General features: G+C 31.3%; 46 protein-coding genes, 3 tRNA genes, 1 other RNA gene and 1 pseudogene (1 of these 51 running past the window's edge). 25 read left to right on the top strand and 26 right to left on the bottom strand.

Features of this window, described 5'->3' with window-relative positions:
- Nucleotides 1-542: the end of a GTP cyclohydrolase gene (locus ACFSSB_RS03165; RefSeq protein WP_379900872.1), read on the top strand. 580 nt of this gene lie to the left of the window's left edge; the window shows 542 of its 1,122 coding nt (coding positions 581-1,122); the start codon falls outside the window, past its left edge; its stop codon occupies nucleotides 540-542.
- Nucleotides 543-1,093: 551 nt separating this feature from the next.
- Here ACFSSB_RS03165 and ACFSSB_RS03160 read toward each other — a convergent pair.
- From ACFSSB_RS03160 to ACFSSB_RS03140, 5 genes are all read right to left on the bottom strand, one after another.
- The gene (locus ACFSSB_RS03160; protein ID WP_379900869.1) at nucleotides 1,094-1,348 is read right to left on the bottom strand and encodes a GIY-YIG nuclease family protein; all 255 of its coding nucleotides are present in this window, start codon (nucleotides 1,346-1,348) and stop codon (nucleotides 1,094-1,096) included.
- Between the two features lie 56 nt (nucleotides 1,349-1,404).
- Nucleotides 1,405-1,478, bottom strand: a tRNA-Arg gene (locus ACFSSB_RS03155).
- 29 nt (nucleotides 1,479-1,507) lie between these two features.
- Nucleotides 1,508-1,582, bottom strand: a tRNA-Pro gene (locus ACFSSB_RS03150).
- 32 nt (nucleotides 1,583-1,614) lie between these two features.
- Nucleotides 1,615-1,703, bottom strand: a tRNA-Ser gene (locus ACFSSB_RS03145).
- A 102-nt stretch (nucleotides 1,704-1,805) separates the two neighbouring features.
- Nucleotides 1,806-3,854, bottom strand: coding sequence for an HD family phosphohydrolase (locus ACFSSB_RS03140; protein WP_379900867.1), 2,049 nt, complete (start codon nucleotides 3,852-3,854; stop codon nucleotides 1,806-1,808).
- 123 nt (nucleotides 3,855-3,977) lie between these two features.
- Here ACFSSB_RS03140 and ACFSSB_RS03135 point away from each other — a divergent pair, with 123 nt between their 5' ends.
- A complete protein-coding gene (locus ACFSSB_RS03135; RefSeq protein WP_379900864.1) occupies nucleotides 3,978-5,156 on the top strand; it encodes an acetyl-CoA C-acyltransferase in 1,179 nt (392 codons plus the stop codon).
- A gap of 61 nt (nucleotides 5,157-5,217) precedes the next feature.
- Complete coding sequence (locus ACFSSB_RS03130; protein ID WP_379900861.1) at nucleotides 5,218-5,967, top strand: C40 family peptidase; 750 nt, start codon at nucleotides 5,218-5,220, stop codon at nucleotides 5,965-5,967.
- 55 nt (nucleotides 5,968-6,022) lie between these two features.
- Here the strand turns inward: ACFSSB_RS03130 and ACFSSB_RS03125 are convergent, their stop codons facing one another.
- Together ACFSSB_RS03125 and gyrA are read right to left on the bottom strand one after the other, a co-directional pair.
- On the bottom strand, nucleotides 6,023-7,267 hold the full coding sequence (locus tag ACFSSB_RS03125) for a tetratricopeptide repeat protein (protein ID WP_379900859.1): 1,245 nt from the start codon (nucleotides 7,265-7,267) through the stop codon (nucleotides 6,023-6,025).
- Between the two features lie 34 nt (nucleotides 7,268-7,301).
- Complete coding sequence (gene gyrA / locus ACFSSB_RS03120; protein WP_379900857.1) at nucleotides 7,302-9,851, bottom strand: DNA gyrase subunit A; 2,550 nt, start codon at nucleotides 9,849-9,851, stop codon at nucleotides 7,302-7,304.
- Between the two features lie 262 nt (nucleotides 9,852-10,113).
- Here gyrA and ACFSSB_RS03115 point away from each other — a divergent pair, with 262 nt between their 5' ends.
- Nucleotides 10,114-12,657, top strand: coding sequence for an ATP-dependent Clp protease ATP-binding subunit (locus ACFSSB_RS03115; RefSeq protein ID WP_379900855.1), 2,544 nt, complete (start codon nucleotides 10,114-10,116; stop codon nucleotides 12,655-12,657).
- Nucleotides 12,658-12,752: 95 nt separating this feature from the next.
- Nucleotides 12,753-13,139 (top strand): hypothetical protein, encoded by a 387-nt coding sequence (locus ACFSSB_RS03110; RefSeq protein ID WP_379900853.1) that lies wholly within the window; start codon nucleotides 12,753-12,755, stop codon nucleotides 13,137-13,139.
- Here ACFSSB_RS03110 and hutH read toward each other — a convergent pair.
- Nucleotides 13,136-14,662, bottom strand: a complete 1,527-nt coding sequence (gene hutH / locus ACFSSB_RS03105) for a histidine ammonia-lyase (RefSeq protein ID WP_379900851.1) — start codon at nucleotides 14,660-14,662, stop codon at nucleotides 13,136-13,138. The two genes, ACFSSB_RS03110 and hutH, sit on opposite strands and share 4 nt — an antisense overlap.
- A 207-nt stretch (nucleotides 14,663-14,869) precedes the next feature.
- Here hutH and ACFSSB_RS03100 point away from each other — a divergent pair, with 207 nt between their 5' ends.
- Nucleotides 14,870-15,919, top strand: a complete 1,050-nt coding sequence (locus ACFSSB_RS03100) for a TlpA family protein disulfide reductase (RefSeq protein ID WP_379900849.1) — start codon at nucleotides 14,870-14,872, stop codon at nucleotides 15,917-15,919.
- A gap of 74 nt (nucleotides 15,920-15,993) precedes the next feature.
- Here the strand turns inward: ACFSSB_RS03100 and ACFSSB_RS03095 are convergent, their stop codons facing one another.
- A complete protein-coding gene (locus tag ACFSSB_RS03095) occupies nucleotides 15,994-17,550 on the bottom strand; it encodes an NAD(P)H-hydrate dehydratase (RefSeq protein WP_379900847.1) in 1,557 nt (518 codons plus the stop codon).
- A gap of 123 nt (nucleotides 17,551-17,673) precedes the next feature.
- Here ACFSSB_RS03095 and thrA point away from each other — a divergent pair, with 123 nt between their 5' ends.
- The 12 genes from thrA to ACFSSB_RS03035 all read left to right on the top strand — a co-directional run bounded on the left by thrA (nucleotide 17,674) and on the right by ACFSSB_RS03035 (nucleotide 31,842).
- The gene (gene thrA / locus ACFSSB_RS03090) at nucleotides 17,674-20,118 is read left to right on the top strand and encodes a bifunctional aspartate kinase/homoserine dehydrogenase I (RefSeq protein WP_379900845.1); all 2,445 of its coding nucleotides are present in this window, start codon (nucleotides 17,674-17,676) and stop codon (nucleotides 20,116-20,118) included.
- 83 nt (nucleotides 20,119-20,201) lie between these two features.
- On the top strand, nucleotides 20,202-21,131 hold the full coding sequence (locus tag ACFSSB_RS03085) for a homoserine kinase (protein WP_379900843.1): 930 nt from the start codon (nucleotides 20,202-20,204) through the stop codon (nucleotides 21,129-21,131).
- Nucleotides 21,132-21,183: 52 nt separating this feature from the next.
- Nucleotides 21,184-22,476 carry a threonine synthase gene (thrC, locus tag ACFSSB_RS03080; RefSeq protein WP_379900841.1) on the top strand — a complete coding sequence of 431 codons (1,293 nt, stop codon included), beginning with the start codon at nucleotides 21,184-21,186 and terminating at the stop codon, nucleotides 22,474-22,476.
- A gap of 74 nt (nucleotides 22,477-22,550) precedes the next feature.
- The gene (locus ACFSSB_RS03075) at nucleotides 22,551-23,351 is read left to right on the top strand and encodes a DUF1853 family protein (protein WP_379900839.1); all 801 of its coding nucleotides are present in this window, start codon (nucleotides 22,551-22,553) and stop codon (nucleotides 23,349-23,351) included.
- A gap of 120 nt (nucleotides 23,352-23,471) precedes the next feature.
- Nucleotides 23,472-24,242: an SDR family NAD(P)-dependent oxidoreductase gene (locus tag ACFSSB_RS03070; protein WP_379900837.1), complete on the top strand. Its 771-nt coding sequence runs from the start codon at nucleotides 23,472-23,474 to the stop codon at nucleotides 24,240-24,242.
- A 229-nt stretch (nucleotides 24,243-24,471) separates the two neighbouring features.
- A complete protein-coding gene (locus tag ACFSSB_RS03065) occupies nucleotides 24,472-25,941 on the top strand; it encodes a potassium/proton antiporter (protein ID WP_379900835.1) in 1,470 nt (489 codons plus the stop codon).
- A 152-nt stretch (nucleotides 25,942-26,093) separates the two neighbouring features.
- A complete protein-coding gene (gcvT, locus tag ACFSSB_RS03060; protein ID WP_379900833.1) occupies nucleotides 26,094-27,164 on the top strand; it encodes a glycine cleavage system aminomethyltransferase GcvT in 1,071 nt (356 codons plus the stop codon).
- A 1-nt stretch (nucleotide 27,165) separates the two neighbouring features.
- A complete protein-coding gene (locus ACFSSB_RS03055; protein WP_379900831.1) occupies nucleotides 27,166-28,080 on the top strand; it encodes a glutaminase in 915 nt (304 codons plus the stop codon).
- A gap of 17 nt (nucleotides 28,081-28,097) precedes the next feature.
- Nucleotides 28,098-28,925, top strand: a complete 828-nt coding sequence (locus ACFSSB_RS03050) for a sugar nucleotide-binding protein (protein WP_379900829.1) — start codon at nucleotides 28,098-28,100, stop codon at nucleotides 28,923-28,925.
- 19 nt (nucleotides 28,926-28,944) lie between these two features.
- On the top strand, nucleotides 28,945-29,241 hold the full coding sequence (locus tag ACFSSB_RS03045; protein ID WP_379900827.1) for a 4a-hydroxytetrahydrobiopterin dehydratase: 297 nt from the start codon (nucleotides 28,945-28,947) through the stop codon (nucleotides 29,239-29,241).
- 212 nt (nucleotides 29,242-29,453) lie between these two features.
- Nucleotides 29,454-30,176: a YebC/PmpR family DNA-binding transcriptional regulator gene (locus ACFSSB_RS03040; protein ID WP_379900825.1), complete on the top strand. Its 723-nt coding sequence runs from the start codon at nucleotides 29,454-29,456 to the stop codon at nucleotides 30,174-30,176.
- Between the two features lie 172 nt (nucleotides 30,177-30,348).
- On the top strand, nucleotides 30,349-31,842 hold the full coding sequence (locus tag ACFSSB_RS03035; protein ID WP_379900823.1) for a carboxypeptidase-like regulatory domain-containing protein: 1,494 nt from the start codon (nucleotides 30,349-30,351) through the stop codon (nucleotides 31,840-31,842).
- Between the two features lie 209 nt (nucleotides 31,843-32,051).
- On the opposite strand, the gene ACFSSB_RS03030 is transcribed toward ACFSSB_RS03035, so the two are convergent.
- From ACFSSB_RS03030 to ACFSSB_RS02980, 11 genes are all read right to left on the bottom strand, one after another.
- Complete coding sequence (locus tag ACFSSB_RS03030; protein WP_379900821.1) at nucleotides 32,052-32,498, bottom strand: hypothetical protein; 447 nt, start codon at nucleotides 32,496-32,498, stop codon at nucleotides 32,052-32,054.
- Complete coding sequence (locus ACFSSB_RS03025) at nucleotides 32,492-33,637, bottom strand: beta-ketoacyl-[acyl-carrier-protein] synthase family protein (protein WP_379900819.1); 1,146 nt, start codon at nucleotides 33,635-33,637, stop codon at nucleotides 32,492-32,494. The genes ACFSSB_RS03030 and ACFSSB_RS03025 overlap by 7 nt, the downstream gene beginning before the upstream one ends.
- Nucleotides 33,624-33,860 carry an acyl carrier protein gene (locus ACFSSB_RS03020; RefSeq protein ID WP_379900817.1) on the bottom strand — a complete coding sequence of 79 codons (237 nt, stop codon included), beginning with the start codon at nucleotides 33,858-33,860 and terminating at the stop codon, nucleotides 33,624-33,626. The genes ACFSSB_RS03025 and ACFSSB_RS03020 overlap by 14 nt, the downstream gene beginning before the upstream one ends.
- Entirely contained in the window at nucleotides 33,857-34,804 is a 948-nt protein-coding gene (locus tag ACFSSB_RS03015; RefSeq protein ID WP_379900815.1) for a C25 family cysteine peptidase, read from the bottom strand. The genes ACFSSB_RS03020 and ACFSSB_RS03015 overlap by 4 nt, the downstream gene beginning before the upstream one ends.
- A complete protein-coding gene (locus ACFSSB_RS03010; protein WP_379900813.1) occupies nucleotides 34,782-37,841 on the bottom strand; it encodes a phage tail protein in 3,060 nt (1,019 codons plus the stop codon). Before ACFSSB_RS03010 ends, ACFSSB_RS03015 begins: the two co-directional genes overlap by 23 nt.
- Before the next feature lie 294 nt (nucleotides 37,842-38,135).
- Entirely contained in the window at nucleotides 38,136-38,645 is a 510-nt protein-coding gene (locus ACFSSB_RS03005; RefSeq protein WP_379900811.1) for a 1-acyl-sn-glycerol-3-phosphate acyltransferase, read from the bottom strand.
- Nucleotides 38,646-38,694: 49 nt separating this feature from the next.
- A complete protein-coding gene (locus ACFSSB_RS03000) occupies nucleotides 38,695-39,777 on the bottom strand; it encodes an iron-containing alcohol dehydrogenase family protein (RefSeq protein WP_379900809.1) in 1,083 nt (360 codons plus the stop codon).
- Nucleotides 39,778-39,847: 70 nt separating this feature from the next.
- Nucleotides 39,848-40,549 carry an HAD family hydrolase gene (locus tag ACFSSB_RS02995; protein WP_379900807.1) on the bottom strand — a complete coding sequence of 234 codons (702 nt, stop codon included), beginning with the start codon at nucleotides 40,547-40,549 and terminating at the stop codon, nucleotides 39,848-39,850.
- A 57-nt stretch (nucleotides 40,550-40,606) separates the two neighbouring features.
- Complete coding sequence (gene kdsB / locus ACFSSB_RS02990; protein ID WP_379900805.1) at nucleotides 40,607-41,335, bottom strand: 3-deoxy-manno-octulosonate cytidylyltransferase; 729 nt, start codon at nucleotides 41,333-41,335, stop codon at nucleotides 40,607-40,609.
- 46 nt (nucleotides 41,336-41,381) lie between these two features.
- A complete protein-coding gene (locus tag ACFSSB_RS02985; protein ID WP_379900803.1) occupies nucleotides 41,382-41,948 on the bottom strand; it encodes a DUF4126 domain-containing protein in 567 nt (188 codons plus the stop codon).
- Between the two features lie 34 nt (nucleotides 41,949-41,982).
- Entirely contained in the window at nucleotides 41,983-43,413 is a 1,431-nt protein-coding gene (locus ACFSSB_RS02980) for an ATP-dependent DNA helicase (RefSeq protein WP_379900801.1), read from the bottom strand.
- 125 nt (nucleotides 43,414-43,538) lie between these two features.
- Here ACFSSB_RS02980 and ACFSSB_RS02975 point away from each other — a divergent pair, with 125 nt between their 5' ends.
- From ACFSSB_RS02975 to rsmD, 3 genes are read left to right on the top strand one after another with little or no spacing between them, the layout of a single operon-like run.
- Complete coding sequence (locus ACFSSB_RS02975; RefSeq protein WP_379900799.1) at nucleotides 43,539-44,276, top strand: hypothetical protein; 738 nt, start codon at nucleotides 43,539-43,541, stop codon at nucleotides 44,274-44,276.
- Entirely contained in the window at nucleotides 44,260-45,078 is an 819-nt protein-coding gene (locus ACFSSB_RS02970) for a DUF3822 family protein (protein WP_379900797.1), read from the top strand. The genes ACFSSB_RS02975 and ACFSSB_RS02970 overlap by 17 nt, the downstream gene beginning before the upstream one ends.
- Nucleotides 45,078-45,635 (top strand): 16S rRNA (guanine(966)-N(2))-methyltransferase RsmD, encoded by a 558-nt coding sequence (gene rsmD / locus ACFSSB_RS02965; RefSeq protein WP_379900795.1) that lies wholly within the window; start codon nucleotides 45,078-45,080, stop codon nucleotides 45,633-45,635. Before ACFSSB_RS02970 ends, rsmD begins: the two co-directional genes overlap by 1 nt.
- A gap of 42 nt (nucleotides 45,636-45,677) precedes the next feature.
- Here the strand turns inward: rsmD and rnpB are convergent.
- Nucleotides 45,678-45,992, bottom strand: an RNA gene (gene rnpB, locus ACFSSB_RS02960) — RNase P RNA component class A.
- Nucleotides 45,993-46,271: 279 nt separating this feature from the next.
- On the opposite strand from rnpB, the gene dnaX reads away from it, so the two are divergent.
- Together dnaX and miaE are read left to right on the top strand one after the other, a co-directional pair.
- On the top strand, nucleotides 46,272-47,987 hold the full coding sequence (dnaX, locus tag ACFSSB_RS02955; RefSeq protein ID WP_379900793.1) for a DNA polymerase III subunit gamma/tau: 1,716 nt from the start codon (nucleotides 46,272-46,274) through the stop codon (nucleotides 47,985-47,987).
- Between the two features lie 5 nt (nucleotides 47,988-47,992).
- Nucleotides 47,993-48,574, top strand: a complete 582-nt coding sequence (miaE, locus tag ACFSSB_RS02950; RefSeq protein WP_379900791.1) for a tRNA-(ms[2]io[6]A)-hydroxylase — start codon at nucleotides 47,993-47,995, stop codon at nucleotides 48,572-48,574.
- Between the two features lie 55 nt (nucleotides 48,575-48,629).
- On the opposite strand, the gene ACFSSB_RS02945 is transcribed toward miaE, so the two are convergent.
- The 5 genes from ACFSSB_RS02945 to ACFSSB_RS02925 all read right to left on the bottom strand — a co-directional run bounded on the left by ACFSSB_RS02945 (nucleotide 48,630) and on the right by ACFSSB_RS02925 (nucleotide 53,450).
- Nucleotides 48,630-49,157: a porin family protein gene (locus ACFSSB_RS02945; RefSeq protein ID WP_379900789.1), complete on the bottom strand. Its 528-nt coding sequence runs from the start codon at nucleotides 49,155-49,157 to the stop codon at nucleotides 48,630-48,632.
- 70 nt (nucleotides 49,158-49,227) lie between these two features.
- Nucleotides 49,228-49,761 (bottom strand): porin family protein, encoded by a 534-nt coding sequence (locus ACFSSB_RS02940; RefSeq protein WP_379900787.1) that lies wholly within the window; start codon nucleotides 49,759-49,761, stop codon nucleotides 49,228-49,230.
- Between the two features lie 166 nt (nucleotides 49,762-49,927).
- Nucleotides 49,928-50,833 (bottom strand): Ppx/GppA phosphatase family protein, encoded by a 906-nt coding sequence (locus ACFSSB_RS02935; RefSeq protein WP_379900785.1) that lies wholly within the window; start codon nucleotides 50,831-50,833, stop codon nucleotides 49,928-49,930.
- Nucleotides 50,834-52,891 carry a polyphosphate kinase 1 gene (gene ppk1 / locus ACFSSB_RS02930; RefSeq protein ID WP_379900783.1) on the bottom strand — a complete coding sequence of 686 codons (2,058 nt, stop codon included), beginning with the start codon at nucleotides 52,889-52,891 and terminating at the stop codon, nucleotides 50,834-50,836.
- 73 nt (nucleotides 52,892-52,964) lie between these two features.
- Nucleotides 52,965-53,450 carry a SixA phosphatase family protein gene (locus ACFSSB_RS02925; protein WP_379900781.1) on the bottom strand — a complete coding sequence of 162 codons (486 nt, stop codon included), beginning with the start codon at nucleotides 53,448-53,450 and terminating at the stop codon, nucleotides 52,965-52,967.
- A 346-nt stretch (nucleotides 53,451-53,796) separates the two neighbouring features.
- Here ACFSSB_RS02925 and ACFSSB_RS02920 point away from each other — a divergent pair, with 346 nt between their 5' ends.
- Both ACFSSB_RS02920 and ACFSSB_RS02915 read left to right on the top strand, forming a co-directional pair.
- Entirely contained in the window at nucleotides 53,797-54,279 is a 483-nt protein-coding gene (locus ACFSSB_RS02920) for a hypothetical protein (protein WP_379900779.1), read from the top strand.
- Between the two features lie 10 nt (nucleotides 54,280-54,289).
- Nucleotides 54,290-57,671 (top strand): annotated as a pseudogene (locus ACFSSB_RS02915) (hypothetical protein); the annotation flags it as partial.

Genomic DNA, 57,671 nt, shown 5'->3' with positions numbered 1-57,671 from the left:
GCTATCAGGTAAAAGCAAAAAAGTTTACCAAAACAGCAGAAGTCATGCCTTATGCAGATGAAATGTTTGACTTGTTTAACAATGCCTACGCTTCCCTATCCTCTTTTGTAGAAATTACAGACATACAAAAAGCGTATTTTAAGAAGAAATTCATCAGTTTTATTAACCCAGAATACATCAAGTTTGTTTTTGATAAAGACGATAAAATGATTGCTTTTGCCATTGTGATGCCATCTTTTTCTAAGGTACTACAAGAAATTAACGGAAAACTGTTTCCGTTTGGTTTTTTAAAACTGCTAAAAGCTAAAAAAGAAAGCAAAGATGTTATTTTCTATTTAATAGGAATTGATCCTGAATACCAAAACAAAGGAATTACAGCCATAATATTTAACGAGTATTATAACACTTTTAAAGAAAAAGGAATACAAAACTGTATTAGAACACCAGAACTAGCAGATAATACAGCAATACATCAAATTTGGAAACATTTCGATCCAAAAATTATTAAACGACGAAAAACGTTTAGAAAAGAAATTATTTAAAAACCTAAAAACCTCGCAGAAATGCGAGGTTTTTTTATTTCCACTCTTGATTGTATATAAGTCGTCAAAAAAGTGCTAAAAACAGCTTTAAAATAGGTCTTAGCAACTTATTTTAACAAATCGCTTTATTCTAATAAGAAGTCTATATCAAAGCCTACAAATATCCCTATACTTAAGAAACTATTACCTTATTTTAATACAAGACTTATAGCGTAGGTTTAGTGTATATTATACCTAGATACTCTATAGTTACCCTATAGATACCCTATGGATACTCTATGGATAGTCCATGTGCACCTTTGCCATGTTATAAATATCCTTTTTTTAGATTTTATAAAATTATAAATGCGTACCTAGAAGAAAAATGGTGCACCTAAAAGTGCTCCTAAAAAGACATCTGTTTTATACCTATTGAAATATTCTGAAGATTTGGTTTTAAGAGAAAACCTTTGTGAACCCTATAAAAACAAAAAAGCCTCACATTTCTGTGAAGCTTTAAGTGAGCCCTTCAGGATTGTGACCTTAGCCGTTCCGCAGAAATGCGGAATGCTCTATTTCTTTTGCTGAATAAGATACTCTATATACTTTCTAGATTTTTTACTTTTAATTTCTCTTTCTCTAGAATAAGCTTCCGTTTTACTCGCATAATTCTCTGAACAAACTATTTCCCAATCGTTTGATTTTCCTGTATACCCTTTATGGTTGGTATTATGCTTTCTTAGTCGTTCTTGTAATACATCACAAGTGTACCCAACATAATAACGATCTAGTAATCTTGAATAGAGAATATAGGTAAAGCAAGTCATTTTTGTGATTTGTATTAAAAACAAAAAAGCCTCACTATTTCTAGTGAAGCTTTAAGTGAGCCCTTCAGGATTCGAACCTGAGACCGCCTCCTTAGAAGGGAGGTGCTCTATCCAGCTGAGCTAAGAGCCCGTAGATTTTATGTTTCTACGAAAACAATGTCGGGGTGGCAGGATTCGAACCTGCGGCCTCCACGTCCCAAACGTGGCGCGATAACCGGGCTACGCTACACCCCGAAAATGGTTATCAAAAATCAATTTGAAAATTGCGGAGAGACAGGGATTCGAACCCTGGGTAAGTGTTTCCACCTACGACGATTTAGCAAACCGCTCCTTTCGGCCACTCAGGCACCTCTCCAGTAATTTTGTTATGAACTACAGCATTTATTCCTAAACGCGGATGCAAATGTAAGTTATCATCTTGAACTTGACAAACATTTTTTTGACTTTTTTTAAAAAATTATTCCGGATATTCAATTCTAAGATGGTAAATATTTGCAAGCTTGTGCTTTAGCACTTTTTTAATAGATTGAATTTCTTTAAAAGTAATATTAGCATTTAGAAATTGCTCTCCTTCCATTTGCTTATTTATAATGTTTTCTACAAATTTATCTATTTTAGTAGAGGTTGGTTCCTTCAAACTTTTAGATGCTGCCTCTACACTATCACACATCATTAAAATGGCTGTTTCTTTACTAAAAGGCTTTGGTCCTGGATACATAAAGTCTTCTTTACGTACATTTTCATTTAACGCTTTTTCTTTTTTATAAAAGTAGTATACTAAACTAGTACCATGATGGGTTCTTATAAAATCAATTACACGATCTGGCAAATTGTTTTTTCTTGCTATTTCAATTCCATCTATTACGTGATTTATAATAATTGTTGCGCTTTCAAAAGACGATAATTCGTCATGCGGATTGATTCCTGTAGATTGATTTTCGGTAAAAAACGTAGGATTCTTCATTTTACCAATATCATGATACAATGCTCCTACACGAATTAACATAGCGTTTGCTCCTATTTCATTTGCTGCTGCTTCAGCTAAATTGGCTACGTTTAAAGAGTGATGAAAGGTTCCTGGTGCTTTATTAGATAATTCTTTTAAAAGCTTACTATTGGTATCAGATAACTCTAAAAGAGACACATCAGAAACCAGTCCAAATAACTTTTCATATACATAAATTAATGGTTGCACAAATAAAGTAGCTAAACCACATAACACAAATAAACCAAAGGTTTCCCAATGTATGGCTTCTACACTTCCTTCATGAATTACAAAAAACGCAAAATAAGCAATAATATAAATTAAGGTTATTTGTCCTACCGAAATAAATAAATTAGCGCGCTTATAAAGCTCTGAAACCGTTAAAATAGTTACAATTCCTGCTATAATTTGCAAAAACATATACTCGTAACTATTAGGTACTATTAAACCTAGTAACACCACTGTAATTACATGTGTATACAACCCTAATCTAGAATCAAAAAAAGCTTTTAATACCAGTGGTAAAATACAAATAGGTATTACATATACATATTTAGAATTGTAGCTTATTACCAAAGTGGTAATTAATATCATTAAAATAACATTAAAAAAGATAAAGGTTACTTTGGTATTATTATTAAAAACATCTAATCGATATTTTCTTAAAAAAAGAAGCAACATTAACAAAGCTAGTGCTACTAATAAAGTATAGGCAAAAACCACCCAATTGTAGTTAGAATCGGTCCATACTTGCGACTTATATTCGTTTTTTAACGACTCTAAAATTTGATATTTCTCTCCTTCTACTACTTCTCCTTTAGATATAATTAAAGTCTCTTTTTCTATACTACCTCTAGTATATGCTATATTGTTTAAATCTTCTTGTAAGGCGCTTTCTGTTAAGGATTTATTATACGTTAAATTGGGTTCTACAATATCAAAAAACAATGCCAAAAACTGCGTGTGGTATCTTGCTTTATTATTGTCTTTTAAAACCAAATCCACTAAAGAAGATAAGTTTTTTTGCTGTATTAAATTAGAAAATAGGGTTTGTTTAACGGTAATTCGTTTGTTTAGAATAACACTTTTTTTGTCATTAGCAAAGGTGTAGTTTTCATCTAAAACTCCGTTATCATATAATCTATCAATAATAAGTTCACCTGTTTTAAAAAGACCATTTAATGTAGTGTTAGAAAGAGAATCTGGAAACGTTTTATAAAAACCTTCTTTGTAGTTAGTTCTAACATTTTTTTCAATATTCGCGTCTAAATTAAAGTACAAACTTGCCTTTTCTATGGTAACCCTCTTTTCTTTATCTATTTCTTCCGGAGTTTTTTTAATGGCGAAATTAAAAGGAGCGTATAAATTTTCTGATTGCCAAGGCTTCCCTTGTTCAAAATTATATTTAAACTTTCCTTGTTTCGGAAACAGATAAACAATAAGTATAGTTGCACAGATAAAAAGCAGCACTTTGTATATTAAAGCGTGATTTTTATATAAATTATTGATAAGGTCTTTCATAAAGATAATACTATTTTCAAATGTAATAAAATATCCTTTTTAATTACTTATAAAATGCGAATCGTATTCATTTATGCCAAAAAATGATTAATTTCGCAATAATAAAATTAAAAGCACATAATTATGAGTAAAGAAGTAGTAATAGTATCTGCTGCTAGAACACCAATTGGTAGTTTTTTAGGAGCATTATCTACAGTACCTGCACCAAAATTAGGAGCAATAGCAATAAAAGGAGCTTTAGATAAAATAAATTTAAAACCAGAAATGGTTGATGAAGTTTTAATGGGTAATGTTGTTCAAGCAGGAACAGGTCAAGCTCCAGCAAGACAAGCTGCTATTTATGCTGGTATTCCAGATACTGTACCTTGTACTACAATTAATAAAGTTTGTGCTTCTGGTATGAAAACCGTTATGCAAGCTGCACAAGCTATTGCCTTAGGTGATGCAGAAGTTGTAGTTGCTGGTGGTATGGAAAACATGAGTTTAATACCACACTATTTTCATGCAAGAACAGCTACCAAATTTGGTCCTGCTAAAATGGAAGATGGTATGCAACGTGACGGATTAGTAGATGCTTATGACCAAAACGCAATGGGTGTTTGTGCAGATGCATGTGCTACAGAATATAATTTTTCTAGAGAAGAGCAAGATGCTTTTGCTGTACAGTCTTACAACCGTTCTGCTGCTGCTTGGGAAGCTGGAAAATTTGATGAAGAAGTAGTTCCTGTTGAAGTACCGCAAAGACGTGGTGAACCTGTTGTCGTTAATAAAGACGAAGAGTTTACCAACGTAAAAATGGATAGAATTCCTACATTACGTCCTGCTTTTACTAAAGAAGGAACAGTAACAGCTGCTAATGCTTCTACTATTAATGATGGTGCTGGTGCCATGGTTTTAATGAGTAAAGAAAAAGCAGAAGCTTTAGGTTTAACACCTTTAGCAACTATAAAAAGTTATGCAGATGCTGCACAAGAACCAAAATGGTTTACAACCTCTCCTTCTAAAGCATTACCTAAAGCTTTAGATAAAGCAGGAATAGCATTAAATGATGTTGATTATTTTGAGTTTAACGAAGCTTTTTCTGTAGTTGGTTTAGCAAATATGAAAATATTAGGCCTTGAAGATAGTAAGGTAAACGTAAATGGAGGTGCTGTTTCTTTAGGACACCCTTTAGGATGTTCTGGTGTTAGAATTATTATAACCTTATTAAATGTTTTAAAACAAAACAATGCCAAGATTGGTGCTGCATCTATTTGTAATGGTGGTGGTGGCGCTTCTGCTATTGTTATAGAACGTTTGTAATAGCAGATAATTACCCAATAAATAAAAACGCTAACCCAGACACTTAACATACTTTTTATTAATGCAATACGGAATTTGTAACTTAAGCATTGTTCCTTTGAGATTTGAACCTTCAGATAAAACCGAACTCGTTTCGCAAGTTTTGTATGGTGATTATTTTAAGGTGTTAGAGCAACGTAAATCTTGGAGCAGAATTCGATTAGCATTTGATAATTACGAAGGCTGGATTGACAACAAACAATATGTAGAGATTACCGAAGCGCAATACTTTAGCTTACATGAAGAATTTCCTATTCTTTCTAATGATTTAATTGAATTTGTTCAAGATAAAAACAACCAATTATATCCTGTAACTTTAGGTGCTTGTTTAAACGGTTTACATCTTTTAGAACATACTTTTGATGGCGTTACAACAAATAGTATTCGAGATAAAAAGCACTTAATAAATACCGCATTTTCTTTTTTAAATGCACCCTATCTTTGGGGAGGAAAAACGCCTTTAGGTATTGATTGTTCTGGATTTACACAAATGGTTTATAAACTGAATGGTTATAAATTATTACGTGATGCTTCGCAACAAGCAACACAAGGAGAAGCCTTAAGTTTTATTGAAGAAAGTGAACCAGGAGACCTTGCGTTTTTTGACAATAACGAAGGCGCTATTGTGCATGTTGGTATTATTATGAAAGATAATTATATTATTCATGCTCATGGAAAAGTTAGAATTGATAGAATAGATCATTCTGGTATTTACAATGCAGAAAAACGAATGCATACCCATAAGCTTAGAGTCATTAAAAAAATAATCTAATAAAAAAGCCACTTCAATGAAGTGGCTTTTTTTTATTTAGTAATGTATACTACGTTTAGTTTCCCGTAGAATTAAGTAATTCTTTTATTGCATTTTCTTTTTCTGTTTCACCAATAGCACCATAAATATTTAATAGTGTTTTAGCTACTTGTACGTTTTCTGGTTCTACTTCAAGTACAGACTCTAAATAAGGAACTGCACTGTGGTATAATTTAGTACGTTGTTCTTTTAATTCATCATAACGAATGTTATCTGCATTAGAAGTACCAAGACCATTCATTTCTTCAATTAAAGCATTTTCTTCACCTAATATTAATGCAGCCATGTTTGTTTGTGCATTTACATTTTCTGGCTCTAAAGAAATTACTTTAGTATAATATTCTTTAGCTTTTTCAATCTCTCCATTTTCTGCAGACACAACACCTAAGTTAAATATAAGGTCTGTGTTGTTTGGATCTAATTGAATTGCTTCTTCAATTAATTTTTTATAAGTTTCTTTATCTCCATTTTTATAATGTAGATTAGCTTCCGATAAGATTAAATTAGAATCTGTTGGATCCATTTCTCTAGCAGCTTGAACCGCTTTTAATGCTTTATCAGATTCTCCATTATTTAAGTAAATAAAGGCAAGGTTTTTTACAATTTCTCCTCTTTTAGATTTTGAAACTCTTACTGAAGGTTTGATGTGTGAACCTGCTTTTACAAATAAATTTCTTTGTGATTTAGAAAAAGCTTCAACTTCTCCTGTTTCTACATTTGTAGCTACATATTGTTTTTCAATTCCTGTATATCCTAATTCTAATAATTTTTCATAGTTTTTTACAGCAGAATCATAATCTTTTCCTGTAACTGCACTAGAAGCTGCATAGTATAAATAAGTAGTATCTGAAGGAATTAATTTGTATAATTTTTCAAATCCATTCACTGCTTCTAAATATTGCGCAGATTGGTATTGGTTGTTAGATTCTGTTAAAAGTGTATTAATTAAATTTTGTTTAATTTTTTCAACTTCTACTTTATAAGAACCTTTTGCATTATCTAAGTTATCAATGGCTATATCGATATCTTCATCACTTCCTGTTCCGTTAGCATAAAATGCTTGTCCCTTTAATAAGTAATACTTGTCTTTGTATTTATCTTCCATATCAGGAAGCATTGGTTCTAATTGACCTAAAAGAGATTTAGCTACTGAAAAATCATTATTTTTAATAGCTTTTTCTACAGTCTTAAGCTCTTTCTTTTGTGCAAAAGTAAACACACTAAATGCTAGTGCTAAAGCTACAATTACTTGTTTTTTCATTTTTTTAAAGTTTGTTTTTTATTGTTCGTTTTATTTATTCTTCTTCACTAGTATCAATAGTTGTGCCATCTTCATTGTCATTAGTAGGTGCAATGTTTTCAGGAACAATTACATTTCCTTCGTCATCTAATTCTACTTCTTCTTCATCTTGCATTACTTTTGCTACTGCAGCAATAGAATCTTTTCCTTTAAGGTTAATAAGTTTTACACCTTGTGTAGCTCTACCCATTACTCTTAAATCTTTAACAGCCATTCTAATAGCAATACCTGATTTATTGATAATCATTAAGTCATCTAAATCAGTTACATTCTTGATTGCCACTAAGTTACCTGTTTTTTCTGTAATAGAGATAGTTTTTACACCTTTTCCTCCTCTATTGGTAATTCTGTAGTCTTCTAAGCTTGAACGTTTACCATAACCGTTTTCTGAAACCACAAGTATATTGCTTTCCATATCGTTTACAGCAATCATACCAATTACTTCATCTGTTTTTTCGTCTTGTAATCTAATACCACGTACACCAGATGCGTTTCTTCCCATTGGTCTTGTCTTAGCTTCTTCAAAACGAATTGCTTTTCCAGATTTAAGGGCTAACATTACTTGGCTTTCTCCTGTAGTAAGTTTAGCTTCTAGTAATTCATCATCTTCTTTAATGGTAATAGCGTTAATACCATTAGTTCTAGGACGTGAATATTGCTCTAAAGAGGTCTTTTTAACTTGCCCTTTTTTGGTAGCCATAATTACATAATTACTATTTATGTAATCTTCATCTTTTAAATCTTGAGTACAAATAAATGCCATTACCTTATCATCTTGCTCGATATTTATAAGGTTTTGTATTGCTCTACCTTTAGAAGTTTTACTTCCTTCAGGAATTTCATATACACGCATCCAGAAACATTTTCCTTTTTGTGTAAAGAATAACATGTATTGGTGGTTGGTACCAACAAATAGGTGCTCTAAGAAATCTTCATTTCTTGTAGTAGATGCTTTTTGTCCTACTCCTCCTCTATTTTGTGTTTTGTATTCTGTAAGCGATGTACGTTTAATATAACCAGCATGAGAAATGGTAATAACCACTTTTTCATTTGGTATCATATCTTCAATACTTAAGTCTCCTCCTGCGTATTCTATTTTAGAACGACGTGCATCACCATATTTATCTTTTACTACTTGAAGTTCGTCTTTAATAATTTCCATTCTACGCTCTTTTTTAGCAAGAATATCTTTAAGATCTTCAATAGTTTTCATGATTTCTTCATACTCACTACGCAATTTGTCTTGCTCTAAACCGGTTAATTGGCGCAGACGCATTTCTACAATTGCTTTTGCTTGTATTTCTGAAAGTTTAAAGCGCTCAATTAAATTGGTTCTCGCTTCATCGGCATTAGAAGATGCTCTAATAATAGCAATTACTTCATCAATATTATCAGAAGCAATAATTAAACCTTCTAATATATGTGCTCTTTCTTCTGCTTTACGTAACTCATAAGTAGTACGTCTAACCACCACATCATGTCTGTGTTCTACAAAATAGTGAATCAATTCTTTTAGATTCAATAATTGTGGTCTACCATTTACTAATGCAATGTTGTTTACACTAAATGAAGATTGTAAAGCAGTATACTTATATAATTTATTAAGTACAATGTTTGGTATTGCATCACGCTTTAAAACGTATACAATTCGCATTCCGTTTCTATCCGATTCATCTCTAATAGTAGAGATACCTTCTAGTTTTTTATCATTAATCAAATCAGCAGTTTTTTTAATCATATCTGCTTTGTTGACTTGATACGGAATTTCAGTCACAATAATACATTCGCGACCATGAACCTCTTCAATATTAGCATTACCACGCATAACAATACGTCCTCTACCAGTATGAAAAGCTTCTTTTACACCATCATAACCATAAATAGTTCCTCCTGTTGGAAAATCTGGTGCTTTAATGTGCTGTATTAGCTCATCTATTTCTATGTCGTTATTTTCTATGTAAGCAATAGTACCATCAACAACTTCTGTTAAGTTATGTGGTGGCATATTGGTTGCCATACCAACAGCAATACCTGAAGCTCCATTTACCAATAGACCAGGAATACGCGTTGGTAAAACGGTTGGTTCTTCTAAAGTATCATCAAAATTTAATTTATGATCTACAGTTTCTTTATCAATATCTGCCAACATGTCTTCAGATATCTTGCGCATTCTTGCCTCTGTATAACGCATTGCTGCAGGACTATCCCCATCTACAGAACCAAAATTCCCTTGACCATCTACTAGCATGTAACGTAAACTCCACTCTTGAGCCATACGTACCATTGCATCATAAACCGAAGTATCTCCATGTGGATGATACTTACCTAAAACCTCTCCAACAATTCTTGCAGACTTTTTATGTGCACCATTTGCTCTAACACCTAATTCATGCATACCATAAAGTACACGTCTATGCACAGGCTTTAAACCATCTCTTACGTCTGGTAAAGCACGTGACACAATGACTGACATAGAATAATCTATGTACGCCGATTTCATTTCATCTTCAATGTTAATAGGAATGAGTTTTTCTCCTTCTGCCATATATATAAAATATTAAATTATTTTCTTGTTTTCAAAACACGCTAATATAAAACTTTCATTAGTCATAGTAAGACTTTCAGTTATATTTTTTGAGACTTTTTATTAACAATTTACATCTCTTTATTAGTTAATAAGTATGCTGTTAATTATTTTGATTTTATAAACTTTTTTTCGTCTATTAGCATATATCCTATAAATTAAGGTACAGTTTTTGATTTTAGTAATAGGATTTTAGTATTTTTAATGAAGAAAGGAACAATTTATGGATGATAATTTTTCACCTAGAGTAAAAGATGTAATTGCGTTTAGTAAGGAAGAAGCTTTGCGCTTAGGCCACGATTTCATTGGTACTGAGCATCTAATGCTTGGTTTACTAAGAGATGGCAATGGTAAAGCTATTAATATATTAAATGCACTAGAAATTGACTTAAACCATTTAAGACGTAAAGTCGAAATTTTAAGCCCAGCAAATCCAAGTGTTGCAGTAGTTTCTAACGAAAAACGAAACTTACATCTTACAAGACAAGCAGAACGTGCTTTAAAAACAACTTTTTTAGAAGCAAAATTGTTTCAAAGTACGTCTATTAATACAGCACATTTATTATTGTGTATTTTAAGAAATGAAAACGATCCTACTACAAAGCTTTTAAATAAGCTTAAAGTGGATTATGATAATGTTAAAGAACAATTTAAGCTTATGATTACAAACGATGATAATTATATAGAACCAAAATCAGAATTTCCTGATGAGGATACTTCTTCTTCTGAAGATGCGTCTAAAGACATTTTTAACACGCCTACTAGCAAGTCTAACAAAAAATCTAAAACTCCTGTTCTAGATAATTTTGGTAGAGATTTAACTGCTATGGCAGAAGAAGGAAAACTAGACCCTGTGGTTGGTCGCGAAAAAGAAATTGAGCGTGTCTCACAAATCTTAAGTCGTAGAAAGAAAAACAACCCATTACTAATTGGTGAACCTGGTGTTGGTAAATCTGCCATCGCTGAAGGTTTAGCAAATAGAATTGTAAGTAAAAAAGTATCGCGTATTCTTTTTAACAAACGTGTAGTTACTCTTGATTTAGCTAGCTTAGTTGCTGGTACTAAATACAGAGGACAGTTTGAAGAACGCATGAAAGCCGTTATGAATGAATTAGAAAAGAATGATGATATTATTCTTTTTATAGATGAAATTCATACCATTGTTGGTGCTGGTGGTGCAACAGGAAGCTTAGATGCTTCTAACATGTTTAAACCTGCTTTAGCAAGAGGAGAAATACAATGTATTGGTGCAACTACTCTAGATGAGTATAGACAATACATTGAAAAAGATGGTGCTTTAGAGCGTCGTTTTCAAAAAGTAATTGTAGAGCCTACTTCTGTTGAAGAGACTGTTGAAATTTTAAATAATATTAAAAGTAAATACGAAGAGCACCACAATGTTGAGTATACGCAAGAAGCAATTGAAGCTTGTGTAAAGCTTACCAATAGATACATGACAGAACGTTTTTTACCAGACAAAGCTATTGATGCTTTAGATGAAGCTGGTTCTCGTGTACATATTACTAACATTGAAGTGCCTAAACAAATTCTAGAACTAGAAAAACAATTAGAAGCGGTTAAAGAAACCAAATCTTCGGTGGTTAAAAAACAAAAATACGAAGAAGCTGCAAAGTTACGCGATGACGAAAAACGCATTGAAAAAGACCTAGCTATTGCGCAAGAAAAATGGGAAGAAGACACCAAGTTACATCGTGAAATTGTAAACGAAGAAAACGTTGCAGACGTAGTTTCTATGATGACTGGAGTTCCTGTAAACAGAATTGCACAAACAGAAAGCAATAAACTAGCAAAATTACCAGAACTTATAAAAGGAAAAGTAATTGGTCAAGACGAAGCCGTTGCTAAAGTGGTTAAAGCCATACAACGTAATCGTGCTGGACTTAAAGATCCTAATAAACCAATTGGTTCTTTTATATTTTTAGGACAAACAGGTGTTGGTAAAACCCAATTAGCTAAAGTTTTAGCTAAAGAGTTATTTGATAGCGAAGATTCTTTAATTAGAATTGACATGAGTGAATACATGGAAAAATTTGCCATCTCAAGACTTGTTGGTGCTCCTCCAGGATACGTAGGTTATGAAGAAGGCGGACAACTTACTGAAAAAGTAAGACGCAAACCTTATGCTGTTGTTTTATTAGATGAAATTGAAAAAGCACATCCTGATGTATTCAATATGATGCTTCAAGTGCTAGACGATGGTTACCTAACAGACAGCCTTGGTAGAAAAATTGATTTTAGAAATGCTATTATTATCATGACCTCTAATATTGGTGCTCGAAGATTAAAAGACTTTGGTTCTGGTGTTGGTTTTGGTACTGCTGCGCAAAAAGCGCAAGAAGATGCAAATGCCAAAAGTGTTATTGAAAATGCACTTAAAAAAGCCTTTGCTCCTGAGTTTTTAAACAGAATAGATGATGTAGTAGTGTTCAATGCTTTAGAAAAAGAAGATATTAATAAAATTATTGATATTGAATTAGAAAAACTTCTTTTAAGAATCAAAGGACTTGGATATACTTTAAAATTAAGCAAAGCTGCAAAAGAATATATTGCAGACAAAGGTTTTGATAAACAATATGGAGCAAGACCATTAAAACGTGCAATACAAAAGTATGTTGAAGATTCTTTAGCAGAAGAAATTATTACATCTAAATTACAAGAAGGTGATGAAATAATGATGGATCTTGATAAAGATAAAAACGAACTGATTGTTAAAATTGAAAAAGCTGAAAAGCCTACAGAATCTTAGTGAAGATTTACAATAATTAAGAGAGGTTAATTATTTGTAATTAACCTCTTTTTTTATATATTATATTACCATTTTATTAAAATTCCCTAAAAAAAATGCCTAAAATAGCACATATTGATATTGGTGTTGGATATGTTAGTATTCATGAAAACCATTTGATTATGCACATAAACCCAGATGTAACTTTAACCGTTAAAGACAACGAAATACTTTTAAACCTTGTAGAAACCTTCTATAAAGATAAAAACTTTGTCTACATCAGTAATCGTGAAAATTCATACGCTATTGATCCTATTGTTTATTTTGAAGTTCAAAAAATAAAAAACCTAATAGGACTAGCTATTGTTTCAAAAAATGAAATAACAAAATTCAATGCTTCTGTAGAAAAGCATTTTTTTAATAAACCTTTTGAAACTTTTAGTAACCTAGAAGATGCAATTACTTGGGCTAATAAACTTTATTTAACCCAGAGTAAAAGTTAAACACCATAATTATTTAAAAATAATTCTTCAATTTCAATATCTACATTATTTAAAAATGCAATAGATGCTTCTATGTCATCATGTAACACTCTATCTTTTTTAACATAAGAAACTTCTTTTCTATATAATTCTAAAAAAGATTCTAAAAATGGAGATGTTTTTAACGGATTTCTAAATGCAATGGCTTGACTTGCATTCATCAGTTCTATAGCTATTACACGATCTACATTTTTAATTAATCGATAGGCTTGTGTTGCAGCATTAGCTCCCATACTTACGTGATCTTCTTGTCCGTTACTAGAAACAATACTATCTACACTTGCAGGTGTTGCCAATTGTTTATTTGCACTAACAATACTTGCTGCTGTATATTGCGGAATCATAAATCCAGAATTTAATCCTGGATTGTCTACCAAAAAGGCAGGCAAGCCTCTTAAACCAGATACCAATTGAAATACACGACGTTCTGAAATATTTCCTATTTCAGCCATTGCTATTTTTAAATAATCTAAGGCTAAAGCCAAAGGTTGTCCGTGAAAATTTCCTCCAGAAATAATTAAATCTTCTTCCGGAAAAATATTAGGATTATCTGTAACCGAATTGATTTCGGTTAAAATAACTTTTTCAACAAAATCTAAAGTGTCTTTAGTAGCACCATGTACTTGTGGTATACATCTAAAAGAATATGGATCTTGTACATGTTTCTTTTCTCTAGTAATTAACTCACTTCCTTTTAAAAATTCATTAAAACGTCTAGCCACTTTTAGTTGTCCTGCATGCGGACGTACTTGGTGTACTAAATCATGAAATGGTTCTATTCTACCATCAAAAGCATCTAAAGAAATACTTGCTATAACATCTGCTAAATAAGATGTTTTGTGCGATAGCAATAAAAGATACACACCATAAGCACTCATAAACTGTGTTCCGTTTAAAAGAGCTAATCCTTCTTTAGCTTCTAATTGTATAGGTTGCCAATTAAACTTTTCTAGTATTTCACTTGCTTCTAACTCCTTATTATCATGTACTACTTTTCCTTTTCCTAATAATGGTAAAGCCAAATGTGCCAAAGGTGCTAAATCACCAGAAGCTCCTAAGGAACCTTGCGTATACACAAACGGAAAAACATCATTATTAAAAAAGTCTATTAAGCGGTTTACTGTTTCTAATTGCACACCACTATGCCCATAACTTAAAGATTGTATTTTTAAAAGTAACATTACTTTTACAACACTTTCAGGCACACGTTCTCCTGTTCCGCAGGCATGAGACATTACTAAATTTTCTTGCAGTTGCGTTAAATCTTTTTTAGAAATCTCTACATTATACAAACTACCAAAACCAGTATTTATACCATAAAAAGGCTTTTCTGCCTCACTTAATTTAGTGTCTAAATATTTTTTACAGTTTACTATTTTTTCAATAGATTCTTCAGACAATTTTAATTTCTTATTGTCTTTAAAAATGTTATAAATAGTTACTATGTCTAGTTTTTCGGAAGATATATAATGATATGTGCTCATGCTTTTTTTTAAGTGATTCAAAAATGATAATTCAAAACTAGTTATGCAACTATTGTTAATAATTAATTACATGCTTTACTAAATTATTATTCCTATTTTTGAAAAAAAAGAAAGTATAGCTGTATAAAAAAACGAAGCTAAAACTAATCTTTAGTACAAGATTCTTTTATGCAAATTATATTAAATAGAAAACCCAAAAAGAACACCATGAAAAAATTATTAATTGCCTTATGTGCAATAAGCATAGTTGCTTGCAAAGAAGAAGCTAAAGATTTTGTTACCTTTTCAGGAAAAATCACAGATAAAAATAGCGATTCTATTATTGTAAGATCTAAAAAATACTCAAAAACCATTAAAGTTAATGAAGATGGTACATTTAGTGACACCTTAAAGGTAGCAACAGGTATATATAACTTTTATGATGGTGGAGAAAGCACCAATGTGTATTTAAAAAATGGATATGATCTTAACATGTCTTTAGACACCAAAATGTTTGACGAAACAATTAGCTACACAGGAATTGGAGATAAAACCAATAACTACTTAGCTAAAAAAGCGCTGTTTGAAGAAAACCTATTTCCTCCTAGCCTTTATGATTTTGAAAAAGAAGATTTCAAAAAAAGCGTTGCTGAAATTAACATAAAACGCAAAGCTTTTTTAGAGAAAAACAAAGATATAGATCCTGAATTCTACCTTAGTGAAAAGGAAGATATAGATAGCTTTGAAGAAAAAATGTTAGGCTATTTTGAAAAAAACATAGAACGAGTAAAAGCTAGAGCTAAAGAATTTGCGGTTTATATAGACAAACCTTCTCCTGTTTTTGAAAACTACGAAAACCAAAAAGGTGGTACTACTTCTTTAGAAGACCTAAAAGGAAATTATGTATATATTGATATTTGGGCTACTTGGTGTGGACCATGTTTAGCAGAACTTCCTGCATTAAAACAAGCAGAAAAAGAGTATGAGGCTAAAAAAGTCACTTTTGTTAGTATTTCTGTAGATGACGGAAGAGGTTATAAAAACAGATCTTTTGAAGCTGCTAAAAAAGGATGGAGCAAAATGATTGAAGAAAAAGAAATGGGTGGCGTTCAATTACTTTCTGATAAGAACTGGAAATCTGATTTTATAACTGCGTTTAAAGTTAACAGTATTCCTAGATTTATTTTAATAGATCCTAATGGTGTGGTTGTAAATGCAGATGCACCAAGACCTTCTAGTCCTAAGTTTAAAGAATTATTTGATTCTTTAACTTTATAATATAAAAAAAGCCACACTATAATAACTTAGTTAAGTCATTCTTTAGAGTGGCTTTTTTTTATGTCTTTTGCGTACTACTTTTTATTTGGTTCTGCTTCCTCTTCTACTTGTGGTTGTTCGGGTTGCTTAAATAAATCAATATAAACTTCGCCTAAAGTTTCAATAACATGACTTGCAATTAAACTTTGATAACCTAAATCTTCAACTGCAATATCTGCAGATTTACCATGTAAATAAATAGCAAAAAGAGCAGCTACTAAAGGCTCATATCCTTGAGCAATTAATCCTGTAATAATACCTGTAAGCACATCTCCTGTTCCTGCAGTGGCTAATCCTGGATTTCCGGTTGTATTTACATAACCTTTATCTTGATAAACAGTAATGGTATTTGCTCCTTTAATGACTATAACAAGATTATACTTTTTTGAAAGTGCTTTTGTTTTTTCTAATTTATCAAAATCACCATCCCATTTTCCTATTAATCGTTCTAATTCTTTAGGATGTGGTGTTAAAACCGTTTGTTCTGGTAATAATTTTAATAATTCTTTCTTTTTAGCAAGAATATTTATTCCGTCAGCATCAACAACTAATGGTGTGGTATTGGTTTTTAAAAAGTTTTCAAAAGCTGTAATTGTTTTTTCTTCTGTACCAACTCCCACTCCAAAAGCAATTACGTTAGGTTGTATACTAAACTCTATATTGGTAAGTATTTCTTCATTAGCATCTGTAAGTACCATTGCTTCAGGAAATGAAGCCTGTAATGGTGTATAACCACATTTTGGCACATAAGCAGTTACTAAACCTACTCCTGCTGCTAGTGCTGCTCTACTTGCCAAGGTAACAGCTCCTATTTTACCATAACTACCACCTACTATCAATGCATGACCATAGCTTCCTTTATTCGAAAATTTTTGACGTGGTTGGTATACAGGAAGCATTTCCATTTTACCTATTAATTCATAGTCTGTTGGTGTGGTATGTAAATATTCGGCATCAATACCAATATCTAAAACTTCCCACTGCACAGTATATTTTGCAGTATCTGGTAAAAAGAAAATTAATTTTGGCGTTTGAAAACTTAAAGTATGTGTTGCCCAAACCACATCTTTGTCACTTTCTGGTACTCGATCTGGAAACAAACCAGAAGGTAAATCTATGGCTAATGTAAATGCTTTTGATGCTTTTAAGTGTTGAAACAGGATTTTTACCCAATCTACAACAGGTCTATTTAAACCAATACCAAAAATAGCATCTACAATAATATCATCTGGTTTAATTTCTGGCAGTTCATTAGCATCTGTTAATAATAAAGGCCATTCTTTAGAAACATTTTTAATTCTATCATAATTAATTAAAAAATCTTTAGATCGTGTATCGCTATAATTTACCACATACATTTTCACATTATAACCATGTGTAATTAAATGTCTACCTAATACTAAACCATCTCCTCCATTATTACCTATACCACAAAAAACATGAATAGGTACTTGTGCGCCTTGCATACGTAAATGCATCCAATTAAAAATTTGGGTTGCGGCACGTTCCATTAAATCTGTAGAGGTAATTTCTTGCTTTTTGGCAGTTAATTTATCTCCTTCGTAAATTTGCTCTTTCGAAAATATTTTCATTTTAATAATTATCTGTCTCTTATTTTACTAATTCCTTAAAAATAGCGTTTTAATATTTTTTTAGAAGTAAATGTAATACTTTTGATACGTATTATAAAACTTAAATAATCTAAGTAATAACCAATGAAAGTATTAAAATTTGGAGGAACTTCTGTAGGTAGTTCTACAAACATCAATAAAGTGATAAGCATTTTAGAAAATTATTCTAAAAAAGATGCCATTATATGCGTAGTTTCAGCTGTTGGTGGTATTACAGATAGGTTATTAAAAGCTGGAGAATTAGCTAATAATAAAGACCAAGCCTATACTAAAGAATTTGAAGCAATTCAAAATTCACATTTTAGCATTATCACAGAACTGGTACCTAAGCAAAACAAAACCATTTTAAGTCATGTAGAAAATATGCTTCAAGATTTAAAAAATCTATTAGATGGTATTTATTTAATAAATGAATTGTCACCAAAAACTTCAGATAAACTAGTAAGTTTTGGTGAATTATTATCTTCATATATTATTGCCGAAACTTTAAAAAGTAGAAGCCTAAATGCCCAACTAAAAAATAGTCAAGAGCTTGTAGTTACAAATTCTAATTTCACAAAAGCCGAAGTAGAATATGACACTACAAATAAAAACATTAAAGACTATTTTAGTACAGCAAATCAACAAATAACTATACTTCCTGGTTTTGTTTCTAAATCTAAATTAGGAGAAATAACAACACTTGGTCGTGGTGGATCAGACTTTACTGCAGCCATAGTTGCTGCTGCCTTACAGGTAGAACAATTAGAAATATGGACAGACGTTAGTGGTATGTTTACAGCAAACCCTAAGTTGGTAAAACAAGCGTTTCCTATAGACAAAATTTCATACCAAGAAGCTATGGAGTTGTCTCACTTTGGAGCTAAAGTATTGTATCCTCCAACAGTGCAACCGGTTTTAAATTTAAATATACCTATTCACATAAAAAACACCTTAAAACCAGAAGAAACAGGTACTGTTATTTCTAAAAATGCATCCTCAGGAAAATCACCTATTAAAGGAATAAGCCATATTAGTAATATTGCTTTACTTACTCTTGAAGGTAGCGGAATGATTGGTATTCCTGGTTTTTCTAAACGTTTGTTTGAAACTCTAGCACAAGAAAAAATCAACATTGTACTAATCACGCAGGCTTCTTCAGAACATTCTATTTGTTTAGGTGTTGAAACTAAAGATGCTGCAATTGCTAAAGAAGCTATAGATACCGTTTTTGAAAACGAAATATCCTTACATAAAATAGAACCTTTAGTGGTAGAAAAAGACTTATCTATTATTGCGCTTGTTGGTGATAATATGAAAAGTCATCAAGGTATTAGCGGAAAAATGTTTAGTGCTCTTGGTAAAAACAATATTAACATAAGAGCGATTGCACAAGGTGCTTCAGAAAAAAACATCTCTGCTGTAATTGCAGATAAAGATGTTAAAAAAGCATTAAACACCTTACACGAGCGCTTTTTTGAAGAAAACACAAAACAGCTAAATGTATTTATTACAGGAGTTGGTAATGTTGGCGAAAAGCTAATAGACCAAATTCAGCAACAATATGCCTTCTTAAAAAAGAACCTTAAAATTGACGTTAGAATTGTTGGAATGGCAAATTCTAAAAAAATGATTTTTAACGAAAAAGGTATCGATTTAACAAATTGGGCAACACAATTTCATCATGCAGAAACATCAAGCTTACAAGGCTTTTTAGATAAAGTAATAGCTTTAAACTTACGTAATAGTATTTTTGTAGATATTACTGCTAGTGAAGCTGTTTCAAAATTATATGCAGACTATCTTAAAAACAGTATTGCTGTTGTTGCTTGTAATAAAATTGCTTGTTCTAGTATGTATGAAAACTATAAAAAACTACAAGACTTATCGTTAAAATACAATGCTCCTTTTTTATATGAAACTAATGTTGGTGCAGGATTACCAATTATAAGTACCTTAAAAAACTTAGTAGCATCTGGAGATAAAGTAGTTAGTATTCAAGCGGTTTTATCAGGAAGTTTAAACTTTGTATTTAATAATTTTAATGACAAAAAGAACTTTCATGATACAGTAAAACAAGCACAATTTGAAGGCTATACAGAACCAGATCCTAGAATAGATTTAAGCGGAATTGATGTAGCTAGAAAAATATTAATTCTAGCTCGTGAAAATGGTGGAAAAATTGAAATTGAAGATATTGAAAACGATTCCTTTTTAACCAAAGCAAATTTAGAAAGTGGCTCTGTAGATGATTTTTACGAAACTTTAATTGCAGATGAACCGCATTTTCAAAAACTTTACGCTTCTGCAAAAGAAAAAAACTGTCAGTTAAAATACGTTGCAGAATATAATAAAGGAAAAGCAAAAGTTGGTTTAAAAGAAATTCCGGAAGGACACCCTTTTTACAACCTTGAAGGAAAAGATAATATTGTAATGTTTTACACGCAACGTTATCCAGAACAACCTTTAATTGTTAAAGGAGCTGGAGCTGGAGCAGATGTTACTGCCTCTGGTTTATTTGCAGATATCATTCAAATTGCTAATAAATAAAAAGTCATGAGAATAAAGAAAAGAGCATTTAGACAAAACCAACCGTCTATTTCCTTTTCTTTATTTTCTTTTTTCTATAAAAAATGAATCAAATAAAAATATTTTCACCAGCCACAGTAGCTAATGTTTCCTGCGGTTTTGATGTACTAGGCTTTTGTTTAGACACTGTTGGTGATGAAATGATTATTAGAAAAACCGTTGAAAAAGGTATAAAAATCACTAAAATTGATGGTTTTGATTTGCCTTTAGAAACCAAAAAAAATGTTGCTGGTGTTGCTGCATTAGCAATATATGAAGATGCCAAACCAGATTGCGGTTTTGAAATAGAAATCTATAAAAAAATTAAACCTGGAAGTGGTATTGGTAGCAGTTCTGCTAGTGCTTCTGGAGTAGTTTTTGCCATTAATGAATTATTAGGTAAACCATATAATAAAACACAATTATCTGATTTTGCAATGAAAGGAGAAGCCGTAGCTAGTGGTAGCGAACACGCAGATAATATTGCTCCTGGAATTTTTGGAGGTTTCACTTTAGTAAAAAGTAATCAACCTTTAAAAATACTAGAGCTACCTACTCCATCAAATTTATATGCTACGCTAATTCATCCGCAAATAGAAGTTAAAACTGCCGAAGCTAGAAATATTTTACCTAAAAATATACCTATGCAAGATGCCATTACACAATGGTCTAATGTTGGTAGTTTAGTACATGCTTTGCATACTAATGATTATCCTTTATTAGGTGAAGCATTACAGGATGTCATTGTAGAACCACATAGAAGCAAGTTAATTCCGCATTATAATGAAGTAAAAAAAGCTGCTATTTCTAATGGTGCTTTAGGAAGCGGAATTTCAGGTTCTGGACCTTCTATTTTTTCTTTATCAGAAGGAATAGAAACTGCAAAAAAGGTAGAACAAGCCATACAAGAAGTGTACACCAAAACAGGAATTGAATTTTATACATTCACTTCAAAAATCAACGCAGAAGGTATTAAGATACTGAGCAGTGAGTAAAAAATAAAAAGATTAAATAATTAAAATATTACCGCTTTCGCGGAAAATAAAGATGAATTACTACAGTTTAAACCATAAGGCACCAAATACAACATTTAAAGATGCTGTTATAAAAGGATTAGCTCCTGATAAAGGATTATATTTTCCAGAAAGTATTACGCCTTTACCAAAATCTTTTTTTGATAATATAGACGATTTATCCTATTCTGAAATTGCTTTTCAAGCTATTAAACAGTTTGTTTCACCAGAAATTCCAGAAGAGGTATTAAAAACTATTGTTGAAGAAACACTTGCTTTTGATTTTCCTGTAGTACAATTAAACGATCACATATCTACTTTAGAGTTATTTCATGGTCCTACCATGGCATTTAAAGATGTTGGTGCTCGATTTATGGCAAGATGTTTAGGCTATTTTAACCAAAACAACACCAATGAAGTTACTGTTTTAGTTGCCACTTCTGGAGATACAGGAGGAGCTGTAGCTAACGGATTTCTTGGTGTAAAAGGAGTTAATGTGGTAATATTATATCCTTCAGGAAAAGTAAGTGATATTCAAGAAAAACAATTGACTACTTTAGGTCAAAATATTAAAGCTCTAGAAGTTGATGGTGTTTTTGATGATTGCCAAGACATGGTAAAACGTGCTTTTTTAGACGATTCCTTAACCAGTAAAATGCAATTAACTTCTGCTAATTCTATTAATGTTGCACGTTGGTTACCACAGCTTTTCTATTTTATGTTTGCCTACAAACAGCTACATAAAACACATAAAGAGATCGTTTTTTCTGTACCTAGCGGAAACTTTGGAAACGTTTGTGCAGGAATGATGGCACAACAATTAGGCTTGCCTATTAAACATTTTATAGCTTCTAATAACGAAAACAACGTAGTTACTAAATACTTACAAACCGAAGAATATAACCCAAAGGCTTCTGTACAAACCATTAGTAATGCTATGGATGTTGGTAACCCAAGTAACTTTATTCGTATTCAAGAAATTTATAAAAATAATTTTGAAAGCTTAAAAGACAACCTGTCTTCATATAGCTTTACAGATGCTGCTACTAAAGAAGCTATGCTTGAAATTTACAACAATTATAACTATGTTGCAGATCCTCATGGAGCTGTAGGTTATTTAGGATGTAAATCTTATTTGCAAGAAAATCCAGATGCACATTGTGTGTTTTTAGAAACTGCGCATCCTACTAAATTTTTAGATGTGGTAGAAGAAGTTATTCCTCAAAAGCAGGAATTACCAAAACAAATTCAAGCAGTAATGCACAAAGAAAAAGAAGCTACTAAAATTAGTACCTATCAAGATTTAAAAGATTTCTTGTTGCAATAATGAAATGCGTTGTCATTCCTAAAAAAAGCAAGAATCCTTTAAAATATTAAAAATATATTTCTGTTTTTATAAGAATGAAAAACATACAATTGCAATACCAAGGCTTTCTAAACACACCTAATTTGTGGTTAGAAAACACCATATTTGGTATGCAACAATTTCAATTATTAAATACGGTTTTAAAAGCAAACGATTTAAAAAATTCTAAATTAAGACTTGGTAAATTAGTTGAACGCTTTGTTAGTATACAGCTAAAAGAAGATGATTCGGTTAGTATTTTAGCAGAAAATGTTCAGATACAAAACGGAAAACGTACTATTGGCGAAATAGATTGTCTTTTAAAAAAGGAAGAGCAACCCATTCATCTAGAAATTATCTATAAATTTTATTTGTATGATGAAACTGTTGGTGTTACAGAAATAGAACATTTTATTGGTCCGAATAGAAAAGATAGTTTTCTTGAAAAACTTACCAAACTAAAAGAAAAACAGCTACCACTACTCTACCATAAACAAACCAAACCCTTACTTCAAAAAATAGGCATACCTGCAGAAACGATACAACAACAAGTCTGTTTTAAGGCACAATTATACATGCCTTATTCTGTAAAAAAAGCAACAACTAAACTTGTAAATCCTGCATGCATTCAAGGATATTACTACTACTTAAATCAATTAGAACAATTTGCAGATTGTGCGTTTTTTATTCCAGAAAAAAAAGATTGGTTAATTTATAAACCCAACCCAAATACGTGGCTTGATTATGCTTCATTTATAACCGAAGTAAAGCTTCTTTTAAATCATGAAAAATCACCTTTATGTTGGATTAAAAAACCAAATAATGAAACCGAAAAATGCTTTGTAGTTTGGTGGTAATTTTTTTAATTCGTTGTAATGCTGTAGTTATATAACAATAGTTTCTTTAAAATCGAAACCAAATTGCAATGGTAACTATTCCATTTTACTTATTTTACAAACCTAATAACTAGTTTTTTTATGAGTGTATTAAATCAATTTCAATTAAACGGAAAAGTAGCATTAGTTACTGGTTGCAAAAGAGGTATTGGTAAGGCAATGGCTATTGCTCTAGCAGAAGCTGGCGCAGATATTATTGGTGTAAGTGCAAGTTTAGAAAAATCAGGAAGTGCTATTGAAAAAGCGGTTCAAAAAACAGGTCGTAGCTTTACAGCATATACATGCAATTTTAGTAATCGTGAGGCTTTGCAGGATTTTATTGAAGAAGTAAAAAAAGACTTTCCTGTTATAGATATTTTAGTAAACAACGCAGGAACCATACAACGTGCTCCTGCTATAGAACATAATAATGAAATATGGGATGAAGTGATTGCAGTAAACCAAACGGCTCCATTTATACTTACTAGAGAAATAGGAAAAGAAATGGTAGCTAGAGGTTCTGGTAAAATAGTATTTACAGCATCGTTACTCACTTTTCAAGGCGGAATTACAGTACCTAGCTATGCTGCTAGTAAAGGTGCTATTGCACAAATAACAAAAGCCTTTGCTAATGAATGGGCTAAAAGTGGCGTACATGTAAATGCCATTGCTCCTGGTTATATTAGTACAGATAATACCAAAGCCTTACAAAAAGACAACACACGTTCTGAAGCTATTCTTTCTAGAATTCCTGCAGAGCGTTGGGGAAATCCAGAGGATTTTTCTGGTCCTATTGTGTTTTTATGCTCCAATGCTTCTAACTATATGCATGGAAGTGTTCTACTGGTAGATGGAGGTTGGATGGCGCGTTAAACAATCCTTAGTAGTAACTACTAAAAGCTTTAAAATTTCAAAGTAAGCATTCTTTTTAAACTCCTTGTTTATAACAAATTACCAGTTTAAGAAGCTACACCTATTTACTTTTAAATATTAAATTTAAATTCCTTTATTTTTTCGGTAAAAAATAAAATCTACATTAATTTACTACGCTATTTTAAACAACTAGCAGTATATTTACCTTATATTATTTATAATAAAAAGAATGCAATTAACCATTGAAAACATATTACTAGTTGGCTCTCTATTACTACTCATTAGTATTATTGCAGGAAAAACATCTTATAAGTTTGGTGTACCAACTTTATTATTGTTTTTAGCAATAGGAATGCTTGCAGGTTCTGATGGAATTGGTGGTATTCGTTTTGACGATCCTAAACTAGCGCAATTTATTGGTATTGTATCCTTAAATTTTATCTTGTTTTCTGGTGGATTAGACACCAATTGGAAAGCTGTAAAACCTATACTTAAAGAAGGTATTGCTTTATCTACTTTAGGGGTTTTGTTAACAGCACTTTCGCTTGGTACTTTTGTTTGGTTTATTACAGATTTTACCATTTATGAGAGTCTCTTATTAGGTTCTATAGTTTCTTCAACAGATGCTGCAGCTGTATTTTCTATTCTTCGTTCTAAAAGTTTGGCGCTTAAAACCAATTTAAGACCTACTTTAGAGTTAGAAAGTGGTAGTAATGATCCTATGGCATATGTGCTTACTCTAGCCTTTTTAACGTTAGTAATTAATCAAGATAAAAGCTTTTTATCTATTATTCCTTTATTTTTCCAGCAAATGATTTTGGGTGGTATTCTAGGTATTTCTTTTGGTATGCTTAGTAAATACATCATCAATAACATAAAATTAGATTTTGAAGGTTTATATCCTGTTTTAGTAATAACCTTAATGTTTATTACATTTTCTGCTACAGATTTTGTTGGTGGTAATGGGTTTTTAGCTATTTACATTTGTGCTGTATATTTAGGAAATCAAGATTTAATACATAAAAAAACCATTTTAAAAATGTTTGATGGTTTGGCTTGGTTAATGCAAATTGTATTATTCCTTACTTTAGGATTACTTGTATTTCCTTCTCAAATCATTCCGTATATGGGAATCGGACTTCTTATTTCCTTGTTTTTAATTATTGTTGCTAGACCTATTGGTGTTTTTATAAGTCTTATGTTTTTCAAAATGAAAATGAAAAGAAGATTTTATATTTCTTGGGTTGGTTTACGTGGCGCTGTTCCTATTGTATTTGCTACTTATCCTCTTTTAGCAGGAATTGACAAAGCAAACATGATCTTTAATATTGTATTTTTTATATCTGTAACCTCTATATTAATTCAAGGTACCACCTTATCTATTGTTGCAAAATGGTTAGATGTAGGTTTACCAGAAACACAAAAAAAATTATCAGCTACAGATTTACTCTTAGAAGAAAACCCAAAGGCCGAAATGAAAGAGCTTTTAATAACTCCTGATTGTTTTGCTGTAGATAAAAAAATTGTAGAATTGGGTTTTCCTAAAAACGCAATAATTGCAATGATTAGAAGAGGAGATTCTTATATAGTACCCAACGGTTTAACAATAATTGATGCCAAAGACACCTTAATTGTACTTGCCGATAGACCTGTTGTTTTTGATGAAGTATATAAAACACTAAAAAGAAAGAAGGATTAGACAAAAAATTTTAAGCATTACTTCGCTTTTATATTTAAAGCATTATTTAATCCTATTCCTAAAAACCAACTCAATATTTTTCAATACTTTTGTTTTTCAATAATTCAATAACATAGGTTTCCGACTTCACGGAAATAAAAAATATATTCTTTATGAAAAATACTGCATTAACTGCAACTCATGAAGCTTTAGGAGCAAAAATGGTTCCTTTTGCTGGTTACAACATGCCTGTTCAATACGAAGGTGTAAACATAGAACACGAAACGGTAAGAAAAAGCGTTGGTGTTTTTGATGTAAGTCATATGGGAGAATTCTTAATTACTGGTCCTAATGCACTTGCTTTAATTCAAAAAACATGTAGTAATGATGCTAGCAAACTTACTATTGGTAAAGCGCAATACAGTTGTATACCAAATGATGATGGAGGAATTGTAGATGATTTAATTATCTATAAACTTAAAGAAGAACAATATTTATTAGTAGTAAATGCTAGTAATATTGAAAAAGATTGGAACTGGATTAGTTCTAAAAATGATGTTGGTGCAGAAATGCGTGATTTAAGTGAAGACTACTCTTTACTTGCTATTCAAGGTCCTAAAGCGGTTGAAGCAATGCAAAGTCTTACAAGTCATGATTTAGCTGCTATTAAATTCTACAATTTTGAAGTTGGTGATTTTGCAGGAATTGAAAACGTTATTATCTCTGCTACTGGTTACACAGGAAGTGGTGGATTTGAAATTTATTGCAAAAATACCGAAGTAAAACAAATTTGGGATAAAGTTACCGAAGCTGGAGCAAAACCTATAGGTCTAGCTGCAAGAGATACCTTGCGTTTAGAAATGGGATATTGCCTGTACGGAAATGATATAGATGATACTACTTCTCCTATTGAAGCTGGTTTAGGATGGGTTACAAAATTCACTAAAGAGTTTACTAATTCTGAAGCTTTACAAGAACAAAAAAGTCGTGGTGTAGAACGTAAACTTATTGCTTTTGAGTTAGATGAAAGAGGAATTCCTCGTCATGGTTATGATATAGTAGATGGTCAGGGTAAAAAAATTGGTGAAGTAACATCAGGAACCATGAGTCCTATGCTAGGTAAAGGTATTGGTCTTGGTTATGTACCTACTGTTTTTGCTGATGTAAATAGCAAAATAAACATACAAATACGTAAAAATGCTGTTCCTGCAACAGTAGTAAAATTACCATTTTATAAAGGGTAACATGCAAGATTTTCAACAAGTAATTAACAGCATTCACAAGCAATTAAAAGATGAAATTAATCGTGGATTAGTTGCTAATTATATTCCTGAATTATCTCATATTGATGTCAATAATTTTGGCATTCATTTAAAGTTAATTTCAGGCGAAAATTTTTCGGTTGGTGACTCGCAAGTTCCGTTTTCCATTCAAAGTATTTCTAAAGTGCTTTCCCTTTCTTTGGCTTTTCAATTACAAGGAAATGCACTTTGGAAACGCATGGATGTAGAACCTTCAGGAGACCCTTTTAACCAATTATCTTTATTAGAATTAGAAAACGGAATTCCTAGAAATCCCTTTATTAATTCTGGTGCTATTGTTATTGCAGACATTTTAGTTTCGCAATTAAAAAACCCTAAAGAAGAGTTTTTACATTTTGTTCGTGATTTAGCAAATGACCAAACCATAACATATAATCCAGCTGTTGCTGCATCAGAAAAAGCTACAGGGTATACTAATTATGCTGCAGCCTATCTTTTAAAATCTTATCAAAATTTAGAAAATGAAGTAGATAAAGTGCTTGATTTCTATTTTTACATGTGCTCGTTAGAAATGAATTGCGAGCAACTAACCAATGCCTTTTATATATTTGCTAACCATGGTGTTTGCCAACAAAACAAAACTTGGTTAACTACAAGTCAAATAAAACGTATTAATGCCATTATGCTAACCTGTGGTTTTTATGACGAAGCTGGAGAATTTGCTTTCGAGGTAGGTTTACCAGGAAAAAGTGGTGTTGGTGGTGGTATTGTAGCCTTATTGCCTAATAATTTTGTAATTTCTACATGGTCTCCAGGACTAAACCCAAGAGGAAATTCTAAAATTGGTATGCAAGCTTTAGAAGCTTTTACGACCAAAACTAAACTTTCTATTTTTTAAAAAGATTTGCTCCATTCATGTTGCATAAAAAAAAACACAAAATACTTATACTTGGTGTAAATGGCTTTATTGGTAATGCTATTTACAAAGAGCTATGCGCCTATTTTAGAGTTTTTGGCACCTATGCAACACCTACAAATAGCTTAGAAAAAAACAAACAATTTTTTCATTATAACCACGAAGAAGATGATGTGGTAGAAATTCTTGAAGCTACCAAACCAAGTATTATTATTTCTTCGCTTCGCGGAAACTTTGCCACACAAACTATAGCACATCAACATATAACAGAATATGTAAAACAACACGATTGCAAAATTATATTTCTATCTTCTGCCAATGTTTTTGATGCCTATAAAAATTACCCAAGTTACGAGCTAGATAAAACCTTAAGTGCTAGTATTTATGGCCATTTTAAAATAAAAATTGAAAATATGCTTATGCGTTTACCAAAACGTAAATGGGCCATTTTAAGATTACCTATGATTTTTGGACAAGGAGCTCCTAGAGTTGAAGAAATAAAAACACTTCTAAAAGAAAAATTACCAATAGAAATCTTTCCTAACTTAATCATTAACGTTACTACAGACGATAAGCTATCGCAACAAATTCATTACATCATTAACAGAAATAAATCTGGAATTTTTCATCTAGGAAGCACAGATTTAATACATCATGATGAATTTATAAAAGAAATTGTGTCTTCATTAATTTTCTACAAGCCTATTTATAAGCAAGTCTATACTACAAATGACGATAGATATTTAGCCGTTTTACCAAAAGAAAATTTATTACCAAAAAACTTACAAATACAGAGCAAAGAAGTGCTTAAAATGAGTATTTTGTAGTGTATAAAAAAATCATATAATGCTAGATAAACTTTCCGAAGAAAACATAGAACAACGCTTACTTCATTTTCCTGATTGGTATTATTTTGATAATGCACTTCATGCAGAATTTGAGTTTGACAACTTTAAAGACTGTTTTAGTGCTATGAGCAGAATTGCTTTTGAATGCGAAGCACAAAACCACCATCCAGAATGGAGTAATGTGTATAATATTTTAAAAATTACACTAAGTACACATAGCGTAAACGGAGTAACAAAAAAAGATTTTAAACTTGCAGAAGCCATTGATGCTATTGTGATACCAGAAGACGAATAAAAATAGTATACAGCAAATACTTAAAAGAGTAAAACCGTTGCTATTTATAGGCTTTAGGCCAAGTATATTAAATACAAATTACTAAAAAATATCTAATCTTCACGTGTTGCTGTTTGCTGTACTTTTTTTAAATTTGTCTTAATAAATTTTTTAATAAATTTTCCTTCCGAATAGTTCTCGGGCTTCAAGGAAACTAAAAACATATATTTTTAATGGGAAGAGCTTTTGAATTTCGTAAAGCACGTAAAATGAAACGTTGGTCTGCAATGAGTAAAGCCTTTACTCGTATTGGTAAAGACATTGTAATGGCTGTTAAAGAAGGAGGTCCAGATCCTGATACTAATTCGCGTTTAAGGGCAGTTATTCAAAACGCAAAGTCTGTAAACATGCCTAAAGACAATATTGAGCGTGCCATAAAACGTGCAAGCGATAAAAGTCAAGGCGATTATAAAGAAGTAATTTTTGAAGGTTATGCGCCACATGGTATTGCTGTTTTAGTAGAAACTGCTACAGATAATAATACACGTACTGTTGCTGATGTAAGAAGCTATTTTAATAAATGTGATGGTAGTTTAGGTACTTCTGGTTCTGTAGTTTTTATGTTTGACCATACTTGTAATTTTAGAATTAATGCAGAAGGATTAGATCCTGAAGAACTAGAATTAGAATTTATTGACTTTGGTGCAGAAGAAGTTTTTGCCGATGATGACGGAATTTTAATCTACGCTCCTTTTGAAAGTTTTGGTGCTATACAAGCAGAATTAGAATCTAGAGGTATTGAAATCTTATCTTCTGGTTTTGAACGTATACCACAAGTAACCAAAAAACTTAGCGCTGAAGAGGCTGCAGATGTAGAAAAACTTCTTGAAAAACTAGAAGAAAATGATGATGTACAAAACGTATATCATACTATGGAAGAATCTACAGAAGAGTAAAAACATAAATTGTTACCTCCTATTTAATAAACTATAATGTAGTAGATTACAATAGGTATTTAACAGTAACAAGCAAAATTATTATAGTAATTTTAATAAAACCTAAACAAATTGTTTAGGTTTTTTTTTGTAACATTATATCAAGTAAAACGTTTTAATAAAAAGCATGTCTATGAAATTTAAATACCTACTATTTTTTATCTCTATTAGCGCTTTTTATAATCAAACTACGCAAGCCCAAACTATCTCTGGTACCATAACTTCTAACACTAAGGAAACCGTACCTTTTGCAACCATTCAAATTGGTAATGAATATGGTGTTATTTCTAATGAAGAAGGAAATTTTTCTATAGATACCAAAGGTTTTAAAGAAACCGATTCGGTTACTATCTCTTGTTTAGGTTATGAAAAAAACGCATTTCTTCTTAAAGATTTTACTTCTAAAGAATATGTTTTATCCGAAAAAATAAATGAACTTTCTGAAGTGTTTTTAAACCATACAGCTTTATCTGTAGATTCTATAATGTATTATGTGAAGCGTAATGTGAAAAATAATTACCGATTAGATTTAACCGAGTTTAAAATATTTAGCAGAAAAACAGATTATATTATTGGTGATAATGCCGATTTTGAAATTAAAAAATCAACAGGTTTTAAAAGAAAACAATTACAAGCTTTTAATGATGATTTTGATAAATTAGAAACTTCTTTAGTAAATAATAAATCGAAACAATACACAGATTTTGTTGGTGCTTTAAAGGTTTTAAATAATGAAAAAGCAAAACTAGAGGTTGAAAAGGCCATTACTTTACGTGATGAAAAAAACAACCAATCTATGGAGAGTCTTGCAGAACGCGGACAAGAAATAGTAATGAAACATTTAGATAAAGACAAAATGTATACCGTTAAGTCTGGCTTTTTTAAAGTAACAGATTCTGCTACATTAAATAAAGAAGAAATAAAAAAAAGACAAGATACTGTTAACACATTACGTCATGCTAAAAACGAAAGTTTTAACCTAATTAGTAATAGTAATTTTGCGAATCCAGATGCTAGTTTAGACTTTGTAAAAAACACCAACAAGTATAAATATACACTTAAAGATGTTACTTTTTTAGATAGTGAAATGGTTTATATTATAGATTTTAAACCCAAAAGATCATCGGCTTTATACACAGGAACCATGTATGTATCTAATGAAAGTTTTGCAGTAATTAGAGCAGATTATACCTTTTATGAAAACAGAGTTGGTGATAAACTAAACCTAAGACTTTTGTTTGGTATTAAGTATATTGAAAAAAACCAAAAAGGTATTGTGGTGTATAAAAAAGCGACAGATAACTACTACTATCCTAGCTATATAAACAAACAAATTGACAGGTACTTTTATGTAAACAGACCTATTAAGTTTATAGAAAATGATAATTCTAGAAATAAAGTAGCTTTTAACTTTAAAATTGAAGGAACTTTTAAAGGAAAATCGGAACTTTTAATTCTCTCTAAAAAAGAGATACAAGCTAATGATTATAATAGTTTTACCGAAAAAACAAAAATAGATTTTGAAAACCCTAAAACTTACGATGCTAATATTTGGGCAGACTATAATGTTTTAGAACCTTTAAATGATATGAAAAACTTTAAAGTAGAAACAGAAGAATCAAACTAAAAAAAAAGCTACTTCAACCTAAGTTAAAATAGCTTTTGTTTGTAGTTTGCTAATGTTTCTTTTTAGGGACGTAATGTTTACTTTATGTTTCATTAGTTGCTACACCATTTAAAGTTCAAAAATGATGCCAAAAAAGACTATTAAACAACAAGTTGCTTATATAAAAGGTGTAAAATACTGCCATCTATATTACCATAGCCTTGGTTAATTTAGCGTAAAATAGTCCATTTTGCTAAAACAGAAAGTTGGTTCTTTACTGCTTTTATATGCCATTCTATACAAATAGCATTTTTAAGGTTATATTTTAATTTATCCATTTTGTAATTAGAAATTAACTGTTCTTCATTTAAATGGGGTTCAATAATAGTATAATTAGGCCCTGTTATTCCAAATTGCCTAGCAATATAACCAGAAGTTGCATTTGCAAGTGTCCAGGGAAAAATTCCGGGATTAGCAAATCTAGGGCTATGTTGTAAAGCATTTTCCCAAAACGCAATAGAAGAAAAATTACCGGCATTAGCGGTAATAAAATACACGGCAGATTGGTTTTTATAAAACCCTAAATCCCTTTCAGCTTTAACAGATGCCACAAACTGAGTAGCGATATCTGCTTCCGAATCTCCCTTGGCCTTAAATGTTTTCCATTTTATTAGCATGATGAAAATAAAGTTATAGCGTTTAGTCCTCCAAAAGCATAACCACAATTTAACACCTTATCAACCTTTGTTAAAACAGGTTTTTTTGGTATCAAAATATCAAATTCTGCATCCTTATAATTAAGGGTATGTGGTATGGTTTGATGCTGAATAGAAAGCACAGAAACTATTGCTTCTATAGCTGTTGCAGCACCCAATGTATGCCCTATTTTTGGTTTTATACTAGAAACATAGGGTTTGTGCCTATGAAACACTTTTGTAATAGCTTGTGCTTCTGACTGATCGGATAATTTTGTTCCGGTACCATGTGCCGAAATCCAATCTATTTGATCGTGATTAAGCGTATTGCTTTTTAATAAATGCTCAAAACAATCTATAATGCCAGAAGAATCTGGTTTTGGTGCTGTGGGATGGTAGGCATCACAAGACAAGGCACAATCCTCTAAAAGTGCAAGAACTTTCGTTTTTCGTTTTATAGCATTTTCTAGTTTTTCTAAAACTAAAAATCCTGCTCCTTCCCCTAAAATCATTCCGTCTCTATGCCTATCAAAAGGTTTACAAATTCCGGAGGCACTCATGGCTCTACTTCTGCTAAAACCTGTCATGGCAATTTTAGAAAAAGGATCTACGCCGCCAACTATTGCTATTGAAGTTTCTCCTTTTAGCAAGGCATCCATTCCTGCTTTTAATGCATAATTTCCTGCTGCACACGCTGTAGCAAAACATTGAAATGTTTTTATTTTTGGATACTTATTTGCCAATCGTTTACAAATACTAAAACCTGTATATTCTTCAGCATTAAAGGTTTGTTTTTTTTCTGCCATTGCTTCATAGGCCGCACTTTCGCCCATGGTAGTGCCTAAAAACAAGCCCCAATTCTCTGTAGATTTACATCTTGCTTGCGCTAAAGCTTCTTCTATAGCTGAAACAGAAAAATAAAAGCCACGATGCAAAGGATCGCAGTCAAAATTGGCCACACGACAAGCATGGGTATATTTGAAATCTGCCTGTTTTAAATCTTCCCAATTTTTTATACTAGAATTATCTGTAAGTAAGGCATTCCAGAAATCTTTTGTGTTATCTGCTAGCGCACAAACTACACCTAAACCGGTAATAGCTATTTTATTAGTTTCCTGCATTATGTATGTATTCTGCTAGAAGATTTACGGTAGCAATTTGTGGCCAATCGGTATCTGGAATTTCAATTCGGTATTCCTGTTCAATTCTAGCAATAAACTCTGCCATATCTAAAGAATCTACGCCTAGCTCCTGTTTAAAATTTGCATCGTGAGAAGCAATTTTTAGTTTAGGTTTTACATCTCTAAAATGAGATAAAATGGTATTTTTTATGCTGTTTTTCATGGGTATAATTTTATACTGTTAGCAAATGTTGCGGCTTTGTTAGTAGAATAAATTGGAGCCAAAGGATCTCCAATTAATCTATAATGCGTGTATGCCGATAAGTTTTTAGGAATTGCTTCTATAATTAATTCTGCAATGGTACTTGCCCCGCCAATTAAAGCTTTAGTAATACCAACAGACCAGCGTGTATTGTCTGTATGCAAAGTACTATCTACAGCTCCAAAACTCACAGCTGTTTTACCATCTAAAACCAATTGCTCACAAAACGAAATAGAAATATTTTTTCTACTTGCTGTTTTGCAACATAAAGAAAGTAAAGCACCAACAGGTTTCGTGTTTTGACTGTTAAAATGATGCGACCGCAAACCGTAATACCCAACCCAACCTATGGGTCTACCGTGGCCAAAATAGGTAGCTAAACCAAGACCACTCTCTAGGCCTTCAATCATACTTTCTCTTAACAGTAAATCACTACTCCATTTGTATGGGGACACATTCGGTGTTTTCAAAATGGTAGCCATTCTATCTACAATTCTTGTAAACCTAGGATGTCTTTGTGATAATAATGCTATAGCACAGCGCTCTTGTTTTCTACTATGCACTTGATATACTGTTTTAGTAAAGGTTAGTAAATCTTTACTGTTTCTTAAAGGAAACCAAGAAATAGGTATTTTCTTATTATCCTTAGTTGTAATAAAGGGAAATTTTAATGCGTTTTTAGGAAAAAATTTTGCATCTCCAATTAGTAAAACAGCGTCTTGATTTTTTACTTGTCTTTGAATTTCAGAATAACTAGGTAGCATGTTATACGCTATAATATCTACATCAATGCCATGTTTTTGATAGCTATTTTTAAGCAACAGAAAATTTTCTTCCAATTGAATATTGGAAGAAAACTCTGGTTTTACAATTAAGATGGTTTTATGCTGCTGCTTTAACTTCATCTACAAAAGGTTGAAATCTATTAATATCTGTTCCTGTTTGACCTAATAAACGAGCTCTAACAAAATATTGCATTAAAACTTGCCCTTGTTGCTCCTCATTAAAATCACTAAAAGAAGCTGCATTGTCTAAAACGGTTTCACCTCCTTCTCCTGTCCAAAATCCTTCAGAAGCATTGGTCATGTTTCTTGAAGGAGGTGTACCAACAGGAGTATAAAAAGCATTAGGGATGGTTATTGAAACATCTGCTGCACCTTCGTTATAACCATAGTTGTAGCCCGTTCCAATGAGCTGAGCTCCTACCGCATGTGCTAAATACACAGGACCAACATTTTGGTTTTGCCAAACATGTGTTAATTCATGAATTAAGGTACCTCTACTAAAGTCATCATCTATATCAAAATTAATTAAATTCCCGGTTACAAAGGCACGAGAATTTGGATTACCGGTAAAGAAGTCTTGAACACCAAAAACAATATCGTTTAAAGCCCCTTCTTTGGCAATAAATGTATTATTCCAATCAATGGCATCACCAAAAACAAATTGACCATCTGCAATCTCTTCTGCGTTTAAACTTCTGTAGGTACCAAGCATTTCGAATAAAACAGATATGGTAGCACCTAGCATTCCTGCGCTTACTTCAAATACGGCTTCAAGCATTTCTTCTACAGATTCACCAAGTTCACGAAGTGTTTGTGTTACTTCTTCTAAAAATTCTTCTCCAGTATCTAAAACAGATTGGTAAATATCTTGCATAGAGTTTCCTATATCTCTAGCTGCTGCAATAAAAAGATCGAGTGCCTGATCGGGATGCAACATAATTTCTGTTAACAAGGTAGCTAAAGCAACGCCCGCAGCTAAGGCACCCAAAAGTACTTCTCGCATGATTTCAAAGGTTTTATTAGCAACCCAAGCAATTAATCCAGCAATTGCACTTGCTGCCTTTAATGCACCCTCCACAAATTTTCTAATTCCAGGTATAAAATCTTTTTCAAGATAATTAAGTACATAACTTATAGAATTACCTATTCTTTCTGTAGCCTCTCCTAAAAATTCTAAAGCAGCATCACCAACTGCAATTGCCCAATCGATAACTTCAGAAATACGGCTACCAATATCTTCAACGAGTTCTAGAATTCTATCAAACATAGCGTCTACTTGTTCTAAAGCCCAATCCATTATTTCTGTAACAGATTCTTTTACAAAACGAATTGCCAATACTGCTTGTCTCCATAACTCAGAAGCTAAGTCTTCACCTCTTTCAATCAACCATTCAAAAACATCACCAACAGGGCCCAATGCTTGTAATATACCGTTTACTATTTTTCTGAAAACAAAATATGTTTCTTCAATAACAGATTCTAAAATTTCTGCAATAGTTGCTCCAGCAGCAAGAGCAGCTTCAATGAGCCTAGCTGCACTTTTATAAGTAAACTCAATCATAGATTTAGTAAACTCAACAATTTGTCTACCAATTTCTAACATTGCTTTAATAGTTTCTTTTAATAAGTCTACTGTTAGATCAAAAACGTCTTTTAAAATACTTACCATAGATTTACCTAACTCAAAAGCAGCTTCTACAATTTTTTTAATGGCAGCAATACTTTTGGTTGCTATGGTCTGCACTAAATCTAATAATGTTTTACCTGCAGCTAGTAAACCATCTACTATTTTTGTAGCCAATTCTTTGGTAGTGGTGATAACAAAATCTGTAAATTCAACTAAAGCAGTACCAATGGCTGCTGCAGCTCTTACTACTTCATTTACAAAGTCTGCTGCTGCATTTGCAGTTTCTTGAATAATATCTGCCAATGTATTTCCTAGCTCGGTAAAAGCTCTGACTACCTCATTTAACAAATCTCTAGGACGTGTAACTAAAGTAACTAGAATAGAACCAATGGTTTCCCCTATTTCTAAAAGTACTCTTACGGTATTTCTTATAAGCGTAATACCAAATTGTAGCGCTTGATTTAAAATATTTCCAATGGTTTTACCAATACTTATCAATGCTTCTACTCCTGCTTTTATAAACTCATAGGTTTTGGTAGCCAGCCATTTTAATAAATCTGCAAAAACTTCACCTAATTGGTCAATAGCTTTTATTACAGACTCTATTATTTCTTTTGCAAAAGCAAAAACATCTTCCATGATTTCTATAAAGGTTTTTCCAATAAGTTGTATGGCTTCCACAAACTTTTTAACTACGGAATAAGAGTATTCTGCGGCAGCTTTTAAAACTTCCCAAATTTGCTTTCCTGCCTCTACCAAGGCCCTGGCTAGACTTGCTATTTCTTCAACAACCCAATTTACCACATCAGCAATTGCTTCTGCTAAATCCTCAAATAACTCGGTAAGTCCGTCTACAATTGCTGTGACTGCATCAGAAATTGCGTCTGCAACATCTTCAAAAAACTCTACAACTGCATCGTCTGTTTCTCCATCAGGAAAAACAGGAGTATGTCCTTCTATTTTTCGCATTTGTGCACCTGCATCACGAAGCCAAACCATTACTTCTTTAACCCCTTGCTTATCTTTTTTACCTCCTTCATCAAATACAAAATCTTGCATTAATGTTCTGCATTGCTGCCTTGGTAATTGGCTCATAGCATGTACAACACCCCTAGCTTGGTTTGCATTTCTATATCCCTTAATAACTGCACGACGTTCTTTCTTATCCATTTGCGCTACACCTTGAAAAAACTCTCTATGCTCTTTTGGCTCTTTAATGGTTTTTGCGTATGATTCAGATAGTTTAACAGCTTTATTTTCACTTTCTTTAAACATCATTCTTACGGCTGGTGCTAGTTCTATTGCTTTGTACTTGCAATTTTTAACAGCATCTGTTACCGACTTTTTACTTCGGAAAGAAGCGGATTCTAATGCGGTTAAAATGGAATTTTTACCAGTAATAAACTTCGTTTTACTAAGCTTTTTTTTACGCGATTCTAGTTTTTTTTCTAATGCCGCTTTTGTCAGCTTTGTAGCTACTACCTTTTTTTTAGAAGCAGATTTTTTAGGTGTGGTTCTTTTCTTTCCCATGGTTTATGGTTTTAAAAGTTAATGCCACTAAAAGAAATATGAATATTTATTAGTATCAGTGCATGTATTTTAGGAAATAAATACTACTATACGATTTAAGGAGGATTACAAATGTAATAAAACTAAAGTTAAAAACAAACACAATAAGCTGCAAGTCAGCTAATTGCAAAACAAAATAATTATATACACCAAAATATTTATATAAAAACGTTAATGTTTTAGTATACATATATAGAAATGCAAAAAGAATATTTGCACAATTTAAATAGAAAAGGATGAAAAAGACAACCTGTTTTAACGGAAAGATTTTTCAGGAATTTTTCCTTTAACACCTTTAAAAAAAGCATACATAAAATCAAAATCTGCTTCAATGTTATCTGTAGGATAAAAGGGTTTTGAAATCTTGTTTTGTTTATTGGCAAAATCAAAAGTTACCATTACAATTGGCACGTTTGCTGCTTTTGCAATGTGATAAAAACCTGTTTTCCATTCAGATACTTTTTTACGCGTGCCTTCTGGAGCTAGTGTTAATCGTAATTCTTCTTTAGTTTCAAAAAGTTTCGCTATTGCTTCTACTTTATTTTGACCAGGAGTTCTGTCTAATGCAGTACCTCCTACTGCTCTAAAATAGTAACCAAAAGGCCATAAGAAAAGTTCTTTTTTTCCTAAAAAGTTAATTTTTGTATTTGTTATTCTTCGAATAAGTAAACCAATATAAAAGTCATGCCAACTCGTATGTGGAACTGCTATAATAATATACTTTTTTAAATCTTTTGGAAACTCGCCAATGAGTTTCCATTTCATTAATTTAAAATATATAAACTTGTATAGAATAGTTAACATTTAGTAAGCATTACATTTTTAAATAAAGAGCTTTAAGTTTTTCTCTTGTAATTGTTTTTTTCCAGTTTTTACCAATGGCATTTTCCCAAAGAGGCTCTAAACTTAAAGCAACATCTATCATGATATCAAATTCTTTATCACTTAAGTCTGCACAAACACCTTGAGGAATGCTTATATTATGCTTGTCTCTCATGGCTTTATACATAGCTACACCTTCTGGATAGTATTCTTCAAGATGCTCAAAAACAATACAGTTACCAACACCATGTTTTACACCTAGTAAATAACCTAAACCATAACTCATAGCGTGCGCTACACCTACTTGCGAGTAAGCAATACTCATACCTCCATGCCAAGAAGCCATCATTAATTTATCTGCTGCTTCTTTTTCGGTTAAGGTATCTTCAAGAAAAATTTCTTTGCAAAGCTCTAATGCTTTTTCACCATAACTTTGGCTAAAAGTATTTAAATAAGTACCATTTAAAGACTCGATACAGTGAACAAAACAATCCATACCTGTATAAAACCATTGGTTTTTAGGTACGTCTTTAGTTAATTCTGGATCTAATATTACTTGATCAAATGGAGTATAATCGCTATTTATTCCTAATTTTCTAACAGGACCTGTTAAAATAGTCGTTCTAGAAACTTCAGAACCTGTACCAGAAATGGTAGGTATACCAACGTGGTAAATTCCAGGATTTTTAATTAAATCCCAACCTTGATAGTCTTTTGCTTCACCTTTATTGGTTAGCATTAAAGCAACCGCTTTTGCTAAATCTAAAAGAGTACCACCACCAATACCAATGATACCAGATGGTGTTTCTTTATAGTTAAGAATAATTTGTTCTACCAATTCATCTACTTGTGATGTTTTTGGTTCTTCGTTTGCAGAGATGTAAATTAATTTATCATCATACGATAAAGGAATTCTAGAGGTTAACCAAGCGTTTCCTTTAAACACATCGTCTACTAAAAATATAAATGGTGCTTTAGCGTTTTTACGTTTAGGCGATAAAATTTCGTTCAATTGATTGAAACTTCCGCGTCCATAAACTACTCTGGACACCATTGGATAATTTTTATAAGTCATTTAATTAGTTTCCTTTTTAAAAAATAAAAATAACACTATTTATTATACTGTATATCTATTTTGATTTTTTTTATAAAAATTTCAAAATATCTTTTACGTTTTTAATTGTTTTAAAAGCTTTGCCATTAGTTTCTTTTTCAGTTACTTGCTCGTGTGCCCAAGTGGTGTGAAAAGGTACGTGTACAGCATGTGCTTTAATATTTATTAATGGTAATATATCTGATTTTAAAGAATTACCTACCATTAAAAATTCGGAAGGATTTATATCTAAATGGTTTAATAATTTAGAATAATTTGCTTCTTTTTTATCACTTAATACTTCAATATGATGAAAATAATCTAATAATCCTGATTTTTCTAGCTTTCGTTCTTGATCTAATAAATCGCCTTTTGTAGCAACAATTAGCTTGTATTTTCCTGATAAAGCCTCTAAGGTTTCTTCTACTCCATCTAGCAGTTCTACAGGTTCATTTAGCATTTGTTTACCAATGTTTAAAATCTGTTCTATGGTTTTATTAGAAATGGTATAATTAGATAGTTCTAAAGCCATTTCTACCATAGATAAAACAAATCCCTTTACTCCGTAACCATACAGTGGTAAATTTTTCATTTCCATTTTAAAGAGTTCTTGATCTACTTTATTAGCAGTTTCAAAACCTCCTAAAAGCTTTGCAAATTCTAACTCTGCATCACGAAAATAAGTTTCGTTTACCCAAAGTGTATCGTCTGCATCAAAGCCAATTACTTTTATATTTTGATATTCTTTATTCAATTATTTTAAGTTTTTTAACTACAAGGTAAGTTTCTATTATTTCGTAAAATAATACAATTACTTCCATAGTTTTTTAGCTCTTTCTAAATCTTCAGGTGTATCTATTTCAACTCCTTGTACGTTAGTTTCTACCATTTTAATACGTTTACCATATTCTAAATAGCGAATACATTCAATTTTTTCTGAAGCTTCTAATGGTAACATTGGTAATCTATAAAAATCTAGTAATGCTTCTTTTCTAAAAGCATAAACCCCTTTATGTTTATAGTATTTAGCTCCTACATCTGTTGCTCTTGGGTACGGAATTGGGCTTCGTGAAAAGTATAAAGCAAAGTTATTTTGATCTACAATTACCTTTACTGTATTCGGGTTTTTTATTTCTTCTTGGTCTGTAATATGTACCATTAAAGAAGCTAAATCTACTTGCTTTTCTGTATCTTTTTTAAAAACCTCTATTAGTTTTTTTAACGAAGCTACTTCGGTAAAAGGTTCATCACCTTGAACATTTACAACAATATCAATATCTAGATTTTCTACAGCTTCAGCAATTCTATCACTACCACATTCATGCTCTTTTAGGCTCATGATTGCTTTTCCGCCATGACTAGTAATTTCTTTAAAAATGATTTCGCTATCGGTTACTACAAAAACATCATCAAATAAATTGGTTGCTTTTGTGGCTTCATAAGTACGAAGAATTACCGTTTTACCATTAAGGTCTTGCATAAGCTTGCCTGGAAAACGAGATGCACTATAACGTGCAGGAATCATGGAAATTATTTTCATATACAATAATAATATAGATACAAAAATATAACATTTAAAATAGATTTTATGTCTTAGTAGATTTAAACTTTTTATAAAGCCTATAAATTATAAAGAGAATAATGATAACTAGTAGTATAGCTAAAACAGGAAGAAATAAGGAAATAATAGACATAACAATAGCTGTACCTGTTTCTAAAGTAGAAATTACAGGGTTGGCTACACTAGCAGTTGTAGTGGTAGATGCTAACCTTGTTGCACTAGAGGTTCCTGCAACTGCTGTGGCAGTTCCTGCTCCTGCTATTATGGCTAATGCCCAAGTTATTACAGGACTTAAATCTGCAACTGTAGAAACCATAACTGCTGTTCCTGCTATTGCTGCTAAAGGCACAGCAATAGTATCTAATAGGTTATCTACTAACGGAATGTAATACGCAAAAATTTCAACTATAGTAGCAACACCAAGGGTTACAACTGCAGTTAAACTACCAATCCATTGCCAAGAATCATTTAGTTCCCAAAGATTAAAATGTGCTGCTAAACTTAATGCAAATAATGGTACAAAAACTCTAAAACCTACAGAGGCTGCAAGTCCTACACCTAAAAATATACTTAAAATAGTTTCTGTAGTCATTTATATAATTGGTTTAGCACTTTGCTACCTAGTGTTAAAATTCTTCTTGAAAAAAATCATCTTTAAAACCAATAAGGTATAATTTTTCTTTTGCTCTTGTAATTGCAGTATACAACCAGCGTAAATAATCTGTATCAATACCATTTGGTAGGTATGGTTGTTCTACAAAAACAGTATTCCATTGTCCACCTTGTGATTTATGGCAAGTAATAGCATAAGAGAATTTTACTTGTAAAGCATTAAAGTGTTTATTCTGTTTTATTTTTAAAAACTTTTTATAGTTACTGGTTTCGTCTTGAAAGTCTTTTTGCACTTCTTGATACAATCGGTTAGAGTCTTCATAGGCTAATGAAGGGGTTTCTGCAGTAATAGTATCTAATAGTAAAACGGTTTCAAAAGGTTTCATTTTTGGGTAATCAACCATTCGTATTTTTACTTCAGCAAAACGAAAACCATATAGTTCTTGAATAGAGAATATTTCTAATACTTCAATAATATCACCATTTGCTATAAAACCAGCTTCGGTTGTAGGTTTAATCCAATAGTAATTATTTTTTACTACCATTAAGTAATCACCAGCAGATAGTTCGTTTTCATTAAATAAAATACGTTCTCTAATTTGTTGGTTATATAGGTTAGCTCTTTTGTTGCTTCTAACAATAATGGCTGTTTCTTCATTTCCTAAATTACTATAAGAATCGTTAATGGCATCCATAATTTCATAACCATCAACAAGCCTAACAATGTCTTTAAAGGATTTTAGTTCAAACTTAAAGGTATCTACAAAAGCACTAGAAAGTGCTTCACGTAAAATGGTTGCATTTTCTAAAATACCAGAATCCTGTTCTTGACGTACTACTTCATCTAGCTCCATTTTAGTAACGTCTTTATCATAACTTAAACTTAAAGTGTTTTCATCTAAAGCAGGACTTATATCTAATTTTACAGGAGGTAATTGTGCTGTATCACCTATTAATAATAGTTTACATTGATGCCCAGAATACACATAACGCATTAAATCATCTAACAAAGAACCGTTTTCATAAAGTTTAGAATCACTAGCAGTATCTGAAATCATAGAAGCTTCATCTACTATAAAAATGGTGTTTTTATGTTTATTAGGTTGTAAAACAAAGTTTACTCCTCCTCCTTTATTTTTTTTAGGAAAGTATATTTTTTTATGAATAGTAAAGGCTTCCTTTTTAGAATAATTAGAAATTACTTTTGCCGCACGACCTGTTGGTGCCATTAGTACTGCGCTTTTTTTAGCTTTCCATAAATGCGTAACAATAGTACCAATAATGGTGGTTTTTCCTGTTCCTGCATATCCTTTTAATAAATATAACGCATTTGGTGATTTTGAAAAAATAAATTCAGAAAGTTGTAATAAAACAATATCTTGTTTTGGTGTTGGTTTGAATGGAAACTGCTGTTTTATAAGGGAATAAAATTGAGATGCGTTCATTAATATGGTCTGTCTAATAAAATTTCATCAAATATAGTAATGATTTTTATGCACTTTGGTTTTAACGATTAAAAAAAAATTGTAGATTTGCGAAAGACCTTTATTAAAAATTAATTAATCATACTATGAATTTAATATTAATTGCAGTTGCAGTAATACTTTTAACAATTGGGTTGGTTTGGCTTATCGATAAGTTTGTACCAACAAAATTAAGACCTGTTATAATGATAGCACTTTGGGCTTTAATAGCCTTTTTAGGTTATCAAACTTTTAATTCTATTTATGAACCTATTAAATTTAATAAAGTAAAACAAAAACGTTACGCTGCTGTTATTGAAAAAATGGTAGATGTAAGAGATGCTCAATTAGCACACAGACAAGTAACCGGAACTTTTGCTCCTAACTTTGACAACTTAATTAAATTTATAGATACTGCTAAATTTACAATTACACAACGTAGAGTAGAAACTGTTTTAGACGAAGAAAAAACAAGATTATTTGGTGGTGTTGAAACCATGAAAGATATTACTGTTATTGATACATTAGGTTATGTTTCTGTAAAAGATTCTTTATTTAAAAATTCAGATAGATATAAAACTATGATGAATATACCTAGTATTGAAGGAGCTAAAATAGAAATGAAATCTGGATTATTAGGAGAAGAAGGAGATACTAAAATTCCTGTTTTTGAAGCAAAATTATCTAAGAACATTATTTTAGCAGATCAAAACAAAGATTTATTAGCACAAGAAAACGAAACTGTTTCTGTAGATGGTGTTAATGGAGATGCAATTAGAGTAGGATCTTTAAACGAAGTAAATACTAGTGGTAACTGGCCAAAAACTTATGGCGATAGCGAGTAAACAAAATAAAAAACTAACTAACCAAGAATTGTCCATTCAAATAAGTTTGAATGGACTTTCTTTTTGTATTTTAAAATCAAATACAAATATCATTAGTTATTTAAAACATTTTGCATTTACACAAAAGCAAACTCCTTATCAAGTATTACATGATTTAAAGAAAATATTTGATACTATACCAGAATTACAAGTAGGCTTTAATACCATACATGTAATTTATATAAACGAGCTCTCTACGCTTGTACCAAAGTCTTTATTTAATGAAGACGCGATTGCAGACTACTTAAAATTTAATTCTAAAATTCTGCAAACCGATTATATTGCGCATGATGAAATTGCAATAAATAATAGCGTTAATGTATATGTACCATATATAAACATTAATAATTATTTATACGAAAAGTTTGGCACATTTGCATATAAGCACTACTCTACCATTTTAATAGAAGAAATACTTTTAGCTGAAAAGGATGCACAAGATCAAAAAATGTATGTGCATGTAAGTAAAAACCACTTTGAAATAGTAGTAAGCAATAAAGGTAAATTAATACTTTACAATACTTTTACGTATATTACCAAAGAAGATTTTATATACTACATTTTATTTACTGCAGAACAATTACAACTAAATCCAGAAACACTAACACTTGTGCTTTTAGGTGATATAGTTAAAGAAGATGCACTTTACAACATAGTATTTAAATATATAAGACATGTACAATTTGGTACACCCAATACCAATTACATAACCGAAGAAGAAGAAACAATACATTATAATTATATTTTAAAGCATAGCTTTTAATGCGAATAATTTCAGGTACCTATAAAGGCAGAAGAATAACTGCACCAAAAAAATTACCCATCAGGCCAACTACAGATATGGCCAAAGAGTCTTTATTTAATATTTTAAATAATCAGTATTATTTTGATGCTATTTCTGTACTAGATTTATTTAGCGGAAGCGGAAACATAAGCTATGAGTTTGCCTCTAGAGGAACTACAAACATTACAAGTGTTGATGCTAATTTTGGTTGTATTAAGTTTATAAACGAAACAGCAGAAGCCTTTAATATGCCAATACAAACTATAAAAAGTGATGTATTTAAATATCTAGAGAAAACTACTACTCCGCATACCATAATATTTGCAGATCCTCCTTATGATTTTTCTGTTGAAGAATTTTCTAAAATTCCAGAGTTAATTTTTCAAAATAACTTATTAGAAGAAGAAGGCTTGCTTATAGTTGAACATTCTAAACATACAGATCTTTCGCATTTAACAAACTACTCCCACTCTAAAGGTTATGGTGGAAATATGTTTAGCTTTTTTGCTTTACCTGTTAATGAAGAAACAGTATAGAATAAAAAAATAAAGCCCTTAGCATAAAGCAAAGGGCTTTTTTAATGAAGTATATCTATAAGCCGAATTCTGTACTCTTTCTATAAAGAAAAAGCCCTTATCATTTATCTACGTGCATTGTTACCAATACACTTTAGCTGCCTACCCTCTAACATCGCGCGTGCACGCTCAAGCATTAGTTTACATGACATTGCACCACATAGAGTTTACCTGGTTTCACTACAGCATTACCTGTACATACTTTCTGTTGCACTTTTCCTAGCCTCACGACTGGTGGCCATTAACCACTATGTTGCACTATGGTGTTCGGACTTTCCTCCATTTTATTACTAAAACAGCGATAAGGCGAAATACTTACCGCAAAGGTACAATTAACAAAATTTAAAAACTACAATCCAAATTCTAAATTTATCGTAATACTAAAAAAAAAAAAAGAGTAATTACCACAAGTATATACTACTACTCCATTTTATACTAAAATACCTTGCTTTATAAATAAAGACACTAAAAAATGTTAATAACTCCTATTAAAATTAGCATTCAATATTCTATATATTACACTTAATTTTTAACTTTGTTATATAAATATCTCATTCATTAATTAGCATCAATAGATGCAGTAATATTTAGTATAATTTGGAACACTTTGTAGTATCAGCTAGAAAATACAGACCACAAACATTTAAAGATGTTGTTGGTCAGCAAGCTATTACAAACACTTTACTAAATGCTATTGATAATAATCACTTAGCGCAAGCTTTATTATTTACAGGTCCTCGTGGTGTTGGTAAAACAACTTGTGCACGTATACTTGCTAAAATGATAAATAGTGATGGTACAGAAACAGATGAAGATTTTGCTTTTAATATTTTTGAATTAGATGCAGCTTCAAACAATTCTGTTGAAGATATTAGAAGTCTTACAGATCAAGTACGTATACCACCACAAGTTGGTAAGTATAAAGTATATATTATTGATGAGGTGCACATGCTCTCACAATCTGCTTTTAATGCTTTTTTAAAGACTTTAGAAGAACCACCAAAGCACTGTATATTTATTCTTGCTACTACAGAAAAGCATAAGATTATACCAACGATTCTATCTCGTTGTCAAATATTCGATTTTAAAAGAATAACTGTTACAGATGCTAAAGAATATTTAAAATATATAGCTCAAGAACAAGGTATAGAAGCAGAAGATGATGCGCTACATATTATTGCTCAAAAAGCTGATGGAGCAATGCGTGATGCGCTTTCTATATTTGATCGTGTAGTAAGTTTTGCTGGTAAAAAATTAACACGTCAAGCAGTAACCGAAAACCTAAACGTTTTAGATTACGAGACTTACTTTACAAGTACAGACTATATACTTGAAAATAAAATTCCAGAACTACTAATACAATTTAACACTACCTTATCAAAAGGTTTTGATGGTCACCATTACATTGCTGGATTAGCAAGTCATTTTAGAGATTTAATGGTATGTAAAAATGAGCAAACGGTTGAGCTTCTAGAAGTAGGAGAACAAACCAAAGCAAAATATTTAACACAAAGTAAAAAAGCTTCGCAGTCCTTTTTATTACAAGGTATAGAACTCGCCAATGATTGCGATTTGAAATATAAAAGCAGTAAAAACCAACGACTACTCGTTGAACTAACTTTAATGAAACTTGCCTCTATCACTTTTGATGGAGAAAAAAAAAATAGCAAAAACTACATAATTCCTGCGTCTTACTTTGCTAAAAAAGGAATCACACCAATTCCTGTACAGAAACCAACAAAGCAAACGCCAACACCTTCTAAAAAAGAAGAAAATACAACAACAGCAAATACCCAAAAGCCTGTTGCACCAACAGCTACTAAAACACCTAGTATACCTTTAAATGCACGAAAAAAATCTTCTTCAGGATTATCTTTACGTAGTATTCGATTAAAAAAAGAACACCAAATTAAACAAATGGAAGTTGTTCATGATGAAGAAGACCTTCCTAAAGATCCATTTACAGAAGAAGCTTTAATTGAGGCTTGGTATGCTTATGTAAAGCTTATTGAAGAAAAAGGACAATTTAACCTTGCTTCTATTTTGTCTATAGATAAACCAAAAGTTAAAGGAACTACCATACATGTAGAATACCCAAATGCTACCAACAAGATTGAGGTAGAAAGACAGCAATATCCTTTATTAGGTTATATTAGAAAGAAAATTAATAATTACGATATTAATTTAGAAATTACAGTAAATGAACAAATGGAGAAAAAGTACGCTTACACTCCACAAGATAAGTTTGAAAAGTTAGCAGAGAAAAATCCAAATATAGAACTGCTTAGAAAAACTTTTGATTTAGATATTTAATAAACATGCTAGGACTAAAACTACCAACAGATCCACGTTGGGTAAATATTGTAGAAAAGAATATAGAAGATATTCTAACAGACCATGCTTTTTGTGAACAAAAGGCAACAAGTACAGCCATTTCATTAATTGTAAGTTTCCCGGAATACACAGAGTTAGTACAAGAAATGGTTGCTTTAGTAAAAGAGGAAATTAGCCATTTTAAAATGGTACATGACCTTATTCTTGAAAAAGGATGGACCTTAGGTAGAGACAGAAAAGACGAATACGTTATAGCGTTATTAAAGTTTTTTCCTAAAGGAGGAAGCAGAACTACGCAATTAGTACATAGACTACTTTATGCTGCATTAATTGAAGCTAGAAGCTGTGAACGTTTTAGATTATTATCGGAACAGTTAGAAGATAAAAAACTAGCTACCTTCTATAAAAACTTAATGGTTAGTGAAGCAAACCACTATACTATGTTTTTAGGTTTTGCTAGACAATATGGAGACCGAAAAGAAGTAGATAAAAAATGGCAAGATCTGCTAGATTTTGAAGCAGAGATAATGAAAGACTTAAGTAAAAGTCAAAGCATACATGGTTAATAAAAAAAGCCTTCAAATTAATTTGAAGGCTTTTTTTTATAGAATAAATTGGTACTTATATTTTTAAACCAATACCTAATTGAATCGTTGAGTTTTTAGCTTCCATATCACCAGAAGTATCATCTAATATATCTGTAAATCCGTAGCTATATCTTGCATCAATAAAGAAAAATTCACTAACATCATATTGTAATCCTCCTACTCCAGAAAAAGTAAATGTTTCATAGCCATCTTCATAATCCCAAATCTTTAAATTTGCTTGAGGACCAACTCCTATAGATAAATTTCCAACATGAAAACGTAGTGTAATAGGTAATTGAATATAATTTGCTCTTAATTCTCTTTCTTTACCTCCTTCTGCAGAAAACACTAATTCTGGCATAATAGATAATTTTTCAGAAAATGCATAATCTACAAAAGCACCAACAGCAACGCCATTTCTGTGTGTGTTACTAAAAGTAGGATCTGGATCAAAGTCTAAATTAGAAATATTTAAAGCAGCACGAACTCCTGAAGTTACGTTTTGAGCTTGCATTAAAAATCCTGTAAACAATAAAGCTATTAAAAGTAAATTTTTTCTCATAATGATAAATTGAAAATTAAAAAATTAAAGTAGCGAATGTAATAATAAAAATGTTTAGAAAAGAATAAAATTATATTTTATAACCAATTCCTATTTGAATATTGGTTTGTTTTGCTGTATAATATGCATCTTTATCTAATTTATTAGTAAATCCATAACTATATCTTGCATCTATAAATATTTCACTTGTAATCATATATTCTGCTCCAATAATACCAGACAAGCCAAAGTTTTTAAATCCATCGTTTTCTTCATGAATTTTAACACCAACTAAAGGACCTGCTCCTACAAATAACTTATCAGATATTCTGTATTTAAATAAAATTGGTGCTTGAATATAATTTAAACGAATAGATTTTTCTTTAGCTCCTTCTGCAGAAAACTGTAATTCTGGCATTAGTGAAATAGTATCACTTAATTCAAATTCACCAAAAAAACCAAAAGCAAAACCATTTCTGTGGTCATTGGTAAATTCTGGCGCAGGATCAAAATCTAAGTTAGAAATATTAAGTCCTGCTCTTATACCATAAAGAACATCGTTTTCTTGCGCAAAGCTGAACAAGCAACTAAATAAAAGAGTGAAAACTAGTATTGATTTTTTCATATTTACATAGGTATTAATAATAGGTTTGAAGTTTTGTGTATTGTTTTATTTGAAGTGTTATAAATAAACTTCATTATTTAACTTACCATATAAGGTTAATTATATGTAGGATAAATATAAATTAAATTACTAAAATTCAACCATATAAAAGATAAAAAGCAATTTTTTACTGTATGTTGCTAGAAATAGTATCATAATACATGCTCTTTATAATACCGTCTGCTAATCCTATTTTTGGTACATATACATCTTTTGCTCCACTCCATTTCATTGCAGACAAATAAATTCTTGTAGCAGGAATAATTACATCTGCTCTATCTTGATTTAGATTTAGTTCTGTAATACGCTCTTCATAAGAATATGTTTGTAGCATATTATAATAACTGGTTAAGTAAAAATAGGTTAATGGTTTACCCATTGCTTTACCAGATATTTTAAAGATTTTATTAATATTACCACCAGAACCAATAAGATCTATTTTATCATAAATAGCAGTTTTTTCTTTTATCCATTGTTCTAATTCAAACCATGTTTCTTTTTTAACTATATCATTTAATAGTCTTACTGTACCTATTTTAAAAGATCTTGAAGTAACAGATTCTCCGTTTCTTATCACTGTAAATTCGGTACTTCCACCACCTACATCTACGTATAAATATGTTTTATTTTTATCTATAAAAGCATGTAAATCTGTTGCAGCAATAATTGCAGCTTCTTCTTCACCACCAATAATATCTATTTTTAAACCTGTTTGTTCTAAAATAAGATCGCTTACTTTTTTACCATTTATTGCTTCACGCATAGCAGAAGTTGCACATGCTTTATATTTTTCTACTTTATGCGATTGCATAAGTAATTTAAAAGCCTGCATGGTATCAAGCATACGCTTTGTATTATCTTTAGATATTTTTTGTTTTATAAAAACATCTGCACCTAAACGTATAGGCACACGCACTAATGAACTTTTTTTAAATCTTGGTTTTTTTCCTTTTTCTTCTATAATATTTGCTATTAATAGTCTTACAGCATTAGAACCAATATCTATTGCAGCATATTTTTTTATAGATAACATTTATTGTTTGTTTTTGTAATAATTGTAGGTTTCAAATTGTGAACGAACCTTTGGTTTATTATTACGTTTGTATTTATTGTTTTGATTTTTGTCTATTATTCTTGCTTTTACATTATCACTCCAGCATATATTGTAGGTATCAATTAATTCTTGTTTTATTTCTTCATCATAAATTGGGCAGCTCACTTCTACTCTGTTTTCAATATTTCTTGTCATCCAATCTGCAGAAGAAATATACACTTTAGGATCATTATTATTACAAAAAACTAACAGTCTTGTATGCTCTAAAAACTTATCTATTACACTAATAACTTCAATATTTTCACTCATTCCTTTTTGTCCAGGAATTAAACAGCAAAGCCCTCTAATTATTAATTGAATTTTAACTCCTGCTCTACTAGCTTCGTATAGTTTATCTATCATTTTATAGCTAGACATACTATTCATTTTAAGTCTAATATATGCAGGTTTACCTTCTCTTACATTTTGAATTTCTTTATCTATTAATTTAAAGAAAGCAGACTTCGTATAATGTGGTGATTTTATAATGTGTTTGTATCTATAAACACGATAGTTGGTATCAAAAAAACTAAAAACTTTATTTATGTCTTTTAATATTTTTTGGTTTGATGTAAACAAGGTATAATCTGTATAAATTCTTGCTGTAGACTCATTAAAGTTTCCTGTACTAATAAATCCGTAACGAACGATTTTGTTTTTTTCTTCACGTTCAATTACACACATCTTGCTGTGTACTTTTAAACCTGGAACACCAAATAAGAGATTAACCCCTTCTTGTTCCATTTGCTCTGCATAATCTATATTTGCTTGTTCGTCAAATCTTGCTCTTATTTCAATAGATACAGTTACTTTTTTACCATTTTTAGCTGCATTAATTAAGGCACTAGCAACATGCGAAATTTGAGCTAATCTATAAATGGTTATTTTAATGGTTTTTACTGCTGGATCTAATGCAGCTTCACGTAAAAACTTAACAATGTAAGAGAATGTATGATAAGGAGCATATAGCAAATAATCTTTTTTAGCAATTTCACTAAAAATACTATTTTCAAGACTTAAGCCTTTTATTGGTAAGGCTTCAATTTCATCATAAAGTAAATCTTTTCTTCCTAAACTAGGAAAACGCATATAGTCTCTTCGGTTATGATATCTACCTCCTGGAATAATACTATCTGTATTTTCAATATCCATTTTAGTCATGAAATATTGAAGGGTATCTTTGTCTATTGTTTTATCATATACAAAACGTACAGGATCACCTATTTGTCTGTCTTTTACACTATCGGATATTTTTTCTATAAAACTTTTACTTAAATCACTTTCTAAATCTAACTCACCATCTCTGGTAATTTTAATCATATGTGCAGTAATGCTATTATAATCAAAAATATTAAAGATATCATCTAGGCAGTAACGCAGTAAATCGTCTACCATAATAATATAGTTTTTGTCGTCTTGTTTAGGCAAAACAACAAACCTATCCATAGCTTTAGATATTTCTATTAAAGCATATTGATTTTTATTGTTTTTTAAAACCATATTTACTGCTAAATACGCAGCACTATCTTTAAGGTTTGGTAGTTTTACAAATTCATTAAGAACAATAGTAACAAGTGCTGGGCTTACTTTTTGAATAAAGTAGTTTTTTATAAACTTATGCTGTTCTTTATTGATTTGAGTTTCATTAATAATAAAAATATTTTCAGATTCTAACTTTTTCTGAATAACATTTAAAATTTTTAAACTTTCACTTTGCTGCTTGATTACTATTTGCGTAATTTCTTCTAACAAAGCACTAGCTTTCACTCCTCCTAGTTCACTTTTACCTCCTTTTCCAGCTTCTACAATACGCTTAACAGTAGCATAGCGTACTTTAAAAAATTCATCTAAATTATTAGAAAAAATACCCAAAAATCGAAGTCTTTCAATTAGCGGTACATCTTCATCTTCTGCTTCTTGCAAAACTCTTGCGTTAAATTGTAACCAACTAACTTCTCTATTAATATATATGTTTTCTATTTTTTCAGGTTTAATCATTTAGTAGTATTTTCTATAACAAATATAAATTAATTAATAATTTATTTAAATTGAAAGGTAAAATAGATTTTTGTTATTTTAAATCTTTTGGAAAAATCTTTAAAATAGTTTTTCCAGGTGCTAAATTTTTCCAATCATCCATTTTAAATTCTATACTTACCAAACCGCTAGTTGGCACATTATCATATACTACAGATCCATAAGTGTTTACAAAAGAAGTAATAGCGTAATTATGACCAAAAATCATTACATGATCTACATTTGCATCACATTTTTTAATTACCTCTATTAAATCTTCTCCAGAAAAATCATACAACTTATTATTTAACTTAAAATCTATACTATTAAAACCTAAGTTTTTAATAAAAATTTCTGCTGTAGATTTAGCTCTAATAGCATCACTAGAAAGTATTAAATCTGGCTTAAAAATTTTAGATTTCGCACTTGTTGCAACTAAAAATGCATCAGCTATACCTCGCTCTTTCAAAGGTCTCTCAAAATCAATCACTTGATATTTCCAAGAAGATTTTGCGTGCCTAATTATTGTTAATTTTTTCATAATAGTATTCGTTAAATTAATACATTTGTACGATTAAAGGATAGCCGTTTTCCTTTTGTCGAATTTATTAGTTATTTACCACTTTTATTTGATGAAAATAGAAAAAGAATATTAATTTGTTATATAAGCTATTAATTAATAACCCAAATTTTATGATTAAACTTAATCTCTATACATTATACAAATAATGTACTTCCCTCTCTAAAGATTATTGTATTGTTTACATTTTGGTTGTTTTTAAAACATTTAAAATAAAAAAGTTAAATAAGCACTTTTAAAGTGTAAATAACTTATACATTGTATATAACAATGTGATTTTATAAATAAAAAAATAAGATTTTATAATATGAAAAAAGTAATCGTATTATTTGTGATATTCCTTACATCACAATTAGGTTTTACCCAAGAACTAGTTAAACTAGATTTTTCAGATTTTGAGAACACACAATTAATGAAAACTAAAAATCTAGAAAACTTTAAATACTTAGCTACCAAAGCGGAAGTTGGAGTTGCCTATATAGAAGAAAATGGTATTAAGACTTATAATACTGAAAATGGTATTAAATTAATTCGTGTTACTAGTAATGCCATTGATGGGTTAAACCAGTCTTTAAAATTTTCTAGTTCTGTAGAAATGATAATTATTGATATTCTAAAACCAAATTTCAATATTAAAACAATAGACTGTTCTAAACTGAAACAATTTGGTAATTTAAAATACATCTACTTTAGATACCAAATTGATATTAAAAATAATAGTGAATTACAAAAGTTTGATTGTTTACCTGTTCAAGTAAAACAGTATTATACTAAACAATTAGCTTCTTAACATATAGACTATGAAAACACATACCAAATCATTTATTAAAACAATTGTAATTATATGCTTGTGCTTTTTTAGTTTTAATGAACTATATAGTCAAGTTAGAGTTCCATTTACACAAAGAACAGCAGCAGAAACTCCTGGCCAAACAGTTTATAGTATAAAAGGTGATTTTACCTTAATTGGTAATACCAATTTAATGCTTCAAAACTATGGTCTTAATACCAATAACAGTAATAATACTATGGTTGCTGTAGATATTGATGGAGATCCTAGTACATCTAATTCTTCCTCTGCAACTTTAAATTTTAGTACAGAAAACGGAGCTATTCCTGACTGTTCTAAAATTATTTATGCAGGTTTATATTGGACAGGTAGAACCTCTAGTTCCAATGTAACCTTAGCAAAACGAAGTGTAAAATTTAAACACGCTAATCAAACAAGTTATCAAGATATTGTAGCAGATGTTAATGATATTTATTTTCCTGGTGACAATAATATGTATGCAGCTTATGCTGAAGTTACAGAAATTGTTAAAGCTAATGGAACAGGACAATATTTTACTGGAAACGTAGAAGTTTCTACAGGAAATGGTGGTACCACAGGTTATTATGGTGGTTGGGGCTTAGTTGTTGTCTATGAAAATGACTTAATGGAATGGAGAGATATTACTGTTTTTGATGGTTATGCTTATTTAGTTGGCTCACAAACTACAAGTAATCAATTAGATGTTAATGGTTTTAATGCTATAGAATATGGTCCTGTAAATGTTAAACTTGGTGTTATAGCAGGTGAAGGAGATAGAGGTATTTCTGGAGATTATTTAGAAATATGGGAAGACTCAGACAATGATGAAGTTATAGATAATAATGAATGGACGCGTTTAGAACATTCTGGAAATTCAACTGGAAACTTTTTTAATTCTTCTATTCAAACAGGAGGTAACGTTAGAAACCCAAACTTAGTAAACAATACTGGTTTAGATATTAGTATGTTTTATATTGATAATACTAATAATGATATTATTGATAATGGAGATACTAATACTAGCTTTAGGTATGGTTCTACTCAAGACACATATATTATTTTTAATATTGCAATGGCTATTGATGCCTTTGTACCATCTATTGATGGACAAGTGGCTATAAACAATATAGATGGAGATACTACTGTAACAGAACCTTACACTATTAATCCAGGAGAAACGACACAATTTGATATAGATATCCATAATAATGGTAATGAAGCTCTAGAAGATTTTTTAATACAAATTCCAATACCTGATGCAGGGATATATGTTCCTGGTAGTATTCAATATCAAGTAAATGCTCCTGCAAGTACAACAAATACACCTTATTATGATGCTGCTATAGGTTCTAATGGAGCTATTGTTTGGGATTTTGGCGATTTACCTGAAGGTGCAAATATAAGCGATGTACTAGCTTCACTTTCCTTTCAGGTAGAAGCTTCTACAAACTGTCAGGCTTTTAATCCTCCTAATTGTGCTCCTTCTATATCACTAGCAAGTGCATTCATGACTGGTACAGGAGCAGTCTCACAAAGTCCATTTTTTATAAAGTTTAATAGTGGTTATCAAGAAGCGCCTTGTACTGCTTACCCAATTACAGAACCTATAATAATATCTGTTATACCTTCTTTAGAAATTGATAGCGAAGCTTCTAATCTTACTGTCGAATGTGATGGAGCTGGTAATACTTCAGAAGTTAATGATTGGTTAGCAACAGCTGGTGGTGCTACTGTAGTAGGCGATTGTAGTATAACATGGACTAACAATTACAATGAAGTAACTGCAAACCAATGTGGTGCGGCAGGATCTACAACAGTAACTTTTACAGCAACAGATTCTTGCGGAAACACTACTACTACTTCAGCATTACTTACTATAGAAGATACAACGCCTCCAGACTTATCAAACTGTTCTGTAACTAACGAAACTTTAGAATGTAATGGAACAGATAATGAAACCATTGCTGATGATTGGAATGCGGCTAATATACTTGCCCTGCAAACTTGTCCTATTGACAATTGTAATACTTCTGCAACGTATACCATTACTTCTAATTATAATTTTGACAATTTAGTTTCTACTTGTGGAGCTGGTGGTACTATTGAAGTGATTTATACTGGTTCTGATGATTGTGGTAACGAAGCTTCTATTACGGCTATACTGACTCTTGAAGATTCTACTGGTCCTGACTTATCTAATTGTGCGGTTACCAATGAAACTTTAGAATGTAACGGAACGGATAACGAAACTATTGCCGACAATTGGAATGCTGCTAATATTTTAGAATTACAAACATGCCCTGTAGATGATTGTAATGCTACCGCAACTTACACTGTGGTTTCTAATTATGATTTTGCAAATTTGGATTCGACTTGTGGTGCTGGTGGTACCATTGAAGTAATTTATACAGGTTCTGATGATTGTGGTAACGAAGCAACTATTACTGCAACACTTACACTTAACGATTCTATTGGTCCTGACCTTACGGCTTGTACTGTAGTAGATGAAACGATAGAGTGTGACGGAACTAATAACGAAACTATTGCTAACGATTGGAATGCTGCAAACATACTTGCTCTACAATCTTGTGGTACCGATAGCTGTGATACAGATGCAGTATTTGATGTGACTTCTGATTATGCATTTACAAACCTTGATTCTACTTGTGGAGCTGGTGGTACAATCCTAGTTACTTATACGGTTTCTGATGATTGTGATAACGAAACCGTTCTTACTGCAACTCTTACACTTAACGATTCTACTGGTCCAGATTTAACTTCTTGTACCGTAGTAAATGAAACGATTGAGTGTGATGGAACTAATAATGAAATTTTAGCAGATGATTGGAATGCTGCTAATATACTTGCACTACAATCTTGTGGTACCGATAGCTGTGATACGGATGCTACTTTTGGTGTAACTTCAGATTATGCTTTTGCTAACCTTGCTTCTACTTGTGGTCTTGGTGGTACAATTACGGTTAACTATACCGTTTCAGATGATTGTGGTAATGATACAACTCTTACTGCTGTTCTTACGCTTAACGATTCTATCGGTCCGGACTTAACGGTTTGTACAGATGTAACCGATGAGTCCGTAGATTGTACAGCAGATCAAAATGAAACTATTGCGGATGCTTGGCATGCGGCTAACATACTTGCGCTAGAATCTTGTGGTACCGATAGCTGTGATACTGATGGTCTTTATACCGTAACTTCTAATTACGACTTTAATAACTTAAACGTGGTTTGTGGTCCTTGTGGATCTATTCCTGTTACTTATACAGTTGCGGATGATTGTGGTAATGAATCTACGATTACTGTAACACTTAGCTTTGGGGATGCTACGGGTCCTGACCTTACGGCTTGTG

Origin of the sequence: Lacinutrix gracilariae, from assembly GCF_042684485.1 — a bacterium.
Classification (GTDB): Bacteria; Bacteroidota; Bacteroidia; order Flavobacteriales; family Flavobacteriaceae; genus Oceanihabitans; species Oceanihabitans gracilariae.
The sequence above is the reverse complement of the archived record's forward strand: the minus strand, read 5'-3'. Positions and strand labels throughout refer to the sequence as shown.

Coding starts and splice junctions, on each gene's coding strand:
- ACFSSB_RS03160 (WP_379900869.1), bottom strand. CDS start 1,348: ATGACTTGCTTTACCTATATTCTCTATTCAAGATTACTAGATCGTTAT.
- ACFSSB_RS03140 (WP_379900867.1), bottom strand. CDS start 3,854: ATGAAAGACCTTATCAATAATTTATATAAAAATCACGCTTTAATATAC.
- ACFSSB_RS03135 (WP_379900864.1), top strand. CDS start 3,978: ATGAGTAAAGAAGTAGTAATAGTATCTGCTGCTAGAACACCAATTGGT.
- ACFSSB_RS03130 (WP_379900861.1), top strand. CDS start 5,218: ATGCAATACGGAATTTGTAACTTAAGCATTGTTCCTTTGAGATTTGAA.
- ACFSSB_RS03125 (WP_379900859.1), bottom strand. CDS start 7,267: ATGAAAAAACAAGTAATTGTAGCTTTAGCACTAGCATTTAGTGTGTTT.
- gyrA (WP_379900857.1), bottom strand. CDS start 9,851: ATGGCAGAAGGAGAAAAACTCATTCCTATTAACATTGAAGATGAAATG.
- ACFSSB_RS03115 (WP_379900855.1), top strand. CDS start 10,114: ATGGATGATAATTTTTCACCTAGAGTAAAAGATGTAATTGCGTTTAGT.
- ACFSSB_RS03110 (WP_379900853.1), top strand. CDS start 12,753: ATGCCTAAAATAGCACATATTGATATTGGTGTTGGATATGTTAGTATT.
- hutH (WP_379900851.1), bottom strand. CDS start 14,662: ATGAGCACATATCATTATATATCTTCCGAAAAACTAGACATAGTAACT.
- ACFSSB_RS03100 (WP_379900849.1), top strand. CDS start 14,870: ATGAAAAAATTATTAATTGCCTTATGTGCAATAAGCATAGTTGCTTGC.
- ACFSSB_RS03095 (WP_379900847.1), bottom strand. CDS start 17,550: ATGAAAATATTTTCGAAAGAGCAAATTTACGAAGGAGATAAATTAACT.
- thrA (WP_379900845.1), top strand. CDS start 17,674: ATGAAAGTATTAAAATTTGGAGGAACTTCTGTAGGTAGTTCTACAAAC.
- ACFSSB_RS03085 (WP_379900843.1), top strand. CDS start 20,202: ATGAATCAAATAAAAATATTTTCACCAGCCACAGTAGCTAATGTTTCC.
- thrC (WP_379900841.1), top strand. CDS start 21,184: ATGAATTACTACAGTTTAAACCATAAGGCACCAAATACAACATTTAAA.
- ACFSSB_RS03075 (WP_379900839.1), top strand. CDS start 22,551: ATGAAAAACATACAATTGCAATACCAAGGCTTTCTAAACACACCTAAT.
- ACFSSB_RS03070 (WP_379900837.1), top strand. CDS start 23,472: ATGAGTGTATTAAATCAATTTCAATTAAACGGAAAAGTAGCATTAGTT.
- ACFSSB_RS03065 (WP_379900835.1), top strand. CDS start 24,472: ATGCAATTAACCATTGAAAACATATTACTAGTTGGCTCTCTATTACTA.
- gcvT (WP_379900833.1), top strand. CDS start 26,094: ATGAAAAATACTGCATTAACTGCAACTCATGAAGCTTTAGGAGCAAAA.
- ACFSSB_RS03055 (WP_379900831.1), top strand. CDS start 27,166: ATGCAAGATTTTCAACAAGTAATTAACAGCATTCACAAGCAATTAAAA.
- ACFSSB_RS03050 (WP_379900829.1), top strand. CDS start 28,098: ATGTTGCATAAAAAAAAACACAAAATACTTATACTTGGTGTAAATGGC.
- ACFSSB_RS03045 (WP_379900827.1), top strand. CDS start 28,945: ATGCTAGATAAACTTTCCGAAGAAAACATAGAACAACGCTTACTTCAT.
- ACFSSB_RS03040 (WP_379900825.1), top strand. CDS start 29,454: ATGGGAAGAGCTTTTGAATTTCGTAAAGCACGTAAAATGAAACGTTGG.
- ACFSSB_RS03035 (WP_379900823.1), top strand. CDS start 30,349: ATGAAATTTAAATACCTACTATTTTTTATCTCTATTAGCGCTTTTTAT.
- ACFSSB_RS03030 (WP_379900821.1), bottom strand. CDS start 32,498: ATGCTAATAAAATGGAAAACATTTAAGGCCAAGGGAGATTCGGAAGCA.
- ACFSSB_RS03025 (WP_379900819.1), bottom strand. CDS start 33,637: ATGCAGGAAACTAATAAAATAGCTATTACCGGTTTAGGTGTAGTTTGT.
- ACFSSB_RS03020 (WP_379900817.1), bottom strand. CDS start 33,860: ATGAAAAACAGCATAAAAAATACCATTTTATCTCATTTTAGAGATGTA.
- ACFSSB_RS03015 (WP_379900815.1), bottom strand. CDS start 34,804: ATGAAGTTAAAGCAGCAGCATAAAACCATCTTAATTGTAAAACCAGAG.
- ACFSSB_RS03010 (WP_379900813.1), bottom strand. CDS start 37,841: ATGGGAAAGAAAAGAACCACACCTAAAAAATCTGCTTCTAAAAAAAAG.
- ACFSSB_RS03005 (WP_379900811.1), bottom strand. CDS start 38,645: ATGAAATGGAAACTCATTGGCGAGTTTCCAAAAGATTTAAAAAAGTAT.
- ACFSSB_RS03000 (WP_379900809.1), bottom strand. CDS start 39,777: ATGACTTATAAAAATTATCCAATGGTGTCCAGAGTAGTTTATGGACGC.
- kdsB (WP_379900805.1), bottom strand. CDS start 41,335: ATGAAAATAATTTCCATGATTCCTGCACGTTATAGTGCATCTCGTTTT.
- ACFSSB_RS02985 (WP_379900803.1), bottom strand. CDS start 41,948: ATGACTACAGAAACTATTTTAAGTATATTTTTAGGTGTAGGACTTGCA.
- ACFSSB_RS02980 (WP_379900801.1), bottom strand. CDS start 43,413: ATGAACGCATCTCAATTTTATTCCCTTATAAAACAGCAGTTTCCATTC.
- ACFSSB_RS02975 (WP_379900799.1), top strand. CDS start 43,539: ATGAATTTAATATTAATTGCAGTTGCAGTAATACTTTTAACAATTGGG.
- ACFSSB_RS02970 (WP_379900797.1), top strand. CDS start 44,260: ATGGCGATAGCGAGTAAACAAAATAAAAAACTAACTAACCAAGAATTG.
- rsmD (WP_379900795.1), top strand. CDS start 45,078: ATGCGAATAATTTCAGGTACCTATAAAGGCAGAAGAATAACTGCACCA.
- miaE (WP_379900791.1), top strand. CDS start 47,993: ATGCTAGGACTAAAACTACCAACAGATCCACGTTGGGTAAATATTGTA.
- ACFSSB_RS02945 (WP_379900789.1), bottom strand. CDS start 49,157: ATGAGAAAAAATTTACTTTTAATAGCTTTATTGTTTACAGGATTTTTA.
- ACFSSB_RS02940 (WP_379900787.1), bottom strand. CDS start 49,761: ATGAAAAAATCAATACTAGTTTTCACTCTTTTATTTAGTTGCTTGTTC.
- ACFSSB_RS02935 (WP_379900785.1), bottom strand. CDS start 50,833: ATGTTATCTATAAAAAAATATGCTGCAATAGATATTGGTTCTAATGCT.
- ppk1 (WP_379900783.1), bottom strand. CDS start 52,891: ATGATTAAACCTGAAAAAATAGAAAACATATATATTAATAGAGAAGTT.
- ACFSSB_RS02925 (WP_379900781.1), bottom strand. CDS start 53,450: ATGAAAAAATTAACAATAATTAGGCACGCAAAATCTTCTTGGAAATAT.
- ACFSSB_RS02920 (WP_379900779.1), top strand. CDS start 53,797: ATGAAAAAAGTAATCGTATTATTTGTGATATTCCTTACATCACAATTA.